Genomic DNA, 57671 nt, shown 5'->3' on the forward strand with positions numbered 1-57671 from the left:
AGAAAAAGATTAAACCGATTGATGAAGAATTTGCTGCTCAGCAATTTGAGATTTTAACTGCCGGATTAGCTGCAAATGGTTACGAACAATATGAAATCTCAAATTTTGCGAGGAGTGGAATATACAGCCGGCATAACAGTTCATACTGGAAACAACATCATTATTTAGGTGTTGGGCCAAGCGCCCATTCTTATAATGGTGTGAGCAGAGAATACAATGTTTCCAACAATGCCCAGTATCTGGCGGCCATTCAGCAGGATAAAATTCCTTCCACAATCGAAATTCTTACCTCCGCAGATCAGGTAAACGATTATTTGCTTACGGGACTACGTACGAAGTGGGGATGTGAGATTTCAACACTTAACAAATTATCCCATAATCAGTTTGAATTACTGAACCGCGCCGAAATTTCCATGATGGCGCAAAAAGGATGGTTATTCATTGACAATGGAACACTCTTGCTGACGCAGGCAGGAAAACTATTCGCAGATCGTGTGGCCAGCGATTTATTTCTGGACTAGATATTTATTGCTATCCGCACTAAAAGCGAATCGCTATATGCTAATATCTAAACGTCAAAAGGGGTATGCAAAATCATTGATTCCACACACCCCGATTTGATTAAAATTCAAAGTTCAACTTAGGTTAGGTACTGACTTTACTGCTTCACAATTTTGGCGGTACTTACTGAACCGTTCACTTGTTTTAGCTGAATAATATAAATTCCGGAACTCACATTTGACAAATCGATTTTGTCAGAAGCTGCCGACATTGAAATTCTTTTTCCTGCTGTATTGACCAGAAATATTTCTTTCACTTTACTCCAGTCAGGCGTCTCAATAGTAGCCTGACTAACCACTGGGTTAGGATACACCGAAACCGACGAAGGCAAATCAAGCGAGATTTCTACCACGCGGCTATATGCAAACGTAGCGTCACGGTCAATCATTTTTAGCCGGTAATAATTTTCTCCATTTGCAGGATCCTTATGTACAAATTGATAATTTGACAAACTTTTACTGTCTCCGTTAGAAACCACCGTTCCAATCAAATTCCAGTTTTTTGCATCATAACTGTATTGTACTTCGAAACGGTCACTATTTGTTTCCGAGGTAGTTGCCCAGTTTAATACAGATTGAACTCCTTCCTTTTCAACAAAAAATGAAGTCAGGGTAACAGGTAATGGTGTTGTTGTAGGAGTTACAAATGTTGAACACAGATTATGAAATTCAAAACCGTTATTTTGCTCAACATTACCGCCAACAACAGCCTGACCATTAATACTTCCGCCACTTCCTGTCAAATCGGCCAAAGGCGCTAAAACCGCAGCTTGCAGCGCATAACTTGCCAGGGAAATATTTGTGGCCAAAGGAAAATTAAACAGCATTCTCGACCTCAAATTATCCGGCATTGAGCCTCCGTTAATATCAACAATTTTATTGGTTACGTTTACCAATATCTGAGCACCGGAAGGAATGTTATTAAATGACAGGCCAAAAGTTTTTCCTGTCGGGATTGTCAGGCTAAATACGTTTGTCGAGGCTGAAGTTCCATTCAGCTGAATATCTACATAATTACCATAATCATTGTAAACCACAGTTCCGGTTGTTGGAAGAGCCGCAAGGGAATTGGATAAATTTGTATAATTCGTTTTTAGCGTTCCAAAAGAGAGACGATTTGTGACCGGTCCGATGTTGGCTCCTTGTCCGTCAGCATGTGTCGGATATTGTGATCCTGAGGTTACAGTGTTATAAATAAAATTACCTACAACCGAATAGTTGTTAGCATTGGTAAAGTTGCCGTTGACAATAAAATTATCAGAATTGACGGGAGCAGGATCACCGACAGATCCATGTCCAACCGAGTAACTTGAAGGTGCAGAAAAATCACCGGCAACGGCCAGCCGTCCTTCTGTATCTCCTCCATTCGCAACCAGATTTCCAAAGACAATAGCATTGAAGTTTCCATTACCATTAAATCCTGTTCCAAAGTAATTTGCAGGTACGGTTAGCGCAACTGACGAATTACATTGTGCATAAATCAGGTTTGATGCACCAAGTGAAAAACTGATAAGTATCAAACTTACAAGCCTGTCATAATTTAATTTAAAAAACGTTTTCATCGAGTCCGGGTTTAAATTTTAATTGTATTATTTCAATTTAATAGAAATTCACATGCAGATATACGCGACAAATTAAATTCTGGATCAAGCAGTGCTTAAAATTTTTTAACAACACATAAATCACTCATATATAGAAAATTAACATCACAAATATAATGATCACTATGACCTTATACTTCATAGTTAATTAAAAAAAACTTAGATTTCTTGTTGGCGTAGAACTAATTTTATTGCACTTTTATAATATGTAGATATTTATCAGTTAGCCGTAAAAATATAATTACATTCTGTTAGAAGTAATTATATGATTTTTAGAATTGAAGAGATTTAATTTGTAGAAGGGTGATAAAAGGTGTATTAGCCCTTACTCTTCATCTGAATTTAATATCAAAGAAATGATCAGTGAAAGGCCGGTAAACGGGCAAAAAAATAATGGCATCTGAATGATTTTTAATCATTCAGATGCCATTAGTCAATCCAAAAAGAATTGGTCAATTATTATGCAAGCAATTCAATTTCAAGTGATTTCTCAGCGTTCAAAACTTTCGACACAGGACATTTTTCTTTTGCCGTATGAGCGATTTCGTCAAACTGCTCAGCTGTGATACCCGACACTTTTCCTTTCAAAACCAAAGCGCTTTTCGTGATTGCACCTTGTGACGGATCAAGCGTGATAACCGCAGAAACATTAAGTTCATCAGCAGTAAAACCAGCTTCATTCAAAAGAAAGCTTAATTGCATGGCGAAACATCCCGCATGTGCAGCTGCAATAAGTTCTTCAGGATTTGTTCCTACGCCATCTGCAAATCGTGTATTGAATGAATACTGGGTGTTTTCGAGGACTGTGCTTTGCGTACTTAGTGTACCAGTTCCTTCTTTTCCGGTACCTTTCCAAACGGCATTTGCTCTACGATTGATCATGTTTTTATTTATTTTTTGAATAATTACTTATGTTAAACTTATAACAGTGAAAAATACTACCTTCCAATTACCAATGCAAATTATTTAATTATTAATGCTGCACCTGTTCAGATGCTTCTGGCATTATTTTGTCAATAAAAAGTTAACGTGCCTACTTTATTAGGGCGTTTAAAAAACTTAGCGCAAATTTGTGCAAGTAACAACTCATAAAATTATAAATGGTCATGACAAAAAAGCTGATTCCGTTATTATTCGTTATTGCAATTCTTTTTCAGGGGTGTAAAGGAGATGATGGTGCTCCCGGTATTGATGGAGGAACTGTATTGGGAACTACATTTGATCTTACAAAAGTCAATTTTACTGCTGCAAATCAATATGTGGTAAATTATACTTTTACTGCTGTGTCTCCAAATGTTAAAGTTTTAGAATCTGATCTTGTGTTGGTTTATCTTTACAAAGGCAGCGATATCTTAAATAATCCGGTAGATTCGTGGCGTCTGCTGCCACAAACGACTTATGAGACGGGTCTTGGGTCTTTGATTTATAACTTCGATCGTACCTCGACAGACTTCTCTATATTTCTTGATGGAAATGTGGATTTCACAAAGCTGACACCTGCCTACACGCAGAATCAAACTTTCCGCGTTGTTGTCATTCCATCTGATTTCAGTTCAAGAAAAAGTGGTACGGTTGACTACAATGATTACGAAGCTGTTAAAAAATTCTATAACATTGACGAAAGCAAAATAGCGAAATATCCTGCTAAATAGTTTTTTGATATAGCTTGGCAATTGTATTTCAAAATAAATACAGTTGGAAAAAATCACAAAATCCGGTAACTTTTTACCGGATTTATTTTTTTACTCAATATGAAAATCATTCTTAACCTGGCTTTATTCTTATTTATTTGTATTTCCTCGAAAGCACAGACGTTTGAAAAAGAGACTGAACTTTTCAGACAGCATTACAAAGAGGACTTTTTGAAATCTAAAAACTCTCCGCTAAAAAAAGATGACCTCGCCTATTTGCGCTTTTTCGAGCCTGATTCTACTTACCGGGTAAAAGCCTCTTTTAAAAGAATCCTGAAAAGCAGGCCGTTTGAAATGCCGACATATAGTGATACCAATAAAACCTATGTAAAATATGGTCTGTTAAAATTTAAACTTAATGGCCGGAAACAAACGCTTACGGTTTACCGGAGTTTGAGTTTGCAAACATTGCCTCAATACCGCGACCACCTTTTTTTACCTTTCAAAGACAAAACCAACGGCGTGCAATCTTATGGCGGCGGACGTTATATTGATCTTAGCACGAGAGATATCAAAAACAATGTGGTTGAACTAGATTTCAATAAAGCCTATAATCCATACTGTGCTTACAGCGACGGATTTAATTGTCCTATCCCACCGGTTGCCAATCATTTAACCGCCAAAATTGAGGCTGGTGAGAAAAATTTTGCCAAGGAACATTAATAAAATTTGCTATGTTTCTTAAACAATGTCAGACTCAAAGCCATCTCACCGTAAGATAATCCACATTGATATGGATGCATTTTATGCGTCCGTGGAGCAGCGTGATTTCCCCGAGTTGAGAGGAAAACCTTTGGCTGTGGGTGGCTCTCCAACGGGTCGTGGTGTGGTGGCAACGGCAAGTTACGAAGCACGGAAATTTGGCGTACGTTCAGCGATGTCATCCCGGATTGCCATAAAACTTTGTCCGCAAATCACATTTGTCCCTCCAAGATTTGATGCATATAAAGCCGTTTCTAAAAGTATAAGAGAAATATTCCAACGTTATACGGATATCATTGAACCGCTTTCTCTTGATGAGGCTTTTCTGGATGTAACAAATGATAAACTAGAAATTGGTTCGGCACTTGAAATAGCGAAACAGATCAAAAAAGCCATAAGGGACGAGCTAAATCTGACGGCTTCTGCCGGTGTTTCTACAAATAAATTTGTTGCCAAAATTGCGTCAGATATCAACAAACCTGACGGACTGACTTTCATCGGCCCTTCCAAAATCGAAACATTTGTAAATAATCTTCCTGTTGAAAAGTTTTTTGGCGTTGGAAAAGTAACAGCCCAGAAGATGAATAACATGCAATTATTCACCGGGGCTGATTTAAGAAAACTCTCTGAAAATGAACTGGTAAAACATTTCGGCAAAGTGGGTCATTTTTATTTTCGGATTGTAAGAGGAATTGACGACCGTGAAGTCCAGACACACCGGGAAACCAAATCTCTGGGAGCGGAAGATACATTTACCTATGATCTAAGTACGGTCGATGAAATGCACAAGGAGCTGGATATCATTGCCGAAACTGTTTTTAAACGATTGCAGAAAAGTCAGTTGAAAGGCCGGACGATTACGCTAAAAATAAAATACAGCGACTTCACCCAGATCACACGAAATTTCTCCTACGCACATCCGGTTGGCGATTTTGAAACGATTTTTAATACAGCCAAACAGCTTTTGGAAAAAGTTGACAGAGAGGAAAAGACCGTGCGCTTATTAGGAATTTCCCTTTCAAACTTCGGCGAGCCAGAAACAAAGCCAAGAAAACCACGCGATCCCGAGCAGCTCGAATTATTTTGATTTCAACAAAAAATAAAAAGACGCTTCACCGACCGAAATCTAAGTAAAGCGTTACGTAATAAATCAAGCGTAGGTTAATGTTTTTTGGCTTTCGGCGGTCGGCAGTCGGCGATCAAATTTTGGATGACGACAAATTTTATTAATATCAACCCATTAACAGCCGATAGCTGACGGCCGAAAGCCCATTTTAATATTTCACTATTTTCTTGGTAAGTGTTTTTGTATCAAATACAGCTTTCACGATATACAATCCGGCTGAATAATTTTGCAGGTTGAAATTAAAAACATTAGTACTAACCTCACCGCCTGGCAAGGTTAGTTTTGCAACTTCCTGGCCGGTTACTGAATAAATTGATATGGACTGTAAACCTGATGGATGTGGATAAAACTGAACGGATATTTCTCCGCTTGTCGGATTTGGTGTGACCAGAAAACCAGCTTCTTTCAGGTTCGGATTGACCGTTACCGTTCGGATATTGATATCATCCAGATAAATATCATTCTCGTTTCCATTGATATTCAGGAACGCGATTAGCACATTTCCCTGACTGATATAATCCGATATATTCAATTGTTCCTGTCTCCATTCACCGGCAGTCGGAGCAAATGCAGTTCTGGTGGCGGCCGTTCTTGTGATCAGGTTTGGCCCCCATTTTTTATATAAACTGGTGTATGTCAATCCGCAATCGGTACTGATCATAACCTGAAGTGTATCCCAAACATTTCCTGCACTGGTAGATGTCGTGTACGTGGCAGCTGCTACCTGAAAAGAAACAAAGGCTGAATCGACTCCGGCAATATTTACGGTCGGACTTCTCAAATAATCTTTCTGACCAATGGCCAGATAATCGAAGTTCCTCATCCGCGCAGACGCATTTCCTGTTTTTGCCCCTTCGGTTGTTTTCTCCCAGGTCTCTGCGCCATCAGGATTAACGATATCCCAGGCTGTCGGCGGGAATGCGCCTTCAAAACCTTCTACAACCGGCGGTGCAGATGGCAGATAATATATGAAATCAAAGCTGAGCATATCATTTGATGTATCCTCATCCTGCGCTCCGTTTGGATTGACACTGGTAACGGTCAGCACGTGGTTCCCTTCAACGGTCGTAATACTCGCCAGTGTCACGGTTGTTTCAGAATAGCTGGCCAATGAACCAGTCCATTTATAACTTACCACAGGGCCATTATCAACACTTGCATTAATCGTCACGGAAGTTATGGTTTCACTGCCACGATTTCTGAGAATAACCTGCGGAGTAAATGTGCCGTTACATAATCGTTGATCAGGCTGCGTAATTTGCTTTATTGAAGCATCTTTACCTTTCAAATTCAAAGGCTGGCAACCTTTTGAAGAGCTTAATATTGATCTGTAACTATTGAAAGCCGCCTCCATCCGAGCCACCTGTTCAACTGTAAACATTAAAAGACAGGCATCGGCAGTGTAATCCATGTAATTCTGATACATGATACCCGGCGACGTAGTTGTGCAATTATCAGTAACCACGCCGGTTCTGCATGTACTTGAACTATTTCCCTGGTTAGGTGTGTCGGAAACGCCATCCGTTCCGGCGCAGCTTCCATTGTCATCACCCCAAATGTGTAACAAATTGAAATAGTGACCAATTTCATGTGTAAGCGTTTTCCCTTCGTTAAAACCTGTTGCGTTTCCACCGGGTAAACTATTGTAAGCAACCACAACGCCTTGTTCCTCAGGGGTTCCATCATTCGGAAAAGTAGCATAACCCAACGTATTATTTGACAAAACACAAACCCAGATATTCAAATAACTATCAGGATCCCAGGCGTCGGCACCGCCTGTCGCCTTATGTTTTACATAATTACTTGTGTAGTCAAAAGATGTTTGCGTTGTGCTGTATCGGACAATACCCGTCGTCGGTTCCTCATTAGGCGTGCGTTGTGCAAGACAAAACTGAATTCCTGATGAACCGAACAAACTTTTAAAATAAGACGGAATTTTAGATGCTCCTGCATTCAACCCGGCGTAATCCTTGTTGATCGTATCAAGCTGCGCCTGAATCTGTGCATCTGTTACCTGCGCCTGATTTCTCATCACAACATGGAAAACAACCGGCACAGTCACAAGTCCGCCCGTTTTCATCGTTTTCCTGCTTGCAACGCGCTCAGCAACCAGCTTGCGAAGCTGCATCTCTCTCTCACTGAATTTTTGCCTTAAACCGGGATTCGTTGAAAATCGCTGTTCTAAAAGCGGCATTGTGGCGCATCTATCCTGAGCTTTTACAAAAAAAGAAATTGCCAGAAAAGAAATCAGAAAAACCAGTTTGGATAAATTTGTTACATCAGTATTTATTTTGGACATTTTTCAATTTGGTAATGTTGTCAATTTAGATCGTGTCGGGGGCATACGATTTACATGTCGTACTGATATTTATGACTTACGAAAAAAAGGCTGAGAGTGATGCACCAATATTCTCATTTAATTTTTTTCTAATTCTGCATACCCGCGCTGTATACGTTTGCCTGAGAAGTCACCACGAGACTAATTATCAAAGAGAATCAAGGTATTTCAACATCATTTTCAACCCTGCTTCATCAGGAAGTTTTCCATAACCTGCTCCCATGTTATCAATAAGATGTTTTTTATCAGATGTGCCAGAAATTACACAATTAACAGCAGGATTTGCCAGAATATATTTCAGGAAATACTGAGCCCAGCTTTTGATATCATATTCGGCTGCCCAGTCAGGCAATTCTTTCCCTTTTACGATTTTGAAAAGAGAACCACTGTCAAAAGGTTCATTGATAATAACCGCAACTCCATGATCCTGAGCAGCTTTGAGCAGGCTTTTTTCCGCGTTTCTAACTTTAATGGAATAGTTAAACTGAACAAAATCTATCGCTTTTGACCTGACAATCTGTTCAAGCTGCTGATGCGCGGAGACTGAATAATGCGTTATACCGACATACCTGACCTTCCCTTCGTCCTTCCACCCTTTCAATGTATTTAAATGCGTTTGCCAATCCTGCAAATTATGCACCTGCATCAGATCCATTGTTTTTCTCCTCATTTTCAGGAAAGATTCATTCATTTGATCAATGCCAGACTGCTTACCGGTAGTCCAGACTTTTGTCGAGTAAAAGAAATTATCTTTAAAATCCAATCCTGCGGTCAGATCGCCAATCACTTGTTCAGCCCTGCCATACATTGTGGAAGAGTCAATAACTTTCCCACCCAGTTTATTCATATTCGTTAAGACCTCTGCCAGTCCGGCTTTTTCAGAAGTTGAATCTCCCACGTCAAACTGTATCCAGGATCCCAAACCGACAACAGGTAACTTCTCTTTTGTGCCGGGAATATTTCTTTGTAACATAGTTTGTTGATAACCAGCCATTAAATTTTCATAATTAAGCAAAGCAGCGGCACCCAGACATTCCAGCTGCGTCATGGCATCCCGTCTTGATATCTCATTTTTCATAATCCTGATTTTTAGTCAAGTGTTCAAAAGTTATTCCAATGCCAAAATTTATCAGCGATTTTCCAACCATTTGTAAATACACGGGTCTGTTAACAAACCATACTTCCCGAAAAAACACAATCTGGGGTGCTTTTAAAATTAAAACAGATACATTTTCGTTCTTTAATACCTTTGTCTTAATATAAATCTTAAAAGGGCCCTGTCCCTTATGGCATAAAAACTTATCTTTGTGCCTTTAAATAAAAAATGAAAACATACTTCCGATTATTATCTTTTGCCCGGCCAATTGAGAGATTCGCTATCCCATATGTCATCTTTACACTTTTGGGTGTAGTTTTTAATACATTGAATCTTGCACTTCTGGCCCCTTTAATGGGCGTTCTTTTCACCAGTAAAGGTGGTGGAGCTGCCGAAATTGTAGAAAGGCCTGAAAGTTTCCTGAACATTCCGGGTTACCTTAATTACTTCGCTCAACAAGCAAATATTGCCTACGGGCCATATGGCGCTTTACAAATTGTCTGCGGTATAATTGTTCTATCCGTTCTTCTAGGTAACGTTTTCCGTTATTTCTCAGGAAGGATTATGGAAAACCTTCGTATACACACGTTATTAAATTTGAGAAAAACGGTTTTTAATAATGTAATGAACCTTCATGTTAGTTATTTTAGCAACCAGCGTAAAGGAGATATTATTGCAAAAATTGCTTCTGATGTTGGTGTTGTACAATTTTCGGTAACCGGAACTTTACAAGTTGTATTTAAGGAACCTTTGCAGCTGCTTGCCTATGTATTTATGCTTTTTGCGATATCATTCAAGCTGACAATTTTTGCAATTATGGTGATTCCGGTCTCTGCTTTTATTATTTCTAAAATCGTAAAACGATTAAAAGAACAGGCGAGCCAGGCACAACATATGTTTGGACTAATGATCAGTTACCTTGACGAAGCCTTGTCAGGTATTAAAATCATCAAGTCTTTCAATGCTACCGAAGCAATAAAAACCAAGTTTGATTCTGAAAATGTTCGATACTCTGATCTTGGCAGGAAAATGGCACGTCGCCAACAATTAGGTGGCCCGGTATCTGAATTTCTAGGTGTACTAATGGTTAGCTCCATTGTTTTATACGGTGGTTCGCTGATTCTTGATAATAAATCAGATTTAAGTGTATCGCAGTTTATCGCATACATTGCCTTGTTTTCTCAGGTTATGCGCCCTGCCAAGGCACTTACGGACTCTTTCAGTACTATTCACGCAGGTATTGCTGCTGGTGAAAGAGTGCTTGCTTTAATTGATGAAAAACCGGAAATCACTGATTCTCCTAACGCAATAGCCATAACATCATTCAACGAAGCAATCCGTCTCGAAAACCTATCTTTTACTTATTCGGAAAGAACTGTTCTTAAATCAATTAATCTGACGATTCCGAAAGGAAAAACAATCGCTTTGGTTGGGCCGTCGGGTGGTGGGAAATCTACTTTGATGGATCTGATCCCAAGATTTATTGAAGCTGAAAAAGGAAAGGTTACGATTGACAATGTCGATGTAAAAGATATTACAATGGAATCGCTCTGGTCGCTGATTGGTGTCGTGAACCAGGAATCGATGCTTTTCAACGATACTATTTTCAATAACATTGCTTTTGGTATGCCAAATGCCACACAAGAGCAGGTTGAAAACGCAGCAAGAATTGCCAACGCGCATGACTTTATTCTTCAGACTGATCAGGGTTATGAAAGCAATATTGGCGATCGTGGAATGAAACTTTCAGGCGGACAAAAACAACGTATCTGTATTGCACGGGCAGTTTTGAAAAATCCACCGATCATGCTTTTGGATGAAGCAACATCGGCGCTTGATACCGAATCGGAGAAACTGGTTCAGGAAGCGTTAAACAATCTGATGAAAAACAGGACTTCACTGGTTATCGCCCACAGGTTAAGTACGATTCAAAATGCCGATTTGATTGTGGTTCTGGAAGATGGACAAATCATAGAGACCGGTAATCATATGCAGCTGATGGCCAGTCACGGTTTGTACAAAAAACTGATTGATATGCAGCAGTTTACAGAAGTATAAATGGCAGAGTCACCATTAATTTCTATTGCGCTGTGCACCTACAATGGGGAAGAATTCATTAAAGAACAAATGGATTCCTTACTTTGTCAATCCTATGCAAATCTGGAAATTATAGTTGTAGACGATTGTTCAACGGACAATACTGTATCTGTTTTGAATCAGTTTGTAGTGAACAACACTAAGATAAAACTTTACAGAAACGACAGGAATTTAGGCTACAACAAAAATTTCGAGAAGGCGATCAAATTGTGCAATGGAGCATTTATAGCCATGTGCGACCAGGATGATATCTGGGATACCGACAAGATAAAAATACAGTTTGAGGCTATTGGAGATAGTGAATTAATCTACCACGATTCCGAATTTATCGACTCCCTTGGGAATCCGATCCATTTTAAAATGTCGGATAAATTCAACTTTTATAAAGGAAACAGTCCGTTGCCGTTTTTATACATGAACTGCGTTTCGGGTCATAGTGTATTGATCAAAAAATCACTTTTGGATAGCGGATTTCCCTTTCCCGAAGGATTTCATTACGATCAATGGCTTGCCTTTATGGCCGCATATAAAGGAAAAATTGATTTTGTTGATAAATGTCTGGTTCAATATCGGCAGCATGATAGAAATTCAACCGACATTCTGGCCGTTCGAAGTAAACATCAAAAGACCAGCAAAGAAGTTAAAATTGAAAAACTGAAACAGGAAAGTCTCTGGCTCAAAGTTTGTTCAGAGCATAGCCAAGGTGCCAATTTCGATCTGATTATGAAACTTTATCAGTTATGTTTGAAAAGAAATACTTCCTTTATAAATCTTTCCTACGGCTGGAAAATCTGGAAAAATGAAGAATTATTATTGTTTTTGTTGAAAAAAAATAAGACGAGCAAATTCTTCTTTACTTTAAGAAAAATATGGGGACCGGGCACTAAGCGCATTATTTAAGCATACCGACTTAATACCTTCCTAAACCTAAAAGGCAAGTGTCAGACTGCCAAACCGGAATGAACGATCAAAAAAATACACCTTTTGTTTCCATTGCGCTCTGCATCTACAACGGAGAAAAATTCATGAGGGAACAGCTTGAAACGCTTGTTAATCAGACTTATCCCAATCTTGAAATTGTAGCCGTTGACGACCGCAGTAAAGATTCTTCTCTGGAAATTTTAAAAGAATATGCCGAAAAGTATCCTTTTTTCTCTTTTTATGAAAATGAGGTTAATCTGGGATATGTGAAAAATTTTGAAAAGGCAATTTCCTTATGCAAAGGTGAACTGATCGCATTATCTGACCAGGATGACATTTGGGATCTCGATAAAATAAGACTGCAAGTTGAAGCCATTGGCGACAGTCAGCTGGTATATCATGATTCCACATTAATTGATGAGGATGGTGAACCGACAGGCAAAAAAATGTCGGATATTATCAATCTTTATAGCGGCGACAATCCAAAGACTTTTCTCTTTTTCAATTGCATTTCCGGCCACAGCTGTATGATCCGGAAAGATCTTTTGCCGTGGGCACTTCCTTTTCACAAAGATTTTTTCCATGACCAGTGGCTGGCTTATGTGGCTGCCAATGTTGGAAAAATTGAAGTGATACACGATTCGCTCGTCCAGTATCGCCAGCATAGCAGCAGCTCGACAGACATCATGAACAAGAGAAAAAAGATCAATAAAAAATATCATGAAAACCGTGATATCCTAAAAATGCAAAAGGAACTGAAATGGCTGAAACACTGCGAAAGTTACAAATTCAACAAGTATCCTGATTTCGTTCACAGGCTGGTAACGCTGTTTGAAGAAAGGCTTGGGACATTCTTTTCGTTCCGTTATTCGAGATTGTTAAATGAAGATTACCAATCCTTGTATTACATTCCAAAATACAAAAAAGCAAGTCAGTCTGCCTATGTTTTCAGACACGTGTGGGGAATGAAATCGAAGATTTTGTGGGCCAGGATTTTTGGATAGTTTATTTATCACCTAGTCCAAAATGCTGTTCAACCAAATGGACATATCCTTTAAAAAATAATCGCAAGGGCATTCTTTTTGATTTCGCACCTGAAATCAGCATACGCTGAATTTCTCCGAAAGAAAATTTCCATTCCAGCATTTGTTCAATTACATTTTTAATCGCAAGCTTTTCGGTTCGATATATAAGCTTTTCATCAACATCATTAGTTACAGTCAGCGGAAAATGTGCGTTCCATTTACGGTGCAGCTTTAAAATTGATTCCAGCCATTCTCTGCCAAAATTTCCTTCGGACGAATGTTTCATCAGTATGTCATAGGTCACCACGATTTTATGTTTGCCAAAAATATTCAGGCAAAAATCAACATCGTACCCATGAAATCCTTTAAGCAGCTTTTCATCAAAAGGTTTTTCATCCAGAATATCCTTTCTTGCAGCTAACCACATCCCATCGGCGCATACAACCTCGCTCAGTTGTTGTTGATATGGATTATGATAGGCGTGAATTTCATCCTTATCATTAAGTTTATAGCCCTGAATAACATTTTGAAATGAACGATCAGGCGAGTCATACTCCACGCAATACCAACCAGAAGGTGCCAAAGCCTTATAACCACCACCAGCCACGCCTACGACACCGATTTCTTTATTTTCTGAAAATATTCCGAGAAGAATAGTGCCCCAGTTTTGAGTTTTTATTTCGATATCCTCGTGCATAAAACACAGGATATCAAACTTCGCTCTCTGTTTTCCTTCATTATAAACCGCACAAATCCCCCGCTTCCCATTACTGTTGTCAATACCAATAATTTCATAAGCCACGCCTATGGTCTCGTCAATGTTCTTTGAAACTTCACTTAATTCTTCGGCGTTGGCTGAGCAGATTATTATTGATATCATTAATAGTCGGGTGTTTTCAAAAAGCAATTATATACTGAAACGGAATAATTTCCGGATTCTTATCATTAATATGACAGCTGAAATAAGACCATGGTTGGAATTTGCTATCATGCAAAGATAAAAAAGCTGATAGTTTTAAAATAAAAAAGCTGGAAACGCCTCCGGTATCAGGGTGTTTCCAACTTCTGTAATATTATCAAAATCAGCTTTGCCTGTTTAAATTTCTCGCTGCTATCAGGTTCACAATAATGATACCGGTTATCGCACAGCAAACACCGGCAATAACATCAAGCACATAATGATGACTTGTATAAACAGCTGCAAACCAGATTCCCGGCATTGTTATGCCAATCACTATGGACAAACCAGTATTTATTTTACTCCTTAAAGCATAATATAACGCAATGAGCGGATAAGAAGAATGCAAAGAAGGCATCGCTGCAAATACATTTGAACTCTTCTCATATATCGATTTAAAAATTCCCACATTAAAAAACGAATCGAACCGGGAAAGCCCGGCCGTATTCCCTCTCGTGTTTGCTATAAACTCAAATCCATACTGCTGGCTATACCATGGTGGCGCCGCAGGATAGAGATAGTAAATCACAAAACCGATCATATTGACCAGTAAAAATGTGAAGGCAAAGTTGAAAAACTGCGTTTTGTTTTTGAAAAACAGATATCCAGCCAAAGACAATGGAAGCGGTATCCATGTCAGATAAAACAGGCCCGACATCACATCCAGAAAAGAATGCTGATGCAAAATCCAGTATTCATTTGGTGTTATTACGGATGCTCCGGCATTAATCCCAAAAATTGATTTTTCAAGATCGTAAAGACTTTTGATGTGAACTGTGTTGTAATTATAATTCGGGAATGCCTTCATATAATCAAACAAAATCCAGTACACGATAAAAATGGAAAATGCGGTGATGAATTTGCGGGTTGCTTCGGAGAAAAAGTAAAATCCGTTTGTAATAACCAAAAGCACAACCTGATCACTCCGAAATCCCACAAGGTAAGCAGACAATACGAGGTAAGATACCGATATCAGCAACATTGTGATGATCGGCTTTAATCCGTAGAAACTCGTTTTAGGGATGCTTACCGTACTTTCTAAATTATCAATCATTTTTATTTCTTAAAAAATCGGAGCTGAAAATTTTGTCCCACAGCGGTGAACTGACTCCGTATCCTTTCGATGCATCATCATAATGGTGCAACATGTGATGTTTTTTCAGTTTTTTCCAAAATTTATTTTTAAAGTTAGCATGATGCAATGCATAATGCGTCATATCATAAAATAAATATCCAGCCATAAAAGCACAAAAGAATGCTGCCAAAGGTCCGGTTTCCAGGAAAAGAGAAAACATAAAATAAAATGCCGCAGACAGAGGAATGCTTACCGAAGGCGGCATCACCAGCCTTTGGGCATCACTTGGATAATCGTGGTGCACACCATGGAAAATAAAGTGTATTCGTTCCATTATTTTATTGCCCTTTTTCGGTTCAAGATGAAAAATGAACCTGTGCAACACATATTCTGTAAGCGACCACACAAATAGTCCCAGGAGAAAATAACCGCAAAACTCAACCGGGGAAAGTTCCTGCTCCCCGATTGCCTTCCAGCCGAAATAAAATATTACAGGAATGAAAATAAAAAGAGGCACAGAGAAGTGCACTTTTGACACCGATTCCAGGATGTCACTTTTGAACATCCGAACCGATTCCTTGGAGTTGGATACAAAGTTCTTGGCCATGATGAAACATCAGGAAAATTTACTAATTCTTTCTACTACTTTCTTACCAGTTGCGGGATCCGTTCCCGTAACTTCAATATACTTGACATTGGGCACCCAGAATGTTCCGCCATCGATCCGTACAAAAATCCTGGTTAAAACACATTGTATCTGGTTGATTGCCATGTATACTTGATACTTGTTATTCGTATCTTTTTTAAGATATAGTGGTGTTCTTGAATAGGCAACTGATTTCAGTTGAAAATAATCCTTACCTGCCTTTTTTACAATAATTCCATATGCGAATTTCTTTTGTAAATAATTCAGTTCCTTGCGTCCTCCACCTTCGGGGTATCTGATCCAGAATGGGTGAACAGGATTTTCTTCGTCCAGCTGTCCTTTGTCATTTACATTTAATTCATAACAGATCGTATTGGTATTCGGGTCTCTCTGAATATAAAAAAGGAGGTTGGCTAATTTAGGTACCGGAAAAGTATCCACTGCTGCCACAGCAGGATTTTCTTTGCTTTTTTTGTCTGCGAAAGTATTGCTGCCTGTTGCAAGAACTGCAATCAGACTAGCGATTAATAGAAATCTCATCGGAGTCTTTTTTATCCAATATTTTTTTTACACTTAACAACCGGTTTACCGCAGTGATATTGGTCAGAACGGCCATAATCGTGATCGGGATTGTAAAAATTGACATCGTTTCAAAAACATGAAATGGTATGCCCGGAATAAACAATTTATAATCACCACCAATGTAGTTCGACGCTACGCCACAGGAAATAGCCGAAATCCCAACCAGAACAACACGTTCCGGCCTTTGCATTAGTCCTTCTTTACATTCAACCCGCAGACCTTCTGCTCTGGCGCGTGTATAACTCACCATTACCGAACCGATCAACGCAATAAATGCAAAGAGCGAACTGAAAAAATAATGATGCCCAACGAGATAATAACATATCCCCAAAAACATCACCATTTCACTGTATCTGTCCAAAACAGAATCGTAGAAAGCTCCAAAAGTTGAGCTCATGTTACCAAGCCGGGCTACCTGCCCATCGAGCATATCAAAAATTCCGGCAAAAAGTACCAGAAAACCAGCCCAACCCACATAGGTCAAATCCCCACGATTACCTTCTTCAACGCCTATGATAAAAATTACGGCCACACCAATATTCAAGACCAAACCAATGGTTGTCACCATGTTAGGTGTTAAACCGGCCTTGATCAGAAACTTAACAAACGGATTGATTACCTTATAAATACCTTGCTGTAAAGCAATACGCAACTCGTCCTTATTCATTTTAAACTCTTTTAAACTAGAAATCCAACTTAACTCTTGCCCTGACTCCCCACTCTGCAACATTAGGATTGTCAAGATAGTTGAACCGTTTAACCAAATCAACTCGTAAAAACTTAAAAATGTTCGCGATGCCAACACTTCCTTCCATATAAGGTTCCTTATTCAGTGAATAAGTTGCTGATGTTCCATCAGGATTTGTCAGAAACTTATACAAGCCTGGATTATAAGCCGGATTATTCTCATTTCGCAAACCGCCATACAATCCTCTGAACGCAACCACTTCCCTAAGTTTGAGTCTTTTCAACAACGGTATTTTATTGAAAATAAATCCGTTCAAATAGTATTCCACACTCATGCTTGCGTAATGATCACTGACAAATTCCAGAAAGTTCATTAAGTTGTAAGAACTCAACTGATATGCATAACTCTGGTTGGCACGGTGGATTGTCAGCAAAGGGAACGGGATGTTTTTTCCAATGATATATCCGCCTTCAGCCGTGACATCAGCATAACCGAACTGGGAAAGGAAAAACCGCTTGGCCACATTACCATTGATATTCTGGTAATTTGTTTCTCCCTGCAAAACGCCTTTAATTCCTTTGCTATACCGCATTGTAAAAATTGGATATTTATTAGGAATTGGCGTGCGGTATAATTTCCCCTGATAATATTGCTCGTGCGGGGCGTATCTCAATTCCAGACTCACTTCTGCATTTGAGAGAGATTTAATATTGATCAGACCATCACTTCCTGCATCATAACGCTGGTATACCAAAGCACCGGCGGGCGCCTGTTTCCATTGTGTAAATCCAAATCTGTAAGACAACCGGCTAGGAAATTCCCGGACGTATTCAAATTTATAAATATCGTTGTAAAGCCATTTATCATTATTCCCTCTTTTGAAAGACAAAAGAAAATTATCTTCCTGCACAAACTGCAATTCCTGTCCCGGAATTTTGGTATCATGCTGATAGCTGAATCTGAAATAATGCAGCGGGAAATGGTAGATGGATTTATTGTTCAGCGAATATGTCCCGCTGGCAAAATATTTCCACTTCTGATCCTTGAAACCATAAGCGGCATAGGTCTCGAAATAAACACGTTTGCTGAACATTGGAGTCGTTCTTCCACCAAAACGTAATCTTAACCCTTCCACAGGATTGAAACTGTAAAACGTATTCACAGGACCAATTTCAACGGGACCAAGTGCTTTATATCCTGCTAAGAATAAGGTCCCGATATCCATTGTACGTCGGAAAGACTTGATAGTCTGCAACGTATCAACATTCTTATATATCTCAACCTCGCGGTGCTCCAACGGAATATGGCGCGAGCTGGCCCAGAAATCAGGGCTTTTTGTCTCACCTTCTTTGTATGCAATTTCTTCGGCAGGTCCTCTGTAAATGCTGTCATTCTGAGGTTTGTTGATTTCGTAATCTTTAAACGTTACCGTTCGCTGACCATAAATCCCACCTCCTTTATCACCAAAGGCGAATTCCATTCCCAGCGTGCTTTTGCTAAGGTGGTATCTTCCGTCCGTACTTTTCTCGAATTCAAGCTTCGCTTCCAGGTCACGCATGAAGTTCAAATTGATATCCTTATTGACCGTCAGATAAGCATGCTGAACACCATAGTGGCCATCCAAAGTGATATACAATTTCCCCTGGAAAAGAAGATCTGTTTTATTTCTTGGTATAAAACTCAATTCGATAAGCCATGGCTGCTGCGTTTTTACAGTATCAGTGATGAAGAATTTGTAAAAAGTCGGTGCAGTGCTGGCAATCGGACTAAGCAAAAGGTTGGTTACAACCGAAATGTTATTATTGTAGATATTTATATCTTCATAAAGTCTATTGAAATATGTGCTTAAACCATCATTATCAATAAAACGGGAATCATATTCTGCGCGCTGGTCTGCCAATACACGCTGCTTCTTTTTGTAAGGATCTTTGCGGAAATAAATCTGGGAAAGTCGTTCTCTTAAATAAGCCGGAAGCATGTTTTTGCCACCAATCGTACTTGAATCCTGTTCCGTGAAAAGAAATTGGTAATTTCTGAAAATCCGTTTTTCCCTGAATTTATCTGACAAATTACTAAGTGCCAGCGAAATTTTTTCATACTGTTCATACTGAACAAAATCGTTAGCATCCATCTGATTTTCCTTTTTATGGTCAATCACTTTCTGGATCAGTTCAACAGCCGGATTATTTCGGTTGCGGTAACGTGCTTTACCTTTGACAACAACTTCTGTCAACATGGAAGCATTCACACTCAGCTTCACATTGATGACCTGATCAATACCCGGTGTTATACTTTTGACCGCGGTATTATAACCGATATATCCAAACTGGATTTTGCTATACGTCCCTTCCAGTTTAATTGTATAACGTCCCTCGTCATCTGCCAGCGTACCAATCGTTGTACCCGGTATCAGCACATTGGCGTAGGGTAATGTTTCCTTCGAAGCAGAGTCCGTAAGTACTCCTCTGATGATTGTAGTTTGCGCACGGACAACGTCTGAGCCAAACAGAATCAGAAAGAATAGTATACCTGCTATTTTAAATTTTACTAACATCTTTAATTTTTTTTAGTTTTCCTGGGCTGCTGAGTTAATAAAGCCAGGAAAAACTCATTTAGATTCTGTGATGATCACCTGAAAACCATTTTTTTCTGAAACATGTAATTGTATCCAAAACCAACAATGATGGCTACGATCGCTTTGGAAAGAATGTAATTCAAATTTGTTTTTTCCAAGAGCAAATACATCCCTCCTGCATTTAAAATCAGATTCCCGACCCAGACAATGAAATATTTTAATGCTTGTCCACCAATTTTATCCTCTGCCGCGTCAAAAGTCCAATACCTGTTTATCGTAAAATTAGCCAGTCCACCGAAAAATGTTCCTGCTATACTTGATGTAAACGGTTCCAGTTGAAAAAAGTTCACCAGAACGATTGCAGTCGAAAAGTCGAGAAATGAAGCAATTAGTGAAGAGGCCTGCGCCTTGATAAACGTCAACATTTTTACAAGAGATTAAAACTGAACGCTATTTGTAGAAGGATGTTTGCACAAATACCGGCAAGCACATCATCCAGCATAACGCCATACCCACCGGGTAGTTTTTCTGCCTTACTGATGTAGAGAGGTTTAACAATATCGAAAAACCTGAATAGTATAAGTCCTGCTATGATATAAGCACCTGTTGAAGGCAAAAACAATAAGCTGACACACATGCCTGCGACCTCATCGATCACTACTTTTTTATCATCTTTTCCCCAAAAAGGCTCAACTGCATCCGAAGAAATTGTTCCTATAATTGTAATAAAGAGTGTTATTCCAAAACCTAACCAGACTGATGGAGCAAAGTGAATCTGCCAAAAATACCAGCAAATACAAGTAATCACAGCTGCGACTGTTCCGCCACCTTTCCCGACATATCCTATCCCCAGGGATGTTGCAATAATTTTATGCAACTGACTCATTATTCTCAGGTTATTTCAATTCTACAAGGTACTGATTTCCAAACTTTTGCAAACAGACCGACTAATTTCCCTGACCATTTTATTATTTTCTAATTATGCTTCAAGTCAGATAAGCACAATGTCCATCACATTCCTGGCGGACTTACGTAATAATCCTGATACATCATAATCTTCAATTTTAGAGGTGATTTAAAGCCACTTTCCTTTTGTATACCAATCCATAGATTCAGCCAGACCGGTTTTTAAATTGTAAACCGGATTGTAACGAAGGTCTTTCCTTGCCGCTTCAATACTACAAGCCCAGTTGGGAGCCGTAAGTTCATTCAGCTTTTCTTTATTCAGAACCGGCGTTTTTTCAGAATTCATGTAAGCCAGTTCCAGCACGTTAGCCACTACTTTCACAACACTTTCAGGAATGTGAAAACGTATTGTTTTCTTTCCCAGCAGATCTTTAAAAGTATCAGCAAGCTCATAACGGCCATAAACATTGCCGTCTGATATATTATAAGTACGTTCTGTCTTATTTTCAGCCTGTAAGGAAAGCATGATCGCGTTCACAAGATCAGTAACATAAACAAAACTGAAACGTTGAGGATTATTTCCAATGTACATATCCAAACCATCCTGCAACATTTTGAAAACGATATGCAAATCCTTTTCACCAGGACCGTAAACCGCCGTTGGCCTCAAAACGGCCAGGGGCAAAATACTGTCGGACAGGTACTGCTCTGCCAACAATTTACTTTTCCCGTAGGCTGTTACCGGATTCGGTTTTTTGTTTTCCTTAAAAAGCCGTACTTCATGATAGTCTGCTGGACCAATAGCGGCCAGGCTACTGACAAACACAAACTTTTTTAACGGAATATCTGCCTTTTCTGCGGCCTGTGCCAGATTCAGGGTATAATTGGCATTTACTAAATTATATTCTTCTAAACTTTTAGCTTTGGTAGCACCAGCCGCATGAATAATATACGTATACTGGCCCGCTTCAAGACTCCTGACCATCGATTCCTTTGACCCGAAATCAAGAGTAACAAAATCAGGATTCAATGTACTCAAATGTGATAACCTACTCGATGGACGTACTGCTGCATCAACCTCTAATCCGGCTTTCTGTGCAGCTTTTACAAGATGATATCCTATAAATCCACTTGCTCCTGTTATCAAGATCCGCTCACTCATATTTCTTTTTCAAGCAATCGGTAACGTTTATAAAGTTCGCCGTTCATCTGATCCAAAGCCCTGTTCATCATGTAGTTATCTTCAAGCATCCACGAGCACTCTCCACCTTTAATTTTGGTACCTTTTGAATTTTTGATGATTCCACCATATAAACAAGCTTCGATACCTAATTTACGATAACCGTCGATTACACCAAGGGTTAGAATTCTCAGCATGTCAATGTCCTTTTTCTGGAAAAGAAGTCTGAAAATTCCAAACGGAAGCAATCTTCCTCTTTTATTTTTTATCAGAATCTGGTTGATATCAGGTATAGCAAGCACGAAACCTACAATTTTACCGTCTTTCTCAGCCAGCAAACAGTAATCCGGATTCAGGATCATTTTTAAATCCTTTGCCAGGTATTCAAATTCATGTTCTGTCATTGGCACAAAACCTTCATTTTCAGCCCAGGCAATATTATATATTTCCCTTATTTTGGGAACTTCGTTCTTAAAATCCTTGATATTAACTTTCCTGATAACGATACCATTTCTTTCCAAAAGTCTTTTTTCAAGCAAATCAAGCATTCTGATCGACTTATCGTTAACAGTCGCATGCATCACTTTATAAGCAAGCAAATCTGTCTTTTTGGTAAAACCGATATTTTCAAGAAGTGTCAGATAATATGATGCGTTGTATGGCATCATCGCAACCGGAGGCGAATCAAAGCCATCAACCAAAAGTCCGCAAACATCATTTGTTGTCGGACTTGCAGGACCCTGAATCTTATTTAAGCCCTTTTCTTTTAGCCATTCTGTTGCTTTTTCGAACAATAATCTGGCAGTTTCCTGATCATTTATACAATCAAAAAAACCGAAAAAACCATCCTTTGCCCCAACAAATTTATTGTGGTTCTTATTATGTATGGCTGCAATTCTACCCGTTATCTTACCGTTTTCATCAAATGCTAAAAAACACTGCACCGACGAATGTTCATAAAAAGGATGTTTATTTGGAGAAAGTAAATCTTTTTGCCCAATAAATATTTCCGGAACGTAGTTTACATCATCCTTGTAAAGGTCATGAGGAAAATCGACGAAACGGTCTAAATCCTTATTAGAGGTAACGGGTAAAACTTGGGTCATACACTTTCAGAAATAATAGGGTCGGAATATATTTGTTTATAAGCTTTGGTCATTTTGTCCACTGCTTCTTCAATTTGAGCGAAAGTGTGTGTCGCCATTAATGAAAAACGAATAAGGGATTCCGTTGTATGTACTGCCGGCGAAACTACCGGATTGACAAAAACACCATCTTCCTGCAATATCTTCGTAATCTGGAATGTCTTTTCGTTGTCGCGGATATATACGGGCAGAATCGGACTTTCAGTTTTCCCTAAATCAAAACCGCTTTCAAGTAACAAACTTTTGGCGTAATGCGTGTTAGACCAAAGTTTTTCAATATGCTCAGGCTCATTTTGAACAATTTCAAGTGCTGCCAAAACAGTAGCAACAGATGAAGGTGTCATACTCGCGCTGAACATCAGCGCACGTGCACGATGTTTCAAATACTCAATTGTCTCCTCATCAGCCGCAATAAAACCGCCCAATGAAGCAAAGGACTTGCTGAAAGTACCCATGATAAGGTCTGCTTTATCAGTAAGACCAAAATGAGAAGCAGTTCCTGAACCATTTACGCCGATAACACCCAGACTGTGAGCATCATCCACCATAATGTTCGCACCAAATTCTTCCGCAATCGCGGCCATTTCGGGAAGTTTCACAATATCACCCTCCATACTAAAAATCCCATCTGTCGCGATCAGTTTGATGGCATCTTCCGGTAGATTTTTAAGTTTGTTTCTCAAATCATCCATATTATTATGGCTGTATTTGACAACTTTTGAAAATGACAAACGACTTCCATCTATAATTGATGCGTGGTTTGCATCATCCAGGATCAGATAATCGTTACGACCGGTAATGCTTGAAAGTGCACCCAAATTAGCCTGAAAACCAGTACTAAATAGTACCGAAGCCTCTTTTCCTGTGTAAACTGCAAGTTTTTTCTCTAACTCTTCATGGATATCCAGCGTACCGTTCAGGAAACGTGAGCCTGCGCATCCGGTTCCGTATTTGGTAGTTGCTTCACGAGCCGCTTCCACTACCTTAGGATGATTTGTCAGACCAAGATATGAATTGGAACCAAACATCAGCACTTTTTTGCCATGAATGATTACTTCAGTATCCTGACCAGATTCAATTGGCCTAAAATAAGGGTAAAGACCCCTTTCCTTGATTACCTTCGAATCTCTGAATTCAGAAACCCGGGCATGTAGTTTATTCCCCATAAATATTAAGTGTCAGAAACATGCACCTACTTCCTGATTTCCAGTTAGTTCCAGTGGGTTATGCATTTTTTTCGTCATTAAAAAAGTAATTTAAGCATATTACGGCAATGTTAAAGCATTGTTTCGCTTGCATTACGTAACATGTTAACTTCAATAAAGGTTTTTACTTGAATTAAATTATTTAAAAAATTTATAACAAAAACAGTTTTTTCAAGTTGAAGCTGGACTTAAAACCTTTTCTTATGAAAACTTTTATCAAAAACCAGATTTGATACCCAATGCCCTAATATTCAATTTGAAGTGATCAGACAAGTGATATTTTACTGTTTTTGATGTATATCTATCGTTTTTCAAAAATTTAAAAACCGATTTTATTATATTTTTACAAAGATATAAAAATTGTATTTTTAAAACTTTCTTTCCACAAAAACACAATCAATTTTGTGTTAAATAGAATAATTATTTCGATGAGTGGTTAGCATCAGGCAAAGAAAATATTTTTCTGCTACTTCTCAACCCCCACGTTTTCGATATATGTCTATTTTAATCTTTATTTAATTTTTTGTTAACATTTCATGAAGACGAATTTTCCAAAAATATCAAACATTTTAAGCCGTTCCAAAATGTTATCTCCAATCGCCCGACACACAAAAGCCTAGGTTTCTGACAGTTATTAAAGTTGATAGAGTATTAATATTACCTAAACAAAACAGAGGACTAAAATCGTATCAGAGTCGATGTGTGAAGCCAGAGTTATTTTTTCAATCCATTCATCACCAATTGCATAAGCAGTTGCAGATAGTCATGCATCTCATCAAGTTTATCGTACATGATAAGATCAAATTCAATACTTCTTTGAGCACTCGTCAGGACAAAGGCAAGCCTGTTTAGTTCGGTGTCACTTAAAATCCTGAACTCCCCGCTGACCATACCATATTCTAAAATACTTTTAAGGATTACAATCTCCTTTTCGTCATATTTTTTACGCCAGTGACAATCCCCGCCCGTTGCAAACATGGCTTCCCTGGTTTCTGACACCAGAACAGTATACAGATTGGCCATCTTTTTCATCATTTCGAAACGTTTCAAATAAAACGTCTTGAATTTTTCCCAGGCTGTCGGAGATTTGGCGATCTCACCTTGAAGTATCAGAAAAAAGTCGTCCTTTTCTCTGCTGATGATCGCTTGAAAAATTTCTTCCTTACTTTTAAAATAATAATAAAGCGTGCTTTTTCCCTTCCCTGCATCCTTGGCAATATCTTCCATGGTCGTCTTACTCAGACCATATCTCTGAAAAAGTTTGTTTGCCCCTTCCAGGATTTTTGCCTTGATTATTTCATCTTTATTTAACATCCTATATTATTTATTTTTCGACTCAAATCGAATAATGGTCCAAAATTAACCTATGCTCTTTGTACAACAACATTTTATTCCAAATAATTTTATTATTCAAAATAAAATACTAAATCATCTTTATTAATTTAAATACAGATGCGTAGATAATTATCATTAACGACTTATTTGTGAAGGGAATCTGTGAGTTTGGAAGAGATTACTGTTTTTATTATGCCACCCAAATAGAAATAATCAGTCTGTCAGAGTATCCAGATAATGCATAACTTTTTTATGTAATTACAATGAATAATTGAATGTATTTATTTAACGGTTAGCTCTTTAAATTTAATAGAATAAAATTGGCCCGTTATTTCAATTCACAAGTATAGATGTATACAGCAAGAATTTAATAACTTTTTTTCACACATATTTAACCCAGCATCATGCAAACCAATTCAGAGTCACTTACCGAGATTAGTCGGCTGCTCGACATGTACATCAGCGAGATCCAGTCGTCAGAGTTAAAGCCATTGGCAGCCAACATTTACCTTACCCATGCCAAAAACTTCGTCCGTTGGATTGAAGGAGAATTTGTACCAGGAGGCCGGCTGGAAAAAAACAAGGCCAGATAATTACTCAGCACTACTTCACACACTATTTTTTTCTTCACCCCAATCCCTCTCACATTTTTCCATATTGATCTGCTCCCGCATCAATGAAAAATGTTCTTCCGACTACTAACAGTAATTCTACAATTAATCACAGGTATTCCCTTAAAAATTCACCTTGGTCTTCTCGCCAGTTGTAAAATGTATACCGTAACGATATAGTTTAGTTATTTTCTCAAATTTTCTAAATCTGATGTCTTTATTATAGTACGATTTGACGAAACAGGAGTTACGTATATAGGAACTGAACATGTAAACGTTGAGTACACCCGGATTGTGGTTAGGCAATGCAGTTTAATCTTTGAAAAACAGTTCGCTCCTATTTATGAGCAAAGAATTAATGGTGCTAGAGGAACAATATAAGTTAAAACTAAATTAAGGTTTTGCGAAGCCATTCCAAATAAATTAAAACTTGGCACGATTTTTGTACTAATCTATTGCTTAACCCCCACTCATGTTATCAATAATAATATTAGACAATTACCCTATTTTAAGGTTTGGAATCGCAAAGTTGCTAAAAGAACATTTTAAAGACGTTCAGCTTACTGAAATTTCAGTAATAGATGACATTCCTAAATTTCATAATACAATTTGTCCGGATCTTATAGTCCTTGGCATTAACGATAATACCAAGAAGAAAGATCTTAAATTATATCAGGAAGTTAAGATGTTCTTTCCTTCAACACCAACAATTGTCTACGACGAAATTATTTACGACTTTCAAACATTGCCCTACCTGGAATCCGGCATTGAAGGTTATTTGCTTAAACAAAATAAGCCTGCCGAGCTATTGCGATCCGTTGAAATTGTATTAAGTGGAAAACGGTACATTTGTAATGATGTGCTTCAAAATTTATTTTACAGATTTTTATCAGAGGAATCACACATTGAAAGAAACCAGGTATTGTTAAATTTAAGAAACCCGGCTTGAATATCCTCTGTAAAAAGCAAGAATCGGATTGTGTGCTAAATTGGCATTATATACATTTATATACCTCGTGTATTTAAGGCACAATCCGGAACATTCATGTGCAATAATAGTATTTCAATACCCATTAATTCAAATTTCAGTTTGAACGAATGTTTGTGGTTTCTCAATCGTAATTATGACGATTGTATGCACAAAATCGTTGATAACAAAATATTGAAAGCGATTCTGATTCAGGGAAAACCTGTTTTACTGGAAATAGGTGGGAAAGCGAATTTTCTTGAAATCAGGATTTTATCAGGTGAGCCCAATTTTGAAATTACATCTGCTATTAAGGATTATATCATTGACTGGCTGGATCTTGACCGGGATTTAGAACCATTTTATCAACTGCTCAGTCAGCATAGCCAGCTTTCTTATATGGCTGAGGAATTTCACGGTTTACGAATTATCAGCACTCCTGATCTTTTTGAGGCCTTATGCTGGAGTGTTACCGGCCAGCAGATTAATCTGACTTTTGCATATAAACTGAAAAGGCGGCTTGTTGAAAAATATGGCAGTCATATTGAATTTGAGAACCGGATATTTCACATTTTCCCGTCCCACGCTAGACTTGCCGGAGCCGATCCGGCCGAGCTGAGGTCGATGCAGTTTTCCAGCAAAAAAGCAGAATACATTATTAGTATCGCAAAGCTTTTTGCAACCGAACAACTTAGCAAAGAAATACTCTTGTCTCTGCCCGATCTGGAAGCCAGGCAAAAAATGTTAATGTCTGTCAAAGGCATTGGTATATGGACGGCAAATTATGCACTGATGAAAAGTTTAAAGGAACAATCCAGTATTCCATATGGTGATGCAGGTTTGTTACAAGCCTTGTTGATTCACAATATCATCACAGACAAAAAGGACGGCCTGCAAATCCGTAATTTCTTTCAGGAAATGAGGGGATGGGAAAGTTATGTTGTTTTCTATTTATGGAGAAGTCTGGCCAAAAAGCCTGGTTAACTTTAATAACAATCGGTATGATCAGTTTTTAAATCCTTGTTGATTTCCAGAATCTATATTTTTCAGGCAGACAATGTGCGCAAGGGCGATATCCTGCTGCAATCGCCTGCTGCTCATTTTTAAAGAAAACACGGTTTTCAATTTTCATTCTTTTTCCTGAAAGACAATGTAATGTGCCGTAAATTTTTGCTTTTTTATAACCGCCCAAAGTAATTTCTCCACTGCGAATTAATCTTTGAAGATTTCGCTGAATTTCAGTTTCACTAATTCCGAGACTGCTATGTGCTATCATTTTTTTTGAACTTCAATTATCACTTTTTTAAAAATACGATACCTGCATTTTACATGCCACCCGTTACTTGCTTTTTTCAAGCCCAAGTAACTATCCAGACTTGCGCGAAAAAAATTTTGCCGGGAAAAAACATGCTGACATAGGGCTGTCACCAGCTGATATTTCCTTTGTAGTGGAAATAATAAAACATAAACTTTTAGCAAAATGGAAAACAACACGAGTGAAGCAAAAGAACTTCTTCCATCCGAAGTATTTATCACACAGGATGCTTTATTGGATCACTGGCAAGGACATCGCAGGATTACGCGTCGTGCTATCGAAGCATTTCCAGACGATCAGTTTTATACCTTTTCTATTGGAGGCATGCGCACTTTTGCAGAGTTAGTGATGGAAATCATCGTACTTTCCGGCCCAGGAATTCATGGGATTTTGTCGGGCGACTGGACTTATGGCAACCCTCCTTTGAATTTTGCATCTCAGCCACCAGCAACCAAACAAGAAGTACTTACAATTTGGGATAACATTACAGCGGAAATCGATACGCTATGGCCTCAGATTCCTGTTTCGCGTTTCCATGAACAGGAAGCAGCTTTCGGACAGTACGACGGCACGATATACTCCACTACTTTATACATCATCGACAACGAAATCCATCATCGCGCACAGGTATATGTTTATCTGAGAGCACTTGGCATTGAACCACCTGCGTTTTGGGATCGTAGCTAGAATACCATTTCACAGGCAAGTTACAATAAGACACTAAACTTGTCTTATTGTAACTTGGTTTTATAAAGAAATCAGAAATGGAAATATGATTTAATCATAAACCGGAATTAAAGTTTTTCACAAAGTCCATGCTTAATTCCTCCTACCTGATCAAATCGATTTTCAATAATAGAAAAAAACTGAGTATCTCCGTGCTCATATTTTCTAAATATAGAATAAGCAACTAAATCTGCCAATTGTATTAGCCTTGATGCTTTTGAATCAAGAAATAATGGAACTTCTGATAAATTTCGCAAGACTCCCCATGAGTGCCCTACGGTACGGAAATTTGTAGCCAAGCCTTGTATAGCCGTTTCATAGGTTGATTTATCGAAAATTATAATTCCTCGCTGAGTATTGTTCTGATTGTAGAGTCTCGCTAGATAATGATCAAACCTACTTGCAATCTGTTCAAAAGCAACTTCAACAGGATCACGGGGAGAAGCCTTTTCCTTATTTATAATACAAGCAAATATCCGGTTTGATGGATGGGAACCAGACAGAATACTTAGGGAATCCTTTATTATCTCATATCGAAACTCACGTTCAAAATGTCGCCAGAATTTTTTCCCTCCATATATGGGACTGCCATGAAGTTCTGTTGAAGCGGTATCATCCGGATTTACCCTTGATACGATTTTATCTAATTCGTTAGCTATTGCAAACCCCTGTCTTTCAAAAAGAGAAATACCTGCCAAGACAAAGTGTTTTTGATTAGGATCAGGAGCACTACCGGATTCATCGCAGTAAAGTAGGTGCATAAAAAAAGCAGTCAAGGAGAAACTATGTTCTACGCGGTCTAATACGTCAGACCTCCCAACTGCGTCACAAATTTAAAAGATTATATCAAATAAATATTAAATCTTTTGATTTTTCATTACTCTATGCCTATTAAATATGCATCGTCTTATCCGCTATATCCCTGATAATCCCATCCAGCTCATTTGCAGAGATCAGGATATGATCCAGCAATTCATTTTGTTCATTTTCCGAATGCTGGTAATTTTTAATAAGATCGACAATCCCCATCAGTCTGGCCACAGGAGCTCTTACCACATGTGACTGAAGCCAGGCAATTTCCTGTAATTTTTGATTCTGACGTTCGATGGCTTCAATGTAACGCAATCTTTCGGTTATATCATTTACTAAAACTACTCTGGCCCTTTTGCCATCAATGTAAATGCAATTACTTTGAATTTCTGCCTGAATTATTTCACCAGTCTTTTTCTTATGACGTGCTATACCGTTATAATGCGTGGAAGATGAATTTCTGGCGCGATATACAGATTCTTCAAAAATTGGCAAATCTTCTTTCGGACGTATATCACGTATGGTCATTGCCAGAAACTCTTCCAGACTATAACCATAATGCCGGATAGCCGCATCATTAACGTTTAAAAATTGCAAAGTTTCCAGATCATAAACCCACATGGGTTGAGGACTCAGCTGAAAAAGATCACTATATCTTTTTTCAGATTCTTCCAGCTCTGCTGATTTTTTCTTACGCTCAATGCTGTATAAAATGCTTTTGTATAGATTAGAAGCAGATAACTCGTCTTTAAGTAAATAATCAGATACGCCCAGAGAAAGAGATTTTACGCTAAAAGAAATATCCGGGTAACCTGTCAGAACAATGATTGGAATTCCTGCACTTATCGCAATAATTTCCATGATCAGGTTTTCACCACTTTTATCAGGCAGTGACAGATCAAGTAATATGACATTTACTGCAAGTTTTTCTTCTACAAGCAAAGAGCGGCCTTCGAGAAAATTTTTTGCCTGAAAAATTTCAGGAGAAAGCATCTGTTCATCCAGAAAATCTTCAATGAGCGCAAAATCTCCGGGATTGTCCTCAATGACCAGAATCCGGTATCGGTTTTTATCCTTTTCCATCAGGATTTATTTAGAGATGGTTTTGCGATAATACTGATCCAAAAATTTTCTATATGCTTGATAACGTTCAAAAAGCTATCCAGCTCAACCGGTTTAGTGATGTAGCAATCTGCTTTATTTTTATACGAAAGGCTGATATCTTTTTCTGAGGATGATGTTGTGAGCATAATTACGGGAATATGCTTTATCTCATCGCTCTTCTTGATATACTGGAGTACTTCATGTCCGTTCTTTTTTGGAAGATTAACGTCCAGCAGCACGAGGTCCGGATGTTCTGCCAGTATATGCTTCCCTTTTTGATTTAAAAAATCAATTGCTTCCTCACCATCCCTTACAACACTGATCGTATTTAAGATTCTCCCTTCTTGTAAAGCTTCTGTTGTAAGTAAAATGTCACCTTCATTATCTTCAACTAGCAGTATATGTATACTTTTCATAACGTTGTTGGTTGCTGTTTTGCAATGCTAAAATAAAAAGTGCTTTCTTTTCCTTCAACTGATTTCAACCAGATTTTCCCACCCAGATTTTCCACTATTTTTTTTGTTATCGCCAACCCCATCCCTGTCCCCGAATATTCATCTTTATTATGCAGCCTTTGAAAGATAATAAAAATCTTTTCAAAATACTGCTGGTCAATCCCGATTCCGTTATCTCTGACGGCAAATTCCCAGTGCGACCCGGTCTCTTTAGACGAAATATCTATAAGCGGAATTCTGCCTTCGGGTTGATATTTCAATCCATTACTGACCAGATTTTGGAAAATCTGTCTTAACGGGGTTTTAAATGTTGTCAGAACAGGCAAAGAAGAGTATCTGACATTTGCATGTTTTTCTTCGATATTTTTTCTGCATAAAAGTATAATTTCTTCAATTAACTCATTTAAATCAACATCTTCAAGCTTTTCTTCTGATTTTCCAACACGTGAAAAATCAAGAAGATCCAGTATTATCTGGCGCATTCTTCTTGCACCGTCCACAGCGAAAAAAATGTATTTCTTCGCCTTTTCATCCAGCGAATCGCTGTATTTCTTTTCAAGCAGAGTCAAAAAACTGGTTACCATCCGAAGCGGCTCCTGTAAATCATGTGAGGCTACATAGGCGAATTGTTCCAGTTCAGCATTTGAGATTGCAAGAACTTTAAGATTACTTTCCAACTCCTTATGTAACTCTTTTAGTTTTTCCTCAGCGACTTTTCGTTCTGTAATATTTTTGAAATATACTGTCAAACCCGCCTTGGTAGGATAGGCACTTACTTCAAACCACCGGTCAATTGGCTCATAATATTCCTCAAAACGTAAAGGTATTTTTTCCTGAAGTGCCTTCTTGTAATTATAGTAGGATTTCGGAGCTATATTTTTATTATAAATGTCCCAGACTTTGCGGTTTACGATTTCTTCACGTTTAATACCCAGCAGTCGTTCTGCTTCCTTATTCCAATAAGTCACCGTCCAATCTTCATTTACTGCAAAGAAACCATCCTGAATACTTTCAAGGGTTTTGTTCTTTTCTTCATAAGAAGCCAGTAATGCCTCATCGGCCTCCTGCCCTTCAATAACTTTTGAAAGATTTACCGCAATTGTTTTTAAGAATGAAATTTCATCTTCATCCCAAAACCTTTCATTTCTGCAATCATCAAATCCTACGTATCCAAAAAATTTATTCTTTACAAATACCGGAATTATTAGCAAGGATTTAACGTCCTGCTCCACGAGATCGGCCTTGAATTCTGATTCACGGAGCTGACTGATTGAGGCTGCAAAAGGCTTATTTCTATTGAGCGAACTTATAAGTTCCGGCATTTTCTCATGCGGCACGTTTTGTAAACTTGGGTTGTCAATCTGAGAATCAAAGGTGCCGGCATTCCATTCAAATTTCTGACTTACATATTTTTGCCCCGAAACATCATCCACAAGATTTTCAAAATAATAGACCCTGTCCGCAGTAACAGCCTGGCCCACAATACCAAAAGACTTTTCCAAAGCCTCAGCCCAATCGTCAAATTGTAGCAAACTATTGTTTACTTCTGCAATGGCCGCCAAAAATGTCGATTTTCTGAGAAGTTTTATCTGGGTTTGTTTAATTTCAGTTATGTCACGTAATACACCGATCATCCTGACAGGTTGCCCATCAGAATTCCGGACGATAAAACCTCTCTCCTGCACAAAAGCATAATCACCGTCCAGTTTCCTGTAACGATATTCAGCCCACCAGTTTTGCTGAGTATTGTCGGCAAGAGCTATGCTGAGACTACGGGTTAGAGAATTCAAATCATCAAGATGGATTTTTGACGACCATTTTTCCATTGGGTATCTTTCACCATTCGCTTCATATCCAAAAAGCCGTCGGTATCCGTCGCCCCAGGCAATGTGGTCTGTGGCCATATCCCAGTCGTAAATAGCATCATTAGTTGCCTGATTAACAAGTTCATAACGCTCATTACTACTTTTCAGGGCATCTTCCATTACTTTCCGATCGGTCACGTCCAGCCCGGTGCATTGCATTTCAGAAGGTTTTCCGTTGGAATCTGTCAGGCAGACAAAATCCCATAATGTCGAAATAATACCACCTCCCTTTTTTATTTTATCAATTTCGATCTGATATACTTTTCCAGGCTTTTGTTTGCACAATTCAGAAATTTCTAAAAACCTGGCGTGGTGCTCCGGGACTGTAAGATCCAGACAACTTTCACCAATCAGATTTTCATCTGTAAAATACCATCCGAAATCCTGCTTATACTTTTTGTTATAATAAGTATAATGGCCAGTCAGATCCAGCCTCACAACATAATTTGTCTGCGCATCTACCAGACTTCTTAACCGTGATTCACTCGCAAGCAATTCTTCCTGCACTTTCCGGCTTTCTGTAATATCGAGACAAGCCCCGATCATTTTTAAGGGATTACCCTGGCTATCTGTTTTTAGCCTTCCCCACGATTTTAGATTTCTGACCTCTCCTGTCGGGCGAATAATCCTTTCCTCAAAAACAATATCCTTTTTAGTTTTTAAAACATTCTGAATAATCTCGTATACCCGGATTTTATCATCCTGATGCAGCAATTCCTGGTATCCTTCAAAAGTAGCTTTAAACTTTGCCCGCGTTAATCCGTAAATGTCATAAAGAGAATCCGACCACGTGACCACATTATTCACAATATCCCATTGCCAATTACCAAAATGTGCCAGTTCCTGACCCTGATTCATCAAAAAGAAGGTTTCTTCCAACATTTCCGAGCTCTGCCGGTTTTCGAGAATCACCTTTAGAATAGCACTCGATTTTTCAATTACTTTCAATTCTTCATCAACCGGCTCTTTCACCTCGTGATAGTATATTCCGAGTGTAGCAATAACCTCATCCTCAGCATTTAATATCGGATGCGACCAGCAAGCACGCAAACCGAATTTCAAAGCAAGGTCTTTATAATCCATCCAGCGCGGATCATTGTTAATATCACTCACAATAACCGGCATTTTAAAAAAAGCAGCCGCTCCGCAGGAACCTGCATTCATTCCAATTAATACACCTTCAATGGATTCAACATATTCCGTCGGCAATGACGGCGAAGACCAATTGTATATACGGCCATTTTTGACCTGAAGAATCGAACATTTCATCTGCGGGAAAATGGCTTCTATCCCTCTGAGATATTCCGTCAGAATATCTTTGATGGCTATTTCCTTATGAGAATTCAGTTCCAGCACCTTCTTTTCAAGAAATTCAAGTTCAGCAAATCGCCGTCCCTCAGAAATATCCATCATAATTCCCCGCAACAGCAAAGGTTTCCCATCTTCACGGATCACCGAAACCACGTCTTTTATCCAGACAATACTTCCGTCAGCACGGATCATCCTGTAATCAAATGTATGATTTCGTCCATCCTGCACCCAGCGCCGGCAATACGTTACGGCCTGCACACGGTCGAGCGGATGAATATGGTTTGCCCAAAAATCAGGCTCTGCCAGCCATTGCTGTGGTGAATAGCCCAAAATGTTACTTACCTGATCGGAGATAAAGGAAAATTCGAAAGTTTGAGCATCCGCTTCCCACACGATTCCGTCAACAGTCTGGATCAGTGATTCAAAGCGATTTCTTGAAAAAAGCAGCTCTTTTTCGTTAATTTTTCGGGTATTGATATCCTGAATAGAACCATAAACCCTGACACAAATCCCATCTTTTAAATCAGCCTGCCCGGTCAGTCTGATCCAGCGTTCATTTCCTTTCGCTGTGATAATTTGCAGTTCCAGGTCAAAACCGGAACCGTTTAATATGGACTGATCAACAGCAGCTTGAAATAAATCCCTGCTTTCTCCTTCTTTGAAAAAGTATACCGGTGCATCCGCATAGGGAACATAATCATCCTCCACCTCATGAATTTCACGCACCAAATCCGACCAGGTTATCCGGTGATTTACCAGATCTGCCTCCCAACTTCCAATTCTGGCAACCCGCTGTGTATCTTCAAGAAATTTTTCATTCCTTATCAGGTTATCGCTGATTGCTTTTTCATTTTCCTTTATAGCCAGCAATTCGGTGACATCCATAACCGACCGGACTATAAATTCGATTTCGTTATTTGCGTCTAATATCGGGGTGATTGACGTTACAAGTTTTTTTATTACAAAATCAGAAGTTCCAATTACCGGCACCTCGTAATCGAAAACCGGGGTTTGAACCGTACGTTTTTCACTGATTGATTTTTCTAAAAGATCTTTCCAAAGAATCGTCTTGAAATAAGGGTTCCTGCTCAAAACCTCAAAAAAGCCTTTTCCAACAAAATCTTCCCGTGCAATATTGGTAATTTGTAGATAGGCCTCATTTACATCGATAACCGTAAATGTAGGCGAATCTGGAAGTAATACTACTCCTGCCGCAGGGAAAGCGTTGAATACTTTATTGAGATATTTAGGGTCAACCATGTTGAGTAGGCCAGTCTTTTCATTAGCAATCCTAAATATAGCATAATGTATTGTCAATGCGATCTTTCCCTACACGATTCATTAAAATTATTGTTTGAAATGTTATTTTTATTTTATCAATCTTCATTTTTGTAAAATTTTCTTTGTGGCGCGAAAGCGTTTGTTTATGGTACATAAAAAATTATTCACCAAAACGCCGGGCAATATTTGACTTTATGTGCAAAATAAAATCACCAATCATATTGAATTATTAAGCAAGCTATCTATAATAGCTTTAGGTAATCCGCAAACCGACGTCAGTGGTTCTACCCCTGCGCTATATACGAAGGCCGACTTTTTATAAAATTTAAATATATATTTTTCCACAATAAGTTACATCGTTCATCCTTCCAAATAAACCTTCGTCGTTGAAAGAACGTGTTACCAGAAATCCCCATCAAAATAATTTAGCTTTAAGCCCTGATAACCGGCCATAAAAATATTTCAGGACTTATTTTCATACCAGATTTTCATCAAATTTTAACAATTTGATAACATACAATTTAATTAAAAAAGTGGTGACAATGAGTAAATTGGTTGGATAAAACTCACCAAAAAATTAGCTCCCATGAAATCCATTTTATTAGCCTGCCTGTCACTTTTTATCTTGTCGTCATGCCAAAAAGATAAAAATGAAGTCGTAGTTCAAAATCCGGTTGATACTGAAACTCCAGTTGAAAACCCGGACTGGTATATCTTAACTGCTCCTGACGCCAGACCTATTGAAGGCGTTTATGGAGACATTGACAAATCAATAGTCATAACCACTGGTTTTAAAATTTACAAAACTGACGACAAAGGAAAAACCTGGCAAGTTGGAAATTATGATAAACCAATCGGGATTTTCAGCTTCACCGAAATCCAGGACACTTTGTTGGTTTTTAATACAAAATCTTACAGATCTGATAATACAAAAGACCGGTCAATTTATGCTACACGTCCGTCCTTTTACAGCATTGACAAAGGAATAAGCTGGTTCCCGTATGAGAACATAACTTATACAGAAAAAGACCCTTCGGTATTATTGAACAAAGCATTTACACAAAATGGCACGGAATATAAAATCGATCAGGTTACAACTGATGGTTATGTAGAAACAGTAGGTGTTATAACTTCAACCGGACAGAAGATAAGCTTACCACAAAACCATCAGATCCAAAGTCTTTATTTCGACAAAAAAGATCGTCTCTATGTATCTGCATCCGCTGCTGTTTGCGGAACCGGCAATAACTTTTCTTGGTGTAAAGGAGAAAACGGTGTGCTGTATATTTCAAAACTGAGTAAAAAATAATCGTGTTTCAGGATTTGTCTTTTGGAGTTTAAAAGGCAAATCCTAAACCAAGATTTCCTCTGAGGCCGGTAGAATTATGGGATTGACGGAACTCATGTTTAAAGTTGTAGGAAGTATTAAAGTCAAGATATCCATGACGAAATAGTCGTTGCTGAAAACCGATAAGTGCACCAATGTAAAGCGTATTCCGTTTGTAAAGTATATCGTAGAGCGTATTATGCTTCCCGATGTACAGATTTAACTCATTATTTAACCCGGTATACAATCCAGAAAGTCCGTTTCCTCCCCTTCCCGCTAATTGGTCTTTTTTCTGCAAAAAATAATATCTTGGCTGGAAAGTAAGAAATTGAGATATCTCTTTTGTATTATCAGAGGCATACGTATCATAAGCCATGTATTTTGATGGCCCTTTTGTATAACTGTACCCTTTTGTTATACTCATATCGTACTGAAAATTTAATGCAAATGGCGACGATTTAATTTTCTGCTCGTAAGCTACACCAAGCCGGACTCTGTATAAGTGATATCCCAAAGTCACTTCCGGTATCTTATATTTCCACTGCCGACGAATATTTTCATCACAGAGCAACACATCACACAAAGGGCGTTTACGTGATTTTTTCCAGTCACCAAACGCATAACCATAGCTTATCTGCGTTGAAAATTGCCAGAAATATAATAGTCCATACCGAAAATTCAGACTTCTTTGCTGCAATGCAAATGCGTAATCAACAAATCCTGAATTTAGTAAACGGCGCTGAAAACCTGCTTTTATGCCAATAGTTGGTTCATTTTCCCAAACCACATGTGTTCCTGGTAATGTATAGTTGATCGCCAAATAATTACCGCTAAAATTATTTGCACTTTGCCCTTTCTTTATCCTCTTTTTCATATCAAAAAACCAGCGCAGCTGAGCGTCGTAAACTACATTTTTTAAGACATATTTCTCGGGTATAGCAGCTGAATAAAACGGCAGATGGGCAGACAAGGCGATAGAAAATGCTGGTAGTAATTTCAATTCGTACCCAAACGTTAACGAAGAATTGTTAAGTAATTTATCATCTATCAGTGAAAATTGAATGGGCTGATAATACTGCGAAATACCAATTTTAAACATATGCCGCGTAGGCACCTTCGTCATAAAAACATTTTCGTAGCGATCGATAAAACGTTGTTTTGTTAATGTATCCATTTCAATCCCGTAAGTAATTTTAGTGCTATCCTGGGCTAGAACAGAAGGAAAGGCAGGAACTAAATAGAATAACAGAATGGTCAGCAAACTTACAGTCGTCCTGATGGAGAGAGACTTTACCGGCCGATGATTTAGACAATCTGGGAACTTCATAAAAAATGGTTAAGTCATTTCATTTACAGAGAGGTATTTTTAGAATAATATGGTTGTATGACATGAGAAAAATAAAATGTTTAGAAGGATATTTTTATCATTTCAATACCGTGGCATATTGTCAACTTTGTCATTGATTCGTCTTATTTCCTTAATAATTAGTTCAGGATTAAATTTTTGTCCTGAAAAATCATGAAGCTGATTAAGGTAAAGTTCCAAAGTTGCCAGACTATCCGAAGGATAATATTTCAGAGCAAAAGATGATGATTTTTGTAACGACCCGAATATTACATCCTGCCGTTGCCAGTGCTGCTGCATATCCAGAAATGTATTTTGTGCAACATCATATTGGCCGCGCCTGCATTCATTGTTTAGATGGAATAGATATTCCTGAATTTTTATAATGCCCGACTGATACTGCGCTTCCGTCCGATTCAGGTTGTTTAATGGCCGGACAAAGGATAAATTTAAACTTATCATAATTAAGACGATTATTGCAACAGCAAATAGATATCGGAAAAGATTTTGCATTATTTTTTTCATTTGACCGGCTCTAAAATAATCCGGGCTAACTTGGGCTAAATGGAAAATTTATTTCCAGAATTCATAGGAACGGCCCTAGGTAATAGTTCTTTGGTTAGTCATACCATTTATTACAATCAAAATATTAATAACTGAAAAGTCTTTTGAGATTGCTATCCTACGACATTTATATCGGCCAATGTTGTTATTAGTGTCCAATTGCCAGACCGATCCCAACATTTGTTCGCAAGCCGAAAGATGTTTCTGTGCTTTTCAATTGATCTTTGAAGTTGTAGGAAGTATTCATATCAAGATAACCCCGCCGGAATACCCTTAGTTGAAAACCAATCAATGGGCCGACCTGAATTATATTGGTTTCACTTTTTAAGTCGCCACCTGGAATCTCCCACCCGCTATGCTTGCCTTTGTAATAATTATACTCAGTATTTAACCCGGCATACCAGCCCGAAAGCCCATTTCCTCCCCTGCCATTATGCTTTTGACGTTTTTGTAAGAAATAATATCTTGGTTGTACGGACAGAATCAAAATCTTTTCACGTGAATAAACGTTGGCATACGGATATGTTGTAGTAATGAGGTGATCATTGCTGTCATATCCTACCGTTACCTCATGATCGTACCTTAGGTTATTAAAGCCGTTATTCATCGCAGCATCCAACTGTACATTTATAGTCCAGGGAGATGACTTAATCTTTCGCTCAAAACCTACACCAGTTCTGATCCTGTTTAGGTAATAGCCAACAGTGATTTCAGGAAGCCGAATTTTCCATTGCTGTCCCTGGAATTCATCGCAGAGCAGGATATCACAAAAAGGCGCGGTTGCTGATTTCTTCCAATCACCAATGGCAAATCCAAAACTGGCTTGCGTAGAAAACTGTAATCCGGTTAAATTATAACCATAAGAATAATCAAATACAGATTTGAATAGCGCAAATGAAAAGTCCATAAAGCCATGATTCAGGAATCTTCTCTGAAACCCAAATTTAAGTCCCGCTTTTGGGTCATCATCAATCGTTCCAGGTATGTTATAGAAGAGAGCCATATAGTTACCGCTAAAATTATTAGCACTATTACCCGCTTTGATCCTTTTGCGCATATTGACAAACCAGCGGAGCTGTGCATCCATAACCGTATTTTGAATGGACTCTTTAACAGGTCTCTGTACTCCATATAAAGGAAAATGTCCTGATAATGCCAGAGAAAAGGCAGGAAGAAATTTAAACTCATAACCGATGTGAAGCGACAAGTTATTTAGGGTCTTATCGTCGGTCAATGGGTAAGGCACAGCCTGATAGTATTGTGACAATCCTACTTTCAACATATGACGCGTCCTCACTTTCGTCATAAAAACATTTTCATATCTGTCTATAAAACGTTGTTTTACAAGTGTATCGGCTTCTTCGGTAAGCGTAACTTTCACATCATCCTGAGCGTATGCTGATTTAAACAAAATCAACATGCTCAAAGAAAGTATAAATTTTTTCATGGCTAATAGTTAGGGCAAGCAGTATTATTTTATGGTCAGATTTCCGAATTCTGTATTTATCTGTACGTTGGCAATCTGGTTTTTGGAATAAAAAGCATCCTTAAAATCGATGGTATTCCGTTTCCATTTAAATCCGTTTGGAAGCTTCATCGTGGTGTAAGCGCTGTTGATGTCATAGTCAAACTGCTGCCAGTTTTTTGACAACATCGTTACCACTGCTTTTTTGGATTGTATCGCCAGACTTGTCAGGCCAATGGATGGCTGGATTTCAACATTTCCGTAGAGTGTATTCATCTTTACAGCTCCGCCAATACTTTCCAGTCGCAGGTTGGTATGATCACTGGTGAAGGTAAAATCTCCCGTAATTTCAATTCCTTTCAGTTCTCCGAAAGTGGTTTCAAGCAATCCTTTTCCTTTGATATTGAGCAGCGTTGTTGTGCAAAAATCTGCGTTCAGTTTGAGATTATTTGTCAAACCTTTCATTTGAATAGTACCAAAAGTATTTTTCAGATCAATGGCGCAGGATGCAGGCAAATGAATGGTATACCGTGCTTTCAGGTTTGACAGCGGTTTGCTTTCTCCTTCTTTGAGCAAAATGTAATTTCTTAGAAAATAATCCTTCCCGCTCCGGTCCGCAATGTACTGGACCTTAGCCAGATCGCTTGTAGCCATGGCCCTGTCCGGATGCCTCGCCGAGAGTTCCATGATGATCGTAATTTCAGGCCTGTCCCAGGCAATGATCTCGATATCAGCCTTTTCTGCATTGATGTGAAGTGTGCGTATAGCAGGGGCTGCCACGGTTTTCTCAATAGCCTTGGTTGCGACCTGCAACAGATTCTGCGCCGTAGCCAATTGAGCACCATTTGAAACAACCCAATAAAGGAGGAAAGTAAAAAGCGGTATTTTTCGAAAAATATTTTTGTCTGTCGATTTCATAATTTTGTCTTAAATCATCTTGGCCATTTCATTCAAAACCTCTGCCTTTTCCTGCTCCACCATAGTAAACTGACGCGTCAATTCCGGCTCGGTATTATAATTCCCCATCGCCTTTTGAAGCTGCTGAGTCGCGGACCGGAGTGTTTCATACTCCTGCTTTAAACGTTTAAAATTTTTGTCATTACAAACAACTGTTTCAGCTTCGCAATAGCTTACAAGTTTTGCATATTCCTGGTCAGTAACAGGTTCTGTTCTGGTTTGCAAACGGGTATCAACTACTTCCTGTGAGTATGAAATATCAGAATCCGCTTTGCTGGCATTGAACAAGTAACCCGTAAAACCGATCGTCAGAATCATTGCAGCGGCATACCACCATACGTTGTTCCTCTTGTTTGCTCCATTGATTTTATTTTCAATATTCTCCCACACAAAATCCTCAGGTTCACGTGTCGGAAGACTTTTTAAAACGTTTTGCAAAGGTGCTTCATTCAGGTTCCGCTCAATTTCTTTCCAGATAAAATCACTTGGCTGGAAAGAGGGAAGTTTTGCCAATGCATTCTTCAAATTATCGTTATGATGTTCCATATTTTTCAAGATCATCTCTGGGTTAACATGCTGCGTAATTTCCTTTTCGCATGAAATAGCTGCGATTTGGACGTACCTTCCGAGATATCCAGCATCACCGCTATTTCCCGGTGTGTATATCCTTCAATTTCGGCCAGTACAAATATGGTCCTGAAACCATCGGGTAAAGACAGAATCGCTGTTTGCAAATGCGCCACATTAATTTCAATTTCTCCCCAGTTAATACTTTCTCCTGTCTCTTCCTCCACGTTTTGCCAGATTACGATCCGCTTCTTTTTGGTGGATTTCCTAACAACGATCTGCTTGATCCACGCACCAAGTTTGGCCTCTCCACGAAACTGGTCCAGGTGACGAAACACTTCCATGAAAGAGTCCTGCAAGACGTCGTTCGCATCATCGTAATCACCGGTGATCCGATAGGCAAGTGTGTACATGGCGTTTTTGTAACGGTCATACAAAAGCCGCTGTGCTGTTCTGTCATGTAACAGGCAACCCGTTATCAATTCTGCCTCCGTCGTCATAGGAAGGGTTTAGGTGTATTTGTATTAAAGAGGCAAATTAAAGATGGAATGGTTGTATGGAGAGAAAAAATAATCTAAAAAAAAACAGGAAGGAAAGATTATTGACCTGAAAATCAGGAACAAGATGTCAGGGCAAATCATATACACCTTCGGTTTTTGATATAAAAAGTAAAGGTCAGCTATTTTCGCGCTGACCTTTACTTCCTTATTGAACTAAAACTTTTCTATTTCCCCATCACCAACCGGGTCTGGGCAGCACCGTTTTGCGTATCTTTTAACTGGATATATAAAGAATTATCCTTGAATAAACTTCTATCCACTGCAAGTGTGACGGTATGAAGACCCTGAGAAAAATCTGAAACAGCTCCGGTCTCTGCAAGTTTCAACGGTTTGCCATCTGACCAGGCAGTAATTCCGGCTGTTGAACTAAATGCCAGATCAACATTTCCTTTTGTCAGTACTTCAATTTCAAACCGTACAAAACTGTATTTTTTTCCGGCTCCCGCATCTATTACAGGTAAATCTCCCAGCGGCAGATCACCTGCGACTTTACTGTAAACCGGTTGAAATACTGCTTTTGACTTTTCTTTTACCACATATGCGACACCTTCGGCCTGTATTCTTTTTGCTGTTTCTTTGCTTTCTTCAACAGTACTCCATCTACGAACAAATCTTGTTGTTGGTACGCGGAATTTGCCGGATTCTCCCATTTTTGAGAGAAAACCTATCAGGTCTACAAATTCTTTTTGATCAAGACTAGCTGTCAATCCCGGAGGCATCAGAGAGCCCGGCACTTTTTCCATCAATTGAACCTGACTTTTTGCGATGGAAACTTCCTTACCCGTGACATCACGTATCACAATTTCAGAAGCTCCGTCACTAGCCAGATAGCCCAACAATTCACTACCATCTTTTTTGACAACACGCTTCAAATCATATCCTTCCTTGATGGATAAACTTGGATAAAGTACAGATCGGATAATGGTTTCAACGGGAGAGCTCGTACCCAAACTACTCAGATCAGGCCCTATCCGGCCACCTGCACCGCCGATGGCATGACAGGTAGTACAGCTCGTGCCGGCCCTTCTGAAAATAAGCTCACCTTTTACAGGATCGGCCTGGTCAGTTACCACTTTTGCCAGACTTGCGATTTCCTTGTCATTCAGATCCTGTTTCATATTCTGGACCGGCAATGTACCGCCGGAAGCTTCCAGGGCCTTATTCAAAGCAGTTATTTCGTCGATTCGCTGACGATTCCAGCCAGCACGGTTCTGTACAAGCTGCCTTCCCGTTTTCGCCGTTGCTTCCGGTATTTTTCTGGCTGCAATTGCTTCTGCAAGTGCCGCTGCTCCGGCGTTATTTGGAATAAAAGCCATAAAAAGATCTGTCACATCAGTATCGGCTGGCAATGTGCGCATGAGCTCCGTTGCAATTTTAGCACCCTCCGAAGGATTTAATGCAGCAAGTTGTGCAGCTGAGATAATCCTGACTTCCGGTGTATTTTTCGGGCCGGTCAGTTCAATCATGAGCTTTGTCGCTTTGTCCTTATCAATGTAGGCCAGAGCGCCCAATGCGGCTTTCTTTGTTGGCGGCGTTCCGGTTTTGATCAGGCCGGTAAGACGTTCGTTTAACTGATCCAGTTTCCATAGACCTGCAAGACGAATTGCACTCAGACTTACTGCTTCGTCTTCATTCCCAATAAAATCAGCCACACGTTCAGGATTTTTATCCGGTTTTACTTTCCGCTGACGGGCGGCATCTTCCAGCGTAGCCAGTTGTGGCGTTATATTTTTATCTTTATTTTGAACAGTCAGGTCAAGCAGCATATTCAAATCCGTCGTTTGTCCGGATTTAGCAATTGCATTCAATACATCTTTCTGGTATTCCTGCGGCACCTGACCTTTGCCATACAAACTGATCAATTGTGCCACAGCTTCCGGCGAGCTTAAAGATTTCAATGCGTAAACCGTCTTTTTGGAATCTCCCAGATAATTAGGATCTGTTTTTAATTTTGCCAACCAGACAGGTTCCAGTTCACGGATGGTCTGCCAAAGTGCGTAATCAATAAACTCATCCATTTGCAGATCCAGCACAGAAAGTGCAGCGCGCGCAGCTTCCGGCGTTTTTGTTTTTCGTAGCGCAATCACGGCCTCCATACGAACCTGGGCGTGTTTGTCTGATACAGCCTTTGCCAGAATACCAGGAACATTATTGATCTTGGTATACCAGAATGTCAGCGCACGCAATCCCGCGGCACGCGCATTATGACTTTCGGCATTGATCAGACTCAGCAAAAGCGGCTCGTTAACAGTATTTAGCGCCTGAAAAACCCATAAGGCTTCCAGTAAGTTGTGTTCGTAATCCTTATCTTTTTTATCCAGAGCAGTAACCCAGGCACGTAAAGCCGGGATAACTTCCTTGGCTCCACGCTCTTTTAAAACCTGTTTTGCATTGGTACGGGTAAGTTCTTCGGGTACTTTCAGTGATTCCAAAAGCTCAGCAACAGGGGCTTTATTCAATTTTGGTACTTTTACCAATGGACGATTCTTGGCAGTGATTTTCCAGATGCGTCCATGTTCCTGATCACGACGCGGATCAAAGAAATCCACCTCACCGTGCTGAATAATCGGATTATACCAGTCGGCAACGTAAATTGCTCCGTCCGGTCCTACGTTAATATCCACAGGGCGAAAAGCAATATCATCCGTCCACATCAGGTCTTCCATTTGCGTTGAAGCATAACCGCTCCCCTGCTCTTCCAGTTTGAAACTATTGATCCTGTTTGCGCGGAAATCATTGGCTATCATACGTCCCTGCCACGCATCCGGTAAATGTCTTCCTGAAATTACATCCAGACCGCTATGTTTTGGCTGACCAGGATTTAATCCGCGAACGATACGTTCCGCTCCTTGCGCAGCGGCAAAGGCAGCACCCGGAAAAGCATAATTGATACCTTCTCCACCAGCACCATCCGTCAGGAAAGATTGTCCCCAGCGATCAAACTGCAAACCCCAGAAATTAATACCTCCGCGGGCATATACATCAATTTCCAGCGTTTTTGGATTCAACTGCCAAACGCCGCCGGCTTCAAGACGTTTTGTGCCAAATGGTGTTTCAACATGACTAAAAATGTAGATCGACTGGTTGAAATACAATTTCCCTTCTGGCCCCCAGCGGAAAGTATGGATCAAATGATGCGCATCGCCAGTTCCAAAGCCATTCAGGATTCTGCGTTTTTTATCTGCTTTTCCGTCACCATCAGTATCCGAAAAGTGAAGGATTTCTGTCGAATTGGCTACATAAACACCGCCGTCACCAGGCAGAATCCCTGTTGGTGTGGTCAGACCTTCGGCGAAAATGGTGGTTTTGTCCGCTTTGCCGTCGCCATCCGTATCTTCAATTACAAAGATCTTGTCGTTGGCAACTTCACCTGTTTTCAGGTGAGGATAAGCGGTACTGCTGACAACCCATAAACGACCGTCGGCATCCCAGTTCATTTGAATTGGTTTTGCAACAAGCGGTTCGGCTGCCCAAAGCGTCACCTCGAATCCATCAGCAACTTTGAAAGAAGCCAGCTCTTTCTTCGGATCCGGATCTTCATAAACATTTCTTTGATTTACCGATGAGGTCAACAGCAGGACCAGCGGCAGAACCATAATTCCGATAAGTAGTTTTATTGCTTTCATATTTTTTAGCGGTTGGCCATTAGCTTTTAGCTCAGTTGCATCTGAATTGTATTTTTAAACCTTACTTAGTTTTCTTTTGGTAATTTAGCTTAGTGCTAATTATCAAGAGCTGACAGCTTATAAACTATTACTTTTGGCATTCTTTGTAAACCAATCTGCCCTTCCAGATACTTGATCAGGATATCCTGATCTTCCAGATCCTTGACATGTTTTCCCTGCTCATAGGCACGGAAGCCAATAATATAAGTTTCATTAATTGGCCTGTATTGAAAGAAATGCAGTTCGTTCTTTTTGTTAATCATATCCCGGATTTCCTCGGATTGATAGTATGACGGTCCGTGTTTGATTTCAACACCTTTTTCCCAATCCTTCGCAGAGGCAGTTACGATCTGATCATCATTGGCAGACAGTGTGTAAAATCCCTTCTTCAATCCCGTCACTTTTAAAATTGGAGCTAAATCAACAAGCTTTTCAGTTTCAGGAGATGGTTGTATGGGCAGAAACTTTTCCGGGATTACAAATTGAAGATCCGCCAGATCCTTACCCGATTTCAAAATTTTGGCATTTGCGGAAGCTTCTGCACCCGTTTTAGAAACCGATATCGCAGCGGTCCGTTTTTCATTTTTAAAACCCAAACCATTTTCCAAAACATTAGCCAGATAATAATAACCTGTTTTATTCAGGTGAACGCCATTTTCAATAATGGTAGTCTTTTTGCCGGCTTCCAGAATTGGCTTATAGATATCAATAAATTGCTTTCCACGATCCGCTGCAATTTTCGCTATGGCCGAAGCATAAAGTTCTAGATCTGCATTTCGTTTGGAAAGATTAATAGAAGTGTCGCCGGACATAACCGGAATCGTGGACAGCAAAATCGTTTTTGCACCCAATGAATCAATTTTATTCAACAGATTATTTAATCCGTCTTTAAAATGAGGCAGACCCGCCTCTCCTTCCTGAGCCTCCACACCCCCATAACCTAGAAAAACAACCGTTGGCCGGGTTTTGGCGATGTTCTGCATCAGATGTTCATAGGCTGTCGGAGGATTGGTAAAAGTACTGCGTCCGTCTCCCCAGACATTATCGCCCGACCACCCCAGATTACGGAATGTAACGTTCTTTTCGGGAAAGCGTGTGGTTAAGGCCAGTTCCAGATATCCATATTGAAAATCATTTTCAAAAAGTGAATTTCCAAGAAATACGACACGGTCTCCATCTCTTAAATCAAAAACGGGAATTTTTGATTGTGCCCGGGCTTCTCCAGGCTTGTAAAAAATTGTAAATAATAATAGTAAAATATGGCCGAATGTGACCGATACCTTTCTCATGTATTTGGGGTTTAGTAATTATTTCAAAATTTAACAACAATGTACTTTCCAGCCCATTGCTGTCTATGCGTTATTTATATCAAACTTAGTTGTTGCCTTGATTAAAAAATACAACCAGGCCGTCTTTTCCTGCAACTATAATATCCTTGCGGCCACTTCCAAGCAGATCAGCCGTTGAAAAGTATACACCGATTCCTTTTCCCACACCATAAGGACCGTGTGAAATTACCTGTTTCACAAAGGATTCTCCATTCCATTGATAATAATAAATGCCAACCAGATCCTTTTCACCCGGGTCATTTCCATTGTGTGCGCGATACCGCTTTCCGGTTAACAGTTCAAACTTTCCATCATTATCCAGATCAATCCATTCCATGGAATGAAATTGTGAGTTAAAGGGGTCGATCACATGTTTGGTCCAATCGGTTTTTCCCGACTTTGTCGTTTGTTCGTACCAGTCAAGGCCGTAACTATGCGCCTGCCCGACGATGATATCATTTTTCTTATCGCCATTCACATCCACAACTAAAATTGGGACACTGGCCGTGCCAAGTTTGAAATCATTGTGAGCGATCCATTTATCTTTCAACACATTTTTTGGAGCTTCCAGCCAACCCGTACTAATGATAAAATCTCCCCGTCCATCTCCATTTACATCACCAAATCCGATGCCGTGATCCTGTTTTTCGGCAACCTGTGTTTTAGTGAAAGTTCCGGTTCCTTTTCCATTTTTATCCTTATCCAGTTTGTAGAATTTCAAGGGCAGATTTGGATTGTTTGGTACAATTTCAGGAAACCCGTCATTGTCAACATCCCAGGCTCTGGCGGTTTCAACATTTCCTGTTTCGTCAATAAGATGATCCTTCCACGGACCATTATTTCCTGGATTTTCCCGCCATATCAGACTTTTATTAAACCAGCCGCCCGTGATGAAATCCATATTGCCGTCACCATTAACATCCATTGGTATGGTTAAAAAATCATCCCAATATTCGCCATGCCTTTTCACTTCACCGATATAAAACCGGTCAAAAAACTTTGGACCTTTGTACCAGAATTCACCCGAGACCAAATCCGGTTTTCCATCATTATTCACATCAAAAACCGCAACTGACTCATTGCTTTCGGATGCGATCTGTTTTTTTTCAAAACGGACTGGCGTTGATTTTTTCTCACTTTGCGGGACTTGTGCGGATGACAAAAAACAGAATCCGAGAAGAATTACAGATAAAGTTATTTTTACTTCTTTGTTTTTAATATGCATGGTTCAGGATTGATTTCATATTTTTTCAAACGAGACTTAACAATAAACCTGATTCGATTTATTTCAAAAACTCATTTAAATTATCTTTTGTAACAAGCTGAAACGGAATTAAAACTTCCTTATCGAAAGCTTCGCCCCTGGCTGCTTTTACTGCGTTTTCAATGGCTTTGCTGCCTTGTTGTTTCGCATTTTGATAAACGGTGGCATCCAAAGTTCCTTTTTTCACTGCCTGCAACGCGTCAGGAATTGCATCAATACTGACTACCACTATTTTATTTTTTAATCCGGCTGCTTCCAAAGCTTTTACTACGCCCAAACCCATTTCATCATTCTGTGCAAAAATGGCATTGATCGTAGTACCGTAGGATTGAATCCAGTTTTCAGTCAGCGACATGGCCTTGGCACGATCCCATTCTCCGGATTGCTCGGCGAGCAGTTTTAAACCTGGGTTAGCTTGCAGAATTTCTTTTGCTCCTTTGTCTCTTTTAATCTGGGCAGCCTGTCCCATATAGCCATTCATCATGATCACATTACCTTTTCCACCCAGTTTTTTTACAATGTAATTCATTGCAATTCTGGCCGATTCCACATCATCAGAACCAACAAAAGATGTGGGTTTTGCCGTAGTTTCAGAGTTTACATTGATGATTGGAATTTTTGCTTCCAAAGCCAGTTTGACAGCCGGTGAGCTTGCTTCCACTTCACACGGATTCATGACAATAGCATCCACACCCTGCGCGATGAAACTTTGGACCTGTTCAACCTGCTTTAATGCGGAACGTTCAGCATCCACCGTGATAAGCTCAACGCCAAGTTCTTTGGCTTTTGCTTCCATTTCATCGCTAACATTAACGACAAACTCGTTTTGCATACTTAACATGGTGCTTCCGATGACAAGTTTTTTGCTGCCATCCTTTTTCTCAGATTCGGAATTACCGGATTTATTACAGCTGACCAGTACAATCGCAGAAAGGGCAAGTGTGAAAAGGAAACTTAGTTTCATAAATGTTTTATTCATTTTATTTCAAGCAAAAGACATGTAGAAATTTCATGAGCCTAGTTTTTATTTTTACCCATACTATCCAAAACCACGGCACCGATAATGATGGCACCCATGACAACCTGCTGGTAATAGGAAGTGACATTTAATAAGTCAAGGCTGTTGCTGATAACGCCAATTAATAATGCACCGATCAAAGTACCGGTCATGGTACCCGTTCCACCTGAGGTACTGGTACCGCCAATGATAGCGGCTGCAATTGCATCAAGCTCGAAACCAGCTCCCGCATTGGGCTGTCCGGTAGTGATTCTGGATGTCAGCAAGATTCCGCCCACGGCAGAAAGTAACCCGCAAATAGTGTAAACCCACATTTTAACACGATTAACATGAATTCCTGAGGCTCTTGCCGCAGGCTCATTTCCTCCTACCGCATACATGTAACGTCCGAGAATTGTCTTATTTAAAATTACGGAACATATAACAAAGGCAAAAACCAGTATGATGATTGGAAATGGTATACCAAACAAATTACTGCCGCCTATAAAATTGAAAGAATCGGATAAATTGGAAATCGGTCTTCCTTTACTCAGAATCAAAGCCAGACCTCTTCCGATTGTCATCGTTCCAAGCGTTACAATAAATGGAGGAACTTTACTTTTCGTAATGACCAATCCGTTGAAAGCACCGATAGCCAGCCCACCACCCAGTCCGATAAAAACAGGAACGATCAAAGGATAGGTATCCGGGTGTGCGAAAGTGGCTGCTAAAACGCCTGTTACCGCAACCATGGAACCCAGGGAAAGATCAATCCCACCTGTTATGATGACAAAAGTTACACCGAAAGCCAATAGAGCATTGATCGAAACCTGGGTTCCGATATTCATTAAATTCGAAACAGTAAAAAACCTGGGTGTACTTAAAGCCAGTACCAGGCAGATCATTACAAATGCCAGAAAAATGCCATATTGACCAATATTCCTGAATCTTGAAGTAAATGAATTTTCCAATTTCTATTTTTTAAAACAGTCGTTATCTTGTTAACAGGTTAAATCAATGCACCGCATATGACATTATTGATTCCGCCGTCGCCTCTTCTCTTGACAAAATGGCTTTCTGAATTCCTTTTGATAAAACAAGAATCCGGTCGCTCATGCCTAAGATTTCCGGTAGTTCAGAAGAGATCATAATGATCGAGATTCCCTCCGCGGCCAGGTTATTTATCAGTTTATATATTTCAAATTTTGCCCCAACATCAACCCCACGGGTAGGTTCATCCAGAATAATGATTTTTGGAGAAGCTGCCAACACTTTGCCAATAACCACTTTTTGCTGATTTCCTCCACTCAGATGTGTAACCTTTTGATTACGACTTGAAGCTTTAATTTTCAGTTCATTGATCATCTGATCTGCTGCTGTAATTTCTTTTTGATTATCAATGAATATCCCGCGGCAATGTTCGGATAAACTGCTTAATGTAAGATTTTGCACGACCGATAGTTGAGGAATAAATCCCAATTTTTTCCGGTCTTCACTTACATATCCAATTCCCTTGGTCACCGCATCCTGGGGTGACGTTATATCAACTTCTTCGCCGTTTATTTTTATTACACCACTATCGGCCTTTGATAAACCATAAATTGCTTCTGCAATTTCAGTCCTGCCGGCACCCATAAGTCCGGATATTCCAAATATTTCTCCTGCATGGACGTCAAAACTGATGGCTGAAAACTTTCCTTTTTTACCCAGATTTTTTATGGAAAGTGCAACGTCGCCTTTTTGTATTAATGGTCCAGGAAACATGTTATTTATTTCTCTTCCTACCATCATCGCTATCAGACTGTTTTTATCAAGCTCAGAAGCACTTTTGGTCGCGATGTATTTTCCATCCCGTAATACCGTTATGGTATCACAAATTTCAAATATCTCGTCCATCTTGTGGGAGATGTAAATAATAGCAACGCCTTTGTTTTTTAGCTCTCTTATTATTTTAAAAAGTGTTGAAACCTCTTTGTCCGAAATTGCAGATGTAGGCTCATCCATTATAATAACCTGTGCATTATTTGAAACTGCTTTTGCAATTTCGACCATTTGCATCTGCGCAACACTCAGGTATTTCATTTTGACCTTCGGGTCGATCTCAATGCCGAGTTGTGTTAGAAGGTCCGCAGCTTTTAATGCAATATTCTTATCGTTCAGCCATCCGGTTTTATTTTGGAAAACTTCTTTTTCGCGGCCTAGAAATATGTTTTGGGCAACAGTAAGTTCCGGAATAATTAAGATTTCCTGGTGAATCATGGAAATTCCCATTTTAGAAATTTCGCTTACGGTTTTACTTTTTAGTAAATCTCCATCAAAAATTATTTCCCCGGAATCCGGACTCAATAATCCAATCAGGATTTTCATGAAGGTGGATTTTCCAGCGCCGTTCTCTCCCATCAATGCATGCACCTCCCCTTTTTGTAATGTTAACTGCACAACATCCAATGCCTTAATCCCGGAGTAGGATTTGGTCAGGTTTTTGATCTGGAGGATGGGGTGGGTCATGGGTTGGGTTTAATTCTAATAAATCCCTAATAGTCCCGTGGCGATGCCCCGGGCTGAGATATGACGCCCTTTCAGGGCTACAAATTAATTAGCCCTGAAAGGGCGTTATATTTTAGGATGGGGTATCGCCCTACCGCTTCGGGACAATTTCGACGAACCGACCGGACCATATATTGTTATGTTCTCATATCAATCCCAAACATATCGTTCATCATATTCCATATTATATTTGCGCAAAAAGCCCCGGTACTCATCCTGAAAATTCTTGTTCTCGTGATGCAGTTTTTGATTAGTAATGTATTTTACAACAATCTCTAAATCAGAAGAATTGACGGAAAATATTCCGTACCCATCCTGCTAATAAAAACCTTCATATTCCTTTCCTTTTGTCTTGATCCACCTGGAAGAATTCTTTTTTATTTCTTCCAAAAGTTTCATGATAGATATTTTTCGTGACATGACACACAAAATATGAATATGATCCACGTAACCACCAACTTGTATTGGTATGCATTCAAATTTGTTACAAATCCCTCCCAGATATCTGTGAAGTTCGTTTTCAATTTTATCGTCAATTAAAGGCTGACGGTATTTGGTACTGAACACAATGTGTGTGCATACTTTTGCTAATGATTGTGACATGTGTGTATATGTTTATGGAATGTGTGTATGGAATAATGCATTGGTACATTGGCGAATTGATGCATTAACGTATTGATACATTTTCGATCATGAATAGAATAGGGCGTTGCCCTATCCTAAAATATAATGCCCTTTCAGGGCGTCGATAATCGCTAAACCCTGAAAGGGTTATTAATTTAGCATAGGGCACCGCCCTATGCCTGTATGGCGATGGTCAACGGCAATAGCACCATTTGTCCCAAAAATTCCATTATCCCTCCCATTCAACCCCGGTATCCTTCCAGCTTTTCGAAGCCGCAGAATCCAGTACAGCTTCACAAACCTTCTGAGTTTCCAAAGCATCTTTAAAAGTCGGGCTGCAATCCTTACCAGTTTGAAGACTTTCAAAGAAATCAGCTACCTGGTGGATGAACGAATGCTCGTAACCAATGCTCGTTCCCGGAATCCACCACCTTTTCATGTAAGGCTGATCGCTATCAGTAACCAGAATAGATCTCCAACCGCGAACGATAGAATCATCCGAATGATCGAAATATTCAAGACGGTTCAGATCATGTAAATCCCAGCGAATGGAGGCATGTTCACCATTAATTTCGAAAGTATAAAGCGCCTTATGCCCTCGTGCATAACGTGTTGATTCAAAAAGTCCTAATGAGCCATTATCAAAATGACAATGAAAAATACAGGCATCATCGATACCAACCTTTTGCACCTGGCCGCTTTCCTGATGTACACGTTCCTTAATAAAAGTCTCCGTTACGGCAGAAACATCCTTGATCCCACCATTGATCCACATGGCAGTATCAATACAATGCGCCAGCAAATCACCGGTAACACCAGAACCAGCAGCCTCAGCATCTAAACGCCAGGTACCAGTTCCACCCTGCGGAACGTCCGGATTGATTGTCCAGTCCTGAAGGAAATTGGCACGGTAATGAAAAATACGTCCAAGTTTACCAGAATCTACAATTTGCTTGGCCAAAGTCACAGCAGGAACGCGTCGGTAGTTATACCAGACCGTGTTTTTCACACCCGCTTTTTCAATGGCATCCACCATGTTCTGTGCTTCTGACAAAGTTCTTGCCAATGGTTTTTCACACAAGATCATTTTACCGGCAGCCGCAGCAGCGATAGCAATTTCTGCATGCGTGTCGTTGGCTGTGCAGATATCAACCGCGTCAATATCTTCCCTGGCAATCACCTTTTTCCAGTCTGTTTCAAAAGATTCGTAACCCCATTGTTCTGAAAAGGCTTTTGCTTTTTCGGCATTACGTGAACAGGCCACTTTCAAAACCGGAGTATATTCCAGTTCAGGGAAAAAGTTATCAATTCTGTTATATCCATTGGAATGCGTACGGCCCATCAAACCGGTACCGATCAATGCTATTCTGAGTTCTTTCTTATTTGACATAATGTAAAATGCGTTATTTTTCAATGTTATCATTAAGCCTCATACCAGCCATGTGCCGTGCGAACATTAATCATAGCCGCAAGGATATCATTCCAGGTTTTCTGATTGGTCATAATTTCGTTCGGGAACATACAGCCATCCCAGCAAATATGACGGAAAGCCTTTGTCAGTTCACCGTTTTCGTCACGAAGCCAGTATCCTGCATCATGCGTGATATCCAGTTTTCCATTGGGATCCGTAGCCAGACAATGACGTCCGGTTTTATCATGAGATCCTGTTCCATGAACAGTTCCATCATTTTGTGCAACATGAAAATCCAGAGTCCAGGGACGAAGGGCAACGGTCATTTTCTTAAGACCTTCTTCCAATGTTGCACGGTCGCTCCATTCAAAATCAACAGGAAGCACACGGTCTTCAGGACGGTTATAACCTAACAGATAAAGGAAGGTATGAGACATATCCGCCTGGAAACCGATATTCGGGCGATCAACCTGCTCCATTGTGTCGATCATCGTTTTCCAGCTCTGCATACCACCCCAGCAGATTTCACCTTCTGCCGCCAGTTTTTCGCCATATTCAGCTGCTACATCACAGGCTGACCTAAAAGTTTCAGCGATAAGTTTGGTATTATTTACCGGATCCAAGGCCCAGTCTTCTGGTTTGCTTGAAGAATCGATACGAATAATTCCATTCGGACGAATGCCCAGTTTTCTAAGTTTCTGACCAAAAATGGAGGCTTTTTTCACCTGCAAAACAAATTCGTCACGGGCTTCTTTATTGCCCATTGCCGAGCCGCTCCATATGGGCGCAACCAGACTGCCGATTTCAAGATTGAGTCCTCCAACCTTGTCAACCAGTTTTTTGATTCCGTCATCACTCATATCCAGATCAATATGAGGATCAAAAAGACCTATGTCGATACCATCAAATTTTACACCGTTCACCTCAGCAGCGGCCGTTTTTTCAAGCATCGTATCAAAAGAAATGACAGGCTCTGAATCGGAGCCTTTTCCAACAATACCCGGCCAAGTGGCATTGTGTAGCTTGGGATAATTATTTTCTGGCATGGTTTAGTAGATTTTAGCGATTAGCTGTAAGCTATCAGCTCACAGTTTATTCAAAACACATAATAAAATATTTTAAACTTTACGATTGACAATAAGCAACTTGGTCTGATACATCAAACTAAAAGCTGATTCCCAATAGCCAAAAGCTTATTCCAGAATTAAATCAGGATTTAAAGGACCAAAATGTTTCAGGATCACAATCGGGTCATTAGCCGAAGGATTACTGATTACAACACCTTCCTGTGCCGCTTTTTCAGTTACAAAAAATTCGTCATTTGTTAATTGACCGTAGCGAATCAGCGCTGGCGTTTCAATATCCCAAGCACCTAACTTGCCATGTCCCTGCATCACGATCATTCCGTAAGCAGCTGCATCAGTAATGGTAACCGTCTGTCCCGGAAAAACTGTTAGTTCCTTCGCACTGTAAGCCTCGTTTTTATAACAAATCCAGTTTTCACTGTATCCTTCTGCCGCCATCTCTGCGACATCTTTTACCGGCTTGGGGCGCATAAAGTGTTTTTCCATCAAATTAGGATTCACATTCAGATCCCAGTCAATCACCTCCATTAACAGGTCATAATCTCCAATTCTGTCTTTCGGCGTTCCTTTCCAAAGCAATTCCTCAGGTATAATCGCTTCATTAACAAGCGATTGGTACATTGCAAAAATATCCGATGCTTTTTGCGGTTCATAGGTACACAAACTGCCGGGAGCATGCAACATGCCGGGAGGAACATCCCATCCTGTTCCGGGTTCCAGACGAAACGCCTGCGAGTAGTTCGTGATCTTATTATCACCCTTCGTGAAGTTCATCAGACATTCTTTTATCTGTTCTTTCGAGGTGCCGGGAGCTATACCAATGAATGTGTATGGAAAATCGCCGCCGTGGTTATTGAGCTGTGGTGGAAAATAATATGCTTCCGGCTTTCCGTTCTGACCAACCATTGCGGCGTGCTCATCTCTGTGATGAATATGATGAGGCAATGGGCCCATGTTATCGAAAAACTTGGAATACATCGGCCAGCTCTGGTATTCATCCCAAAGACGATCTCCTATTATTTCGCCTTTCAGCTCATTTACCGCGTCCTTCAATGTTACTTTTTGAACACTTGACTCATCTTCAAAAACGATCTGACTCAAACCTTCGTTTTCGCCGGTAAGCGGACCGTTCTCAGCTGGTGTAGTTGATGAAAGCCAACGTTCGTCAATACCGCCGCGTTCTCCACCCAAAACATAATAATCGTCCGGATGTAGTTTTATTCTTCTGCCAGGCACACAAAACGATCTCGGCACCCAGGTCGGGGCCAGACGCAATATTCCTTTTCCTTGCTCTAATGCCTTTTCAGCTATACTTGAAAGTCCCATTGTTTTATTTTGAAAATTTGGTTTAGTTATAATCTGTTAAAAACTCCTATATCGTTACTGGGCTGTTTAATACTTCCAGTTCGAGGTCGTAGTGTTTGCTTTCTCCGGGCTCAATAAATATGAGCGACCCGTTTTCTCTTGCTTTTGCTTGTCCGATCAATTGATTTGTAGCTGGTTCCAGGCCAGTTACGTACTCGCCCTTTCCCCAGTGTTGCCAGTTTGCAAACCATGGCAATTGTTCCTTTTTAAATTTGATCAAAGCGGAAATCCCGATTTTACAATTTGATAATCCGCATACACTTTGGCCCTGATCATCCGATTCAATATCAACCACAACAACTTCTTCTCCACCACCGGAATGATCATTAAGCGGTGCCTGACATTTTTTAAAATCATTTCCTTCCCTGAAAATTTTAGCATTTTCTCCGCTGTTCGGATACCATTTCCCTTTCCAGAGAATATCCGTTCCTTCATCTGCGAGCGGCCAGCCAAAATTGAAATGGTAAAGCAGCATATGTGGCGAAGGCGTATTTGCCTTGTTGATCACCTCATCATGAATATGGATTACAGATTTTCCGAGCGTTGCAGAAATAGTTCTTTTTAATTCCAGATTTGGGCCAAAAGGTTTTGTTTCACGGATAATGCCGGTTATACTCATTTCCAGATTTCCCATTCGTGGGTCTGGCTGTACTATTGAAATAATTTCCGCCGGCGTATTACTGATTTGACCGTGTAAACCTCT

Annotated in this window: 50 protein-coding genes (2 of these 50 cut by a window edge); 12 read left to right on the forward strand and 38 right to left on the reverse strand. The window is 39.6% G+C overall.

Annotated elements, in window-relative coordinates:
• On the forward strand, positions 1-521 hold the 3' end of the coding sequence (hemW, locus tag LXL81_RS14490; RefSeq protein ID WP_234647513.1) for a radical SAM family heme chaperone HemW. 604 nt of this gene lie to the left of the window's left edge; 521 of the gene's 1125 nt are visible here — the last part of the coding sequence; its start codon lies beyond the left edge, outside the window; it ends in the stop codon at positions 519-521.
• A 137-nt stretch (positions 522-658) separates the two neighbouring features.
• Here the strand turns inward: hemW and LXL81_RS14495 are convergent, their stop codons facing one another.
• Entirely contained in the window at positions 659-2122 is a 1464-nt protein-coding gene (locus LXL81_RS14495; RefSeq protein WP_234647514.1) for a choice-of-anchor A family protein, read from the reverse strand.
• 498 nt (positions 2123-2620) lie between these two features.
• The gene (locus tag LXL81_RS14500; protein ID WP_234647515.1) at positions 2621-3043 is read right to left on the reverse strand and encodes an OsmC family protein; all 423 of its coding nucleotides are present in this window, start codon (positions 3041-3043) and stop codon (positions 2621-2623) included.
• Positions 3044-3267: 224 nt separating this feature from the next.
• Here LXL81_RS14500 and LXL81_RS14505 point away from each other — a divergent pair, with 224 nt between their 5' ends.
• The 3 genes from LXL81_RS14505 (at position 3268) to dinB (ending at position 5641) form a co-directional block, all read left to right on the forward strand.
• Positions 3268-3813, forward strand: coding sequence for a hypothetical protein (locus tag LXL81_RS14505; RefSeq protein WP_234647516.1), 546 nt, complete (start codon positions 3268-3270; stop codon positions 3811-3813).
• Between the two features lie 99 nt (positions 3814-3912).
• Positions 3913-4515, forward strand: a complete 603-nt coding sequence (locus LXL81_RS14510; RefSeq protein WP_234647517.1) for a DUF1684 domain-containing protein — start codon at positions 3913-3915, stop codon at positions 4513-4515.
• A 25-nt stretch (positions 4516-4540) separates the two neighbouring features.
• A complete protein-coding gene (gene dinB, locus LXL81_RS14515) occupies positions 4541-5641 on the forward strand; it encodes a DNA polymerase IV (RefSeq protein WP_234647518.1) in 1101 nt (366 codons plus the stop codon).
• Positions 5642-5828: 187 nt separating this feature from the next.
• Here dinB and LXL81_RS14520 read toward each other — a convergent pair whose 3' ends face one another.
• Positions 5829-7979 carry a M43 family zinc metalloprotease gene (locus LXL81_RS14520; RefSeq protein WP_234647519.1) on the reverse strand — a complete coding sequence of 717 codons (2151 nt, stop codon included), beginning with the start codon at positions 7977-7979 and terminating at the stop codon, positions 5829-5831.
• A gap of 187 nt (positions 7980-8166) precedes the next feature.
• Positions 8167-9096: an aldo/keto reductase gene (locus tag LXL81_RS14525; RefSeq protein ID WP_234647520.1), complete on the reverse strand. Its 930-nt coding sequence runs from the start codon at positions 9094-9096 to the stop codon at positions 8167-8169.
• A 246-nt stretch (positions 9097-9342) separates the two neighbouring features.
• Between LXL81_RS14525 and LXL81_RS14530 the strand changes: the two genes are divergently transcribed.
• The 3 genes from LXL81_RS14530 to LXL81_RS14540 are packed head-to-tail and all read left to right on the forward strand — an operon-like array spanning position 9343 to position 13136.
• The gene (locus LXL81_RS14530; protein ID WP_234647521.1) at positions 9343-11172 is read left to right on the forward strand and encodes an ABC transporter ATP-binding protein; all 1830 of its coding nucleotides are present in this window, start codon (positions 9343-9345) and stop codon (positions 11170-11172) included.
• Positions 11173-12111 (forward strand): glycosyltransferase family 2 protein, encoded by a 939-nt coding sequence (locus LXL81_RS14535; protein ID WP_234647522.1) that lies wholly within the window; start codon positions 11173-11175, stop codon positions 12109-12111.
• 59 nt (positions 12112-12170) lie between these two features.
• Positions 12171-13136, forward strand: a complete 966-nt coding sequence (locus tag LXL81_RS14540; RefSeq protein ID WP_234647523.1) for a glycosyltransferase family 2 protein — start codon at positions 12171-12173, stop codon at positions 13134-13136.
• Position 13137: 1 nt separating this feature from the next.
• Here LXL81_RS14540 and LXL81_RS14545 read toward each other — a convergent pair whose 3' ends face one another.
• The 12 genes from LXL81_RS14545 to LXL81_RS14600 form a co-directional block, all read right to left on the reverse strand.
• The gene (locus tag LXL81_RS14545) at positions 13138-14037 is read right to left on the reverse strand and encodes a glycosyltransferase (RefSeq protein ID WP_234647524.1); all 900 of its coding nucleotides are present in this window, start codon (positions 14035-14037) and stop codon (positions 13138-13140) included.
• A gap of 202 nt (positions 14038-14239) precedes the next feature.
• Positions 14240-15169, reverse strand: a complete 930-nt coding sequence (locus LXL81_RS14550; RefSeq protein ID WP_234647525.1) for a phosphatase PAP2 family protein — start codon at positions 15167-15169, stop codon at positions 14240-14242.
• Positions 15162-15797 carry a sterol desaturase family protein gene (locus LXL81_RS14555; RefSeq protein WP_234647526.1) on the reverse strand — a complete coding sequence of 212 codons (636 nt, stop codon included), beginning with the start codon at positions 15795-15797 and terminating at the stop codon, positions 15162-15164. The genes LXL81_RS14550 and LXL81_RS14555 overlap by 8 nt, the downstream gene beginning before the upstream one ends.
• A 9-nt stretch (positions 15798-15806) precedes the next feature.
• Positions 15807-16376: a DUF4833 domain-containing protein gene (locus tag LXL81_RS14560; protein ID WP_234647527.1), complete on the reverse strand. Its 570-nt coding sequence runs from the start codon at positions 16374-16376 to the stop codon at positions 15807-15809.
• On the reverse strand, positions 16354-17085 hold the full coding sequence (locus LXL81_RS14565; RefSeq protein WP_234647528.1) for a CDP-alcohol phosphatidyltransferase family protein: 732 nt from the start codon (positions 17083-17085) through the stop codon (positions 16354-16356). The genes LXL81_RS14560 and LXL81_RS14565 overlap by 23 nt, the downstream gene beginning before the upstream one ends.
• Before the next feature lie 16 nt (positions 17086-17101).
• Positions 17102-19660 carry a DUF5686 and carboxypeptidase-like regulatory domain-containing protein gene (locus LXL81_RS14570; protein WP_234647529.1) on the reverse strand — a complete coding sequence of 853 codons (2559 nt, stop codon included), beginning with the start codon at positions 19658-19660 and terminating at the stop codon, positions 17102-17104.
• Positions 19661-19734: 74 nt separating this feature from the next.
• A complete protein-coding gene (locus tag LXL81_RS14575; protein ID WP_234647530.1) occupies positions 19735-20106 on the reverse strand; it encodes a GtrA family protein in 372 nt (123 codons plus the stop codon).
• Between the two features lie 2 nt (positions 20107-20108).
• Positions 20109-20567, reverse strand: coding sequence for a phosphatidylglycerophosphatase A (locus LXL81_RS14580; RefSeq protein WP_234647531.1), 459 nt, complete (start codon positions 20565-20567; stop codon positions 20109-20111).
• 189 nt (positions 20568-20756) lie between these two features.
• Positions 20757-21749, reverse strand: coding sequence for an NAD(P)-dependent oxidoreductase (locus LXL81_RS14585; protein WP_234647532.1), 993 nt, complete (start codon positions 21747-21749; stop codon positions 20757-20759).
• Positions 21746-22873, reverse strand: a complete 1128-nt coding sequence (locus tag LXL81_RS14590; protein ID WP_234647533.1) for a hypothetical protein — start codon at positions 22871-22873, stop codon at positions 21746-21748. Before LXL81_RS14590 ends, LXL81_RS14585 begins: the two co-directional genes overlap by 4 nt.
• Positions 22870-24078: a serine palmitoyltransferase gene (gene spt / locus LXL81_RS14595; protein WP_234647534.1), complete on the reverse strand. Its 1209-nt coding sequence runs from the start codon at positions 24076-24078 to the stop codon at positions 22870-22872. Before spt ends, LXL81_RS14590 begins: the two co-directional genes overlap by 4 nt.
• A 753-nt stretch (positions 24079-24831) precedes the next feature.
• The gene (locus LXL81_RS14600; RefSeq protein ID WP_234647535.1) at positions 24832-25431 is read right to left on the reverse strand and encodes a TetR/AcrR family transcriptional regulator; all 600 of its coding nucleotides are present in this window, start codon (positions 25429-25431) and stop codon (positions 24832-24834) included.
• 425 nt (positions 25432-25856) lie between these two features.
• Between LXL81_RS14600 and LXL81_RS14605 the strand changes: the two genes are divergently transcribed.
• The 3 genes from LXL81_RS14605 to LXL81_RS14615 all read left to right on the forward strand — a co-directional run bounded on the left by LXL81_RS14605 (position 25857) and on the right by LXL81_RS14615 (position 28014).
• Positions 25857-26045: a hypothetical protein gene (locus tag LXL81_RS14605; RefSeq protein ID WP_234647536.1), complete on the forward strand. Its 189-nt coding sequence runs from the start codon at positions 25857-25859 to the stop codon at positions 26043-26045.
• A gap of 490 nt (positions 26046-26535) precedes the next feature.
• Complete coding sequence (locus tag LXL81_RS14610; RefSeq protein ID WP_234647537.1) at positions 26536-27012, forward strand: hypothetical protein; 477 nt, start codon at positions 26536-26538, stop codon at positions 27010-27012.
• A gap of 186 nt (positions 27013-27198) precedes the next feature.
• Positions 27199-28014: a DNA-3-methyladenine glycosylase gene (locus LXL81_RS14615; RefSeq protein WP_234647538.1), complete on the forward strand. Its 816-nt coding sequence runs from the start codon at positions 27199-27201 to the stop codon at positions 28012-28014.
• Positions 28015-28042: 28 nt separating this feature from the next.
• Here LXL81_RS14615 and LXL81_RS14620 read toward each other — a convergent pair whose 3' ends face one another.
• A complete protein-coding gene (locus LXL81_RS14620; RefSeq protein WP_234647539.1) occupies positions 28043-28306 on the reverse strand; it encodes an Ada metal-binding domain-containing protein in 264 nt (87 codons plus the stop codon).
• 204 nt (positions 28307-28510) lie between these two features.
• On the opposite strand from LXL81_RS14620, the gene LXL81_RS14625 reads away from it, so the two are divergent.
• Positions 28511-29032, forward strand: coding sequence for a DinB family protein (locus LXL81_RS14625; RefSeq protein WP_234647540.1), 522 nt, complete (start codon positions 28511-28513; stop codon positions 29030-29032).
• A gap of 107 nt (positions 29033-29139) precedes the next feature.
• Here the strand turns inward: LXL81_RS14625 and LXL81_RS14630 are convergent, their stop codons facing one another.
• The 4 genes from LXL81_RS14630 to LXL81_RS14645 form a co-directional block, all read right to left on the reverse strand.
• Positions 29140-29832 (reverse strand): DUF3800 domain-containing protein, encoded by a 693-nt coding sequence (locus LXL81_RS14630; RefSeq protein WP_234647541.1) that lies wholly within the window; start codon positions 29830-29832, stop codon positions 29140-29142.
• A 130-nt stretch (positions 29833-29962) separates the two neighbouring features.
• Entirely contained in the window at positions 29963-30964 is a 1002-nt protein-coding gene (locus LXL81_RS14635) for a PAS domain S-box protein (RefSeq protein WP_234647542.1), read from the reverse strand.
• Entirely contained in the window at positions 30964-31401 is a 438-nt protein-coding gene (locus tag LXL81_RS14640) for a response regulator (protein ID WP_234647543.1), read from the reverse strand. The genes LXL81_RS14635 and LXL81_RS14640 overlap by 1 nt, the downstream gene beginning before the upstream one ends.
• Positions 31398-35876, reverse strand: a complete 4479-nt coding sequence (locus LXL81_RS14645) for a PAS domain-containing protein (RefSeq protein WP_234647544.1) — start codon at positions 35874-35876, stop codon at positions 31398-31400. Before LXL81_RS14645 ends, LXL81_RS14640 begins: the two co-directional genes overlap by 4 nt.
• A 607-nt stretch (positions 35877-36483) precedes the next feature.
• Here LXL81_RS14645 and LXL81_RS14650 point away from each other — a divergent pair.
• Positions 36484-37206 carry a hypothetical protein gene (locus LXL81_RS14650; RefSeq protein ID WP_234647545.1) on the forward strand — a complete coding sequence of 241 codons (723 nt, stop codon included), beginning with the start codon at positions 36484-36486 and terminating at the stop codon, positions 37204-37206.
• A 28-nt stretch (positions 37207-37234) separates the two neighbouring features.
• Here the strand turns inward: LXL81_RS14650 and LXL81_RS14655 are convergent, their stop codons facing one another.
• The 17 genes from LXL81_RS14655 to LXL81_RS14735 all read right to left on the reverse strand — a co-directional run.
• Positions 37235-38551: a hypothetical protein gene (locus tag LXL81_RS14655; RefSeq protein WP_234647546.1), complete on the reverse strand. Its 1317-nt coding sequence runs from the start codon at positions 38549-38551 to the stop codon at positions 37235-37237.
• Between the two features lie 102 nt (positions 38552-38653).
• Positions 38654-39031: a hypothetical protein gene (locus tag LXL81_RS14660; protein ID WP_234647547.1), complete on the reverse strand. Its 378-nt coding sequence runs from the start codon at positions 39029-39031 to the stop codon at positions 38654-38656.
• Positions 39032-39281: 250 nt separating this feature from the next.
• A complete protein-coding gene (locus tag LXL81_RS14665; protein ID WP_234647548.1) occupies positions 39282-40580 on the reverse strand; it encodes a hypothetical protein in 1299 nt (432 codons plus the stop codon).
• A gap of 24 nt (positions 40581-40604) precedes the next feature.
• Positions 40605-41516, reverse strand: coding sequence for a hypothetical protein (locus LXL81_RS14670; protein WP_234647549.1), 912 nt, complete (start codon positions 41514-41516; stop codon positions 40605-40607).
• Positions 41517-41525: 9 nt separating this feature from the next.
• The gene (locus LXL81_RS14675) at positions 41526-42101 is read right to left on the reverse strand and encodes a hypothetical protein (RefSeq protein ID WP_234647550.1); all 576 of its coding nucleotides are present in this window, start codon (positions 42099-42101) and stop codon (positions 41526-41528) included.
• 11 nt (positions 42102-42112) lie between these two features.
• Positions 42113-42622 (reverse strand): RNA polymerase sigma factor, encoded by a 510-nt coding sequence (locus LXL81_RS14680; RefSeq protein ID WP_234647551.1) that lies wholly within the window; start codon positions 42620-42622, stop codon positions 42113-42115.
• Between the two features lie 224 nt (positions 42623-42846).
• Complete coding sequence (locus LXL81_RS14685) at positions 42847-46308, reverse strand: PVC-type heme-binding CxxCH protein (protein WP_234647552.1); 3462 nt, start codon at positions 46306-46308, stop codon at positions 42847-42849.
• A 95-nt stretch (positions 46309-46403) separates the two neighbouring features.
• On the reverse strand, positions 46404-47636 hold the full coding sequence (locus LXL81_RS14690; RefSeq protein WP_234647553.1) for a GDSL-type esterase/lipase family protein: 1233 nt from the start codon (positions 47634-47636) through the stop codon (positions 46404-46406).
• A gap of 85 nt (positions 47637-47721) precedes the next feature.
• A complete protein-coding gene (locus tag LXL81_RS14695) occupies positions 47722-48900 on the reverse strand; it encodes a VCBS repeat-containing protein (protein WP_234647554.1) in 1179 nt (392 codons plus the stop codon).
• 58 nt (positions 48901-48958) lie between these two features.
• Positions 48959-49903, reverse strand: a complete 945-nt coding sequence (locus LXL81_RS14700; protein WP_234647555.1) for a sugar ABC transporter substrate-binding protein — start codon at positions 49901-49903, stop codon at positions 48959-48961.
• Positions 49904-49956: 53 nt separating this feature from the next.
• A complete protein-coding gene (locus LXL81_RS14705) occupies positions 49957-50841 on the reverse strand; it encodes an ABC transporter permease (protein WP_234647918.1) in 885 nt (294 codons plus the stop codon).
• A 109-nt stretch (positions 50842-50950) separates the two neighbouring features.
• A complete protein-coding gene (locus tag LXL81_RS14710; RefSeq protein ID WP_234647556.1) occupies positions 50951-52444 on the reverse strand; it encodes a sugar ABC transporter ATP-binding protein in 1494 nt (497 codons plus the stop codon).
• Between the two features lie 357 nt (positions 52445-52801).
• Entirely contained in the window at positions 52802-53086 is a 285-nt protein-coding gene (tnpA, locus tag LXL81_RS14715; RefSeq protein WP_234647557.1) for an IS200/IS605 family transposase, read from the reverse strand.
• 250 nt (positions 53087-53336) lie between these two features.
• Positions 53337-54497: a Gfo/Idh/MocA family protein gene (locus LXL81_RS14720; protein WP_234647558.1), complete on the reverse strand. Its 1161-nt coding sequence runs from the start codon at positions 54495-54497 to the stop codon at positions 53337-53339.
• A 32-nt stretch (positions 54498-54529) separates the two neighbouring features.
• Entirely contained in the window at positions 54530-55564 is a 1035-nt protein-coding gene (locus tag LXL81_RS14725; RefSeq protein WP_234647559.1) for a sugar phosphate isomerase/epimerase, read from the reverse strand.
• Positions 55565-55711: 147 nt separating this feature from the next.
• Complete coding sequence (locus LXL81_RS14730; RefSeq protein WP_234647560.1) at positions 55712-56929, reverse strand: hypothetical protein; 1218 nt, start codon at positions 56927-56929, stop codon at positions 55712-55714.
• 46 nt (positions 56930-56975) lie between these two features.
• Positions 56976-57671, reverse strand: the 3' portion of a protein-coding gene (locus LXL81_RS14735) for an aldose 1-epimerase family protein (protein WP_234647561.1). Its footprint extends 354 nt past the window's final position; the window shows 696 of its 1050 coding nt (coding positions 355-1050); its start codon lies off the right edge, out of view; it ends in the stop codon at positions 56976-56978.

It is taken from the genome of Dyadobacter sp. CY356, assembly GCF_021440195.1.
Classification (GTDB): Bacteria; Bacteroidota; Bacteroidia; order Cytophagales; family Spirosomataceae; genus Dyadobacter.

Excerpts from the sequence above, each read along its gene's own strand:
- LXL81_RS14565 (WP_234647528.1), bottom strand. The coding sequence starts at position 17,085 with ATGAATAAGGACGAGTTGCGTATTGCTTTACAGCAAGGTATTTATAAG.
- LXL81_RS14550 (WP_234647525.1), bottom strand. The coding sequence starts at position 15,169 with ATGATTGATAATTTAGAAAGTACGGTAAGCATCCCTAAAACGAGTTTC.
- LXL81_RS14585 (WP_234647532.1), bottom strand. The coding sequence starts at position 21,749 with ATGAGTGAGCGGATCTTGATAACAGGAGCAAGTGGATTTATAGGATAT.
- LXL81_RS14555 (WP_234647526.1), bottom strand. The coding sequence starts at position 15,797 with ATGGCCAAGAACTTTGTATCCAACTCCAAGGAATCGGTTCGGATGTTC.
- LXL81_RS14500 (WP_234647515.1), bottom strand. The coding sequence starts at position 3,043 with ATGATCAATCGTAGAGCAAATGCCGTTTGGAAAGGTACCGGAAAAGAA.
- LXL81_RS14695 (WP_234647554.1), bottom strand. The coding sequence starts at position 48,900 with ATGCATATTAAAAACAAAGAAGTAAAAATAACTTTATCTGTAATTCTT.
- LXL81_RS14660 (WP_234647547.1), bottom strand. The coding sequence starts at position 39,031 with ATGATAAGTTTAAATTTATCCTTTGTCCGGCCATTAAACAACCTGAAT.
- LXL81_RS14630 (WP_234647541.1), bottom strand. The coding sequence starts at position 29,832 with ATGCACCTACTTTACTGCGATGAATCCGGTAGTGCTCCTGATCCTAAT.
- LXL81_RS14625 (WP_234647540.1), top strand. The coding sequence starts at position 28,511 with ATGGAAAACAACACGAGTGAAGCAAAAGAACTTCTTCCATCCGAAGTA.
- LXL81_RS14520 (WP_234647519.1), bottom strand. The coding sequence starts at position 7,979 with ATGTCCAAAATAAATACTGATGTAACAAATTTATCCAAACTGGTTTTT.
- LXL81_RS14640 (WP_234647543.1), bottom strand. The coding sequence starts at position 31,401 with ATGAAAAGTATACATATACTGCTAGTTGAAGATAATGAAGGTGACATT.
- LXL81_RS14665 (WP_234647548.1), bottom strand. The coding sequence starts at position 40,580 with ATGAAAAAATTTATACTTTCTTTGAGCATGTTGATTTTGTTTAAATCA.
- LXL81_RS14710 (WP_234647556.1), bottom strand. The coding sequence starts at position 52,444 with ATGACCCACCCCATCCTCCAGATCAAAAACCTGACCAAATCCTACTCC.
- LXL81_RS14700 (WP_234647555.1), bottom strand. The coding sequence starts at position 49,903 with ATGAAACTAAGTTTCCTTTTCACACTTGCCCTTTCTGCGATTGTACTG.
- LXL81_RS14510 (WP_234647517.1), top strand. The coding sequence starts at position 3,913 with ATGAAAATCATTCTTAACCTGGCTTTATTCTTATTTATTTGTATTTCC.
- LXL81_RS14495 (WP_234647514.1), bottom strand. The coding sequence starts at position 2,122 with ATGAAAACGTTTTTTAAATTAAATTATGACAGGCTTGTAAGTTTGATA.
- LXL81_RS14570 (WP_234647529.1), bottom strand. The coding sequence starts at position 19,660 with ATGTTAGTAAAATTTAAAATAGCAGGTATACTATTCTTTCTGATTCTG.
- LXL81_RS14610 (WP_234647537.1), top strand. The coding sequence starts at position 26,536 with ATGTTATCAATAATAATATTAGACAATTACCCTATTTTAAGGTTTGGA.
- LXL81_RS14680 (WP_234647551.1), bottom strand. The coding sequence starts at position 42,622 with ATGACGACGGAGGCAGAATTGATAACGGGTTGCCTGTTACATGACAGA.
- LXL81_RS14575 (WP_234647530.1), bottom strand. The coding sequence starts at position 20,106 with ATGTTGACGTTTATCAAGGCGCAGGCCTCTTCACTAATTGCTTCATTT.
- LXL81_RS14650 (WP_234647545.1), top strand. The coding sequence starts at position 36,484 with ATGAAATCCATTTTATTAGCCTGCCTGTCACTTTTTATCTTGTCGTCA.
- LXL81_RS14545 (WP_234647524.1), bottom strand. The coding sequence starts at position 14,037 with ATGATATCAATAATAATCTGCTCAGCCAACGCCGAAGAATTAAGTGAA.
- LXL81_RS14535 (WP_234647522.1), top strand. The coding sequence starts at position 11,173 with ATGGCAGAGTCACCATTAATTTCTATTGCGCTGTGCACCTACAATGGG.
- LXL81_RS14540 (WP_234647523.1), top strand. The coding sequence starts at position 12,171 with ATGAACGATCAAAAAAATACACCTTTTGTTTCCATTGCGCTCTGCATC.
- LXL81_RS14670 (WP_234647549.1), bottom strand. The coding sequence starts at position 41,516 with ATGAAATCGACAGACAAAAATATTTTTCGAAAAATACCGCTTTTTACT.
- LXL81_RS14675 (WP_234647550.1), bottom strand. The coding sequence starts at position 42,101 with ATGGAACATCATAACGATAATTTGAAGAATGCATTGGCAAAACTTCCC.
- LXL81_RS14685 (WP_234647552.1), bottom strand. The coding sequence starts at position 46,308 with ATGAAAGCAATAAAACTACTTATCGGAATTATGGTTCTGCCGCTGGTC.
- LXL81_RS14620 (WP_234647539.1), bottom strand. The coding sequence starts at position 28,306 with ATGATAGCACATAGCAGTCTCGGAATTAGTGAAACTGAAATTCAGCGA.
- LXL81_RS14600 (WP_234647535.1), bottom strand. The coding sequence starts at position 25,431 with ATGTTAAATAAAGATGAAATAATCAAGGCAAAAATCCTGGAAGGGGCA.
- LXL81_RS14580 (WP_234647531.1), bottom strand. The coding sequence starts at position 20,567 with ATGAGTCAGTTGCATAAAATTATTGCAACATCCCTGGGGATAGGATAT.
- LXL81_RS14645 (WP_234647544.1), bottom strand. The coding sequence starts at position 35,876 with ATGGTTGACCCTAAATATCTCAATAAAGTATTCAACGCTTTCCCTGCG.
- LXL81_RS14725 (WP_234647559.1), bottom strand. The coding sequence starts at position 55,564 with ATGCCAGAAAATAATTATCCCAAGCTACACAATGCCACTTGGCCGGGT.
- LXL81_RS14605 (WP_234647536.1), top strand. The coding sequence starts at position 25,857 with ATGCAAACCAATTCAGAGTCACTTACCGAGATTAGTCGGCTGCTCGAC.
- LXL81_RS14720 (WP_234647558.1), bottom strand. The coding sequence starts at position 54,497 with ATGTCAAATAAGAAAGAACTCAGAATAGCATTGATCGGTACCGGTTTG.
- LXL81_RS14655 (WP_234647546.1), bottom strand. The coding sequence starts at position 38,551 with ATGAAGTTCCCAGATTGTCTAAATCATCGGCCGGTAAAGTCTCTCTCC.
- spt (WP_234647534.1), bottom strand. The coding sequence starts at position 24,078 with ATGGGGAATAAACTACATGCCCGGGTTTCTGAATTCAGAGATTCGAAG.
- LXL81_RS14505 (WP_234647516.1), top strand. The coding sequence starts at position 3,268 with ATGACAAAAAAGCTGATTCCGTTATTATTCGTTATTGCAATTCTTTTT.
- LXL81_RS14690 (WP_234647553.1), bottom strand. The coding sequence starts at position 47,636 with ATGAGAAAGGTATCGGTCACATTCGGCCATATTTTACTATTATTATTT.
- LXL81_RS14525 (WP_234647520.1), bottom strand. The coding sequence starts at position 9,096 with ATGAAAAATGAGATATCAAGACGGGATGCCATGACGCAGCTGGAATGT.
- LXL81_RS14590 (WP_234647533.1), bottom strand. The coding sequence starts at position 22,873 with ATGACCCAAGTTTTACCCGTTACCTCTAATAAGGATTTAGACCGTTTC.
- LXL81_RS14635 (WP_234647542.1), bottom strand. The coding sequence starts at position 30,964 with ATGGAAAAGGATAAAAACCGATACCGGATTCTGGTCATTGAGGACAAT.
- LXL81_RS14705 (WP_234647918.1), bottom strand. The coding sequence starts at position 50,841 with ATGATCTGCCTGGTACTGGCTTTAAGTACACCCAGGTTTTTTACTGTT.
- LXL81_RS14730 (WP_234647560.1), bottom strand. The coding sequence starts at position 56,929 with ATGGGACTTTCAAGTATAGCTGAAAAGGCATTAGAGCAAGGAAAAGGA.
- LXL81_RS14615 (WP_234647538.1), top strand. The coding sequence starts at position 27,199 with ATGCACAAAATCGTTGATAACAAAATATTGAAAGCGATTCTGATTCAG.
- tnpA (WP_234647557.1), bottom strand. The coding sequence starts at position 53,086 with ATGTCACAATCATTAGCAAAAGTATGCACACACATTGTGTTCAGTACC.
- LXL81_RS14530 (WP_234647521.1), top strand. The coding sequence starts at position 9,343 with ATGAAAACATACTTCCGATTATTATCTTTTGCCCGGCCAATTGAGAGA.
- LXL81_RS14560 (WP_234647527.1), bottom strand. The coding sequence starts at position 16,376 with ATGAGATTTCTATTAATCGCTAGTCTGATTGCAGTTCTTGCAACAGGC.
- dinB (WP_234647518.1), top strand. The coding sequence starts at position 4,541 with ATGTCAGACTCAAAGCCATCTCACCGTAAGATAATCCACATTGATATG.